46 protein-coding genes (2 of these 46 only partly in view) are annotated in these 57,671 nt (G+C 72.9%); 22 read left to right on the top strand and 24 right to left on the bottom strand.

The genetic code is table 11. The features are described 5' to 3' along the window. On the top strand, positions 1–768 hold the 3' portion of the coding sequence (locus QBL25_RS08900) for a polyprenol monophosphomannose synthase (RefSeq protein WP_409056477.1). It extends 72 nt beyond the left edge of the window; the window shows 768 of its 840 coding nt (coding positions 73–840); its start codon lies beyond the left edge, outside the window; the stop codon is at positions 766–768. Positions 769–872: 104 nt separating this feature from the next. Beyond that, positions 873–1,451 carry an FxsA family membrane protein gene (gene fxsA, locus QBL25_RS08895; RefSeq protein WP_409056476.1) on the top strand — a complete coding sequence of 193 codons (579 nt, stop codon included), beginning with the start codon at positions 873–875 and terminating at the stop codon, positions 1,449–1,451. A 104-nt stretch (positions 1,452–1,555) separates the two neighbouring features. Here the strand turns inward: fxsA and QBL25_RS08890 are convergent, their stop codons facing one another. From QBL25_RS08890 to QBL25_RS08875, 4 genes are all read right to left on the bottom strand, one after another. Further along, on the bottom strand, positions 1,556–1,930 hold the full coding sequence (locus QBL25_RS08890; protein WP_030360404.1) for an RNA polymerase-binding protein RbpA: 375 nt from the start codon (positions 1,928–1,930) through the stop codon (positions 1,556–1,558). A gap of 256 nt (positions 1,931–2,186) precedes the next feature. Further along, positions 2,187–3,539 carry an MFS transporter gene (locus QBL25_RS08885; RefSeq protein WP_409056475.1) on the bottom strand — a complete coding sequence of 451 codons (1,353 nt, stop codon included), beginning with the start codon at positions 3,537–3,539 and terminating at the stop codon, positions 2,187–2,189. Between the two features lie 48 nt (positions 3,540–3,587). Beyond that, positions 3,588–4,355 carry a glycerophosphodiester phosphodiesterase gene (locus tag QBL25_RS08880; RefSeq protein WP_409056474.1) on the bottom strand — a complete coding sequence of 256 codons (768 nt, stop codon included), beginning with the start codon at positions 4,353–4,355 and terminating at the stop codon, positions 3,588–3,590. Continuing rightward, on the bottom strand, positions 4,352–5,149 hold the full coding sequence (locus tag QBL25_RS08875; RefSeq protein WP_409056473.1) for a YczE/YyaS/YitT family protein: 798 nt from the start codon (positions 5,147–5,149) through the stop codon (positions 4,352–4,354). Before QBL25_RS08875 ends, QBL25_RS08880 begins: the two co-directional genes overlap by 4 nt. Positions 5,150–5,213: 64 nt before the next feature. Here QBL25_RS08875 and QBL25_RS08870 point away from each other — a divergent pair, with 64 nt between their 5' ends. Next, on the top strand, positions 5,214–6,713 hold the full coding sequence (locus tag QBL25_RS08870; RefSeq protein WP_409056472.1) for a PLP-dependent aminotransferase family protein: 1,500 nt from the start codon (positions 5,214–5,216) through the stop codon (positions 6,711–6,713). A gap of 100 nt (positions 6,714–6,813) precedes the next feature. Here the strand turns inward: QBL25_RS08870 and QBL25_RS08865 are convergent, their stop codons facing one another. Further along, positions 6,814–8,457, bottom strand: a complete 1,644-nt coding sequence (locus QBL25_RS08865) for a hypothetical protein (RefSeq protein ID WP_409056471.1) — start codon at positions 8,455–8,457, stop codon at positions 6,814–6,816. A gap of 56 nt (positions 8,458–8,513) precedes the next feature. Next, positions 8,514–8,708 carry a hypothetical protein gene (locus QBL25_RS08860; protein ID WP_249591193.1) on the bottom strand — a complete coding sequence of 65 codons (195 nt, stop codon included), beginning with the start codon at positions 8,706–8,708 and terminating at the stop codon, positions 8,514–8,516. Positions 8,709–9,004: 296 nt separating this feature from the next. On the opposite strand from QBL25_RS08860, the gene QBL25_RS08855 reads away from it, so the two are divergent. The 5 genes from QBL25_RS08855 (at position 9,005) to QBL25_RS08835 (ending at position 14,662) form a co-directional block, all read left to right on the top strand. Further along, complete coding sequence (locus QBL25_RS08855; RefSeq protein WP_409056470.1) at positions 9,005–9,397, top strand: ankyrin repeat domain-containing protein; 393 nt, start codon at positions 9,005–9,007, stop codon at positions 9,395–9,397. Positions 9,398–9,699: 302 nt separating this feature from the next. Next, a complete protein-coding gene (locus tag QBL25_RS08850) occupies positions 9,700–11,118 on the top strand; it encodes a HEAT repeat domain-containing protein (protein ID WP_409056469.1) in 1,419 nt (472 codons plus the stop codon). Between the two features lie 213 nt (positions 11,119–11,331). Continuing rightward, positions 11,332–12,462, top strand: coding sequence for a glycosyltransferase family 4 protein (locus QBL25_RS08845; RefSeq protein WP_409056468.1), 1,131 nt, complete (start codon positions 11,332–11,334; stop codon positions 12,460–12,462). Continuing rightward, on the top strand, positions 12,459–13,811 hold the full coding sequence (locus QBL25_RS08840) for a glycosyltransferase (protein ID WP_409056467.1): 1,353 nt from the start codon (positions 12,459–12,461) through the stop codon (positions 13,809–13,811). Before QBL25_RS08845 ends, QBL25_RS08840 begins: the two co-directional genes overlap by 4 nt. Further along, positions 13,808–14,662, top strand: a complete 855-nt coding sequence (locus QBL25_RS08835; RefSeq protein ID WP_409056466.1) for an SGNH/GDSL hydrolase family protein — start codon at positions 13,808–13,810, stop codon at positions 14,660–14,662. The genes QBL25_RS08840 and QBL25_RS08835 overlap by 4 nt, the downstream gene beginning before the upstream one ends. Before the next feature lie 48 nt (positions 14,663–14,710). On the opposite strand, the gene QBL25_RS08830 is transcribed toward QBL25_RS08835, so the two are convergent. Genes QBL25_RS08830 through QBL25_RS08810 form a run of 5 tightly spaced genes read right to left on the bottom strand, consistent with a single transcriptional unit; the run spans position 14,711 to position 19,083 of the window. Continuing rightward, positions 14,711–15,580 (bottom strand): biotin-dependent carboxyltransferase family protein, encoded by an 870-nt coding sequence (locus QBL25_RS08830; RefSeq protein ID WP_409056465.1) that lies wholly within the window; start codon positions 15,578–15,580, stop codon positions 14,711–14,713. Then, positions 15,577–16,197 carry a 5-oxoprolinase subunit B family protein gene (locus QBL25_RS08825; RefSeq protein ID WP_409056464.1) on the bottom strand — a complete coding sequence of 207 codons (621 nt, stop codon included), beginning with the start codon at positions 16,195–16,197 and terminating at the stop codon, positions 15,577–15,579. The genes QBL25_RS08830 and QBL25_RS08825 overlap by 4 nt, the downstream gene beginning before the upstream one ends. Next, a complete protein-coding gene (locus tag QBL25_RS08820; RefSeq protein ID WP_409056463.1) occupies positions 16,194–16,958 on the bottom strand; it encodes a LamB/YcsF family protein in 765 nt (254 codons plus the stop codon). The genes QBL25_RS08825 and QBL25_RS08820 overlap by 4 nt, the downstream gene beginning before the upstream one ends. 35 nt (positions 16,959–16,993) lie before the next feature. Beyond that, positions 16,994–17,785, bottom strand: a complete 792-nt coding sequence (locus QBL25_RS08815; protein ID WP_409056462.1) for a putative hydro-lyase — start codon at positions 17,783–17,785, stop codon at positions 16,994–16,996. Beyond that, positions 17,782–19,083 carry an MFS transporter gene (locus QBL25_RS08810; RefSeq protein ID WP_409056461.1) on the bottom strand — a complete coding sequence of 434 codons (1,302 nt, stop codon included), beginning with the start codon at positions 19,081–19,083 and terminating at the stop codon, positions 17,782–17,784. Before QBL25_RS08810 ends, QBL25_RS08815 begins: the two co-directional genes overlap by 4 nt. Before the next feature lie 151 nt (positions 19,084–19,234). Between QBL25_RS08810 and QBL25_RS08805 the strand changes: the two genes are divergently transcribed. From QBL25_RS08805 to QBL25_RS08790, 4 genes are all read left to right on the top strand, one after another. Next, positions 19,235–19,939: a GntR family transcriptional regulator gene (locus QBL25_RS08805; RefSeq protein ID WP_409056460.1), complete on the top strand. Its 705-nt coding sequence runs from the start codon at positions 19,235–19,237 to the stop codon at positions 19,937–19,939. Between the two features lie 114 nt (positions 19,940–20,053). Continuing rightward, entirely contained in the window at positions 20,054–21,580 is a 1,527-nt protein-coding gene (locus QBL25_RS08800; protein WP_409056459.1) for a hypothetical protein, read from the top strand. Positions 21,581–21,635: 55 nt separating this feature from the next. Then, entirely contained in the window at positions 21,636–22,529 is an 894-nt protein-coding gene (locus tag QBL25_RS08795; protein WP_409056458.1) for a hypothetical protein, read from the top strand. Positions 22,530–22,593: 64 nt separating this feature from the next. Next, positions 22,594–27,348, top strand: coding sequence for a hypothetical protein (locus QBL25_RS08790; protein ID WP_409056457.1), 4,755 nt, complete (start codon positions 22,594–22,596; stop codon positions 27,346–27,348). 3 nt (positions 27,349–27,351) lie between these two features. Here QBL25_RS08790 and QBL25_RS08785 read toward each other — a convergent pair whose 3' ends face one another. The 5 genes from QBL25_RS08785 to QBL25_RS08765 form a co-directional block, all read right to left on the bottom strand. Beyond that, positions 27,352–28,479, bottom strand: coding sequence for an aromatic ring-hydroxylating oxygenase subunit alpha (locus QBL25_RS08785; protein ID WP_409056456.1), 1,128 nt, complete (start codon positions 28,477–28,479; stop codon positions 27,352–27,354). A 13-nt stretch (positions 28,480–28,492) separates the two neighbouring features. Continuing rightward, positions 28,493–29,647 carry an N-methyl-L-tryptophan oxidase gene (solA, locus tag QBL25_RS08780; RefSeq protein WP_409056455.1) on the bottom strand — a complete coding sequence of 385 codons (1,155 nt, stop codon included), beginning with the start codon at positions 29,645–29,647 and terminating at the stop codon, positions 28,493–28,495. 83 nt (positions 29,648–29,730) lie between these two features. Further along, positions 29,731–32,196, bottom strand: a complete 2,466-nt coding sequence (locus QBL25_RS08775; protein WP_409056454.1) for an FAD-dependent oxidoreductase — start codon at positions 32,194–32,196, stop codon at positions 29,731–29,733. After that, entirely contained in the window at positions 32,193–33,278 is a 1,086-nt protein-coding gene (locus QBL25_RS08770) for an S-(hydroxymethyl)mycothiol dehydrogenase (RefSeq protein ID WP_409056453.1), read from the bottom strand. Before QBL25_RS08770 ends, QBL25_RS08775 begins: the two co-directional genes overlap by 4 nt. A gap of 204 nt (positions 33,279–33,482) precedes the next feature. Next, positions 33,483–34,334 carry an IclR family transcriptional regulator gene (locus QBL25_RS08765; RefSeq protein ID WP_409056452.1) on the bottom strand — a complete coding sequence of 284 codons (852 nt, stop codon included), beginning with the start codon at positions 34,332–34,334 and terminating at the stop codon, positions 33,483–33,485. A 190-nt stretch (positions 34,335–34,524) separates the two neighbouring features. Here QBL25_RS08765 and QBL25_RS08760 point away from each other — a divergent pair, with 190 nt between their 5' ends. Further along, the gene (locus QBL25_RS08760; protein WP_409056451.1) at positions 34,525–34,845 is read left to right on the top strand and encodes a bifunctional 3-phenylpropionate/cinnamic acid dioxygenase ferredoxin subunit; all 321 of its coding nucleotides are present in this window, start codon (positions 34,525–34,527) and stop codon (positions 34,843–34,845) included. Continuing rightward, the gene (locus tag QBL25_RS08755; protein ID WP_409056450.1) at positions 34,842–35,999 is read left to right on the top strand and encodes an NAD(P)/FAD-dependent oxidoreductase; all 1,158 of its coding nucleotides are present in this window, start codon (positions 34,842–34,844) and stop codon (positions 35,997–35,999) included. The genes QBL25_RS08760 and QBL25_RS08755 overlap by 4 nt, the downstream gene beginning before the upstream one ends. A gap of 13 nt (positions 36,000–36,012) precedes the next feature. Here the strand turns inward: QBL25_RS08755 and QBL25_RS08750 are convergent, their stop codons facing one another. After that, on the bottom strand, positions 36,013–36,474 hold the full coding sequence (locus tag QBL25_RS08750) for a hypothetical protein (protein WP_409056449.1): 462 nt from the start codon (positions 36,472–36,474) through the stop codon (positions 36,013–36,015). Positions 36,475–36,914: 440 nt separating this feature from the next. On the opposite strand from QBL25_RS08750, the gene QBL25_RS08745 reads away from it, so the two are divergent. Genes QBL25_RS08745 through QBL25_RS08725 form a run of 5 tightly spaced genes read left to right on the top strand, consistent with a single transcriptional unit; the run spans position 36,915 to position 45,164 of the window. Next, positions 36,915–39,938: a nitrate- and nitrite sensing domain-containing protein gene (locus QBL25_RS08745; protein WP_409056448.1), complete on the top strand. Its 3,024-nt coding sequence runs from the start codon at positions 36,915–36,917 to the stop codon at positions 39,936–39,938. After that, complete coding sequence (locus QBL25_RS08740; protein ID WP_409056447.1) at positions 39,935–40,375, top strand: roadblock/LC7 domain-containing protein; 441 nt, start codon at positions 39,935–39,937, stop codon at positions 40,373–40,375. The genes QBL25_RS08745 and QBL25_RS08740 overlap by 4 nt, the downstream gene beginning before the upstream one ends. Positions 40,376–40,384: 9 nt before the next feature. After that, positions 40,385–40,789: a DUF742 domain-containing protein gene (locus tag QBL25_RS08735; RefSeq protein WP_361844008.1), complete on the top strand. Its 405-nt coding sequence runs from the start codon at positions 40,385–40,387 to the stop codon at positions 40,787–40,789. Positions 40,790–40,813: 24 nt separating this feature from the next. Then, positions 40,814–44,578 carry a hydantoinase B/oxoprolinase family protein gene (locus QBL25_RS08730; protein ID WP_409056446.1) on the top strand — a complete coding sequence of 1,255 codons (3,765 nt, stop codon included), beginning with the start codon at positions 40,814–40,816 and terminating at the stop codon, positions 44,576–44,578. Next, positions 44,559–45,164: a GTP-binding protein gene (locus QBL25_RS08725; protein WP_409056445.1), complete on the top strand. Its 606-nt coding sequence runs from the start codon at positions 44,559–44,561 to the stop codon at positions 45,162–45,164. The genes QBL25_RS08730 and QBL25_RS08725 overlap by 20 nt, the downstream gene beginning before the upstream one ends. Positions 45,165–45,235: 71 nt before the next feature. Here the strand turns inward: QBL25_RS08725 and glpK are convergent, their stop codons facing one another. The 5 genes from glpK to QBL25_RS08700 all read right to left on the bottom strand — a co-directional run bounded on the left by glpK (position 45,236) and on the right by QBL25_RS08700 (position 50,548). Further along, positions 45,236–46,756, bottom strand: coding sequence for a glycerol kinase GlpK (glpK, locus tag QBL25_RS08720; RefSeq protein ID WP_409056444.1), 1,521 nt, complete (start codon positions 46,754–46,756; stop codon positions 45,236–45,238). A 14-nt stretch (positions 46,757–46,770) separates the two neighbouring features. After that, on the bottom strand, positions 46,771–47,526 hold the full coding sequence (locus tag QBL25_RS08715; protein ID WP_409056443.1) for an MIP/aquaporin family protein: 756 nt from the start codon (positions 47,524–47,526) through the stop codon (positions 46,771–46,773). A 446-nt stretch (positions 47,527–47,972) separates the two neighbouring features. Beyond that, positions 47,973–49,163 carry a lipid-transfer protein gene (locus tag QBL25_RS08710; RefSeq protein WP_409056442.1) on the bottom strand — a complete coding sequence of 397 codons (1,191 nt, stop codon included), beginning with the start codon at positions 49,161–49,163 and terminating at the stop codon, positions 47,973–47,975. Next, positions 49,160–49,639: a Zn-ribbon domain-containing OB-fold protein gene (locus tag QBL25_RS08705; protein ID WP_409062586.1), complete on the bottom strand. Its 480-nt coding sequence runs from the start codon at positions 49,637–49,639 to the stop codon at positions 49,160–49,162. The genes QBL25_RS08710 and QBL25_RS08705 overlap by 4 nt, the downstream gene beginning before the upstream one ends. Positions 49,640–49,741: 102 nt before the next feature. After that, positions 49,742–50,548: a M15 family metallopeptidase gene (locus QBL25_RS08700; protein ID WP_409056441.1), complete on the bottom strand. Its 807-nt coding sequence runs from the start codon at positions 50,546–50,548 to the stop codon at positions 49,742–49,744. Between the two features lie 73 nt (positions 50,549–50,621). Here QBL25_RS08700 and QBL25_RS08695 point away from each other — a divergent pair, with 73 nt between their 5' ends. Then, positions 50,622–51,152, top strand: coding sequence for an NUDIX domain-containing protein (locus QBL25_RS08695; protein ID WP_409056440.1), 531 nt, complete (start codon positions 50,622–50,624; stop codon positions 51,150–51,152). On the opposite strand, the gene QBL25_RS08690 is transcribed toward QBL25_RS08695, so the two are convergent. Then, positions 51,143–53,509 (bottom strand): TIM-barrel domain-containing protein, encoded by a 2,367-nt coding sequence (locus QBL25_RS08690; RefSeq protein WP_409056439.1) that lies wholly within the window; start codon positions 53,507–53,509, stop codon positions 51,143–51,145. The genes QBL25_RS08695 and QBL25_RS08690 overlap by 10 nt on opposite strands. Before the next feature lie 213 nt (positions 53,510–53,722). On the opposite strand from QBL25_RS08690, the gene QBL25_RS08685 reads away from it, so the two are divergent. Together QBL25_RS08685 and QBL25_RS08680 are read left to right on the top strand one after the other, a co-directional pair. Beyond that, positions 53,723–55,705 carry an acetoacetate--CoA ligase gene (locus QBL25_RS08685; RefSeq protein WP_409056438.1) on the top strand — a complete coding sequence of 661 codons (1,983 nt, stop codon included), beginning with the start codon at positions 53,723–53,725 and terminating at the stop codon, positions 55,703–55,705. A gap of 75 nt (positions 55,706–55,780) precedes the next feature. After that, on the top strand, positions 55,781–56,674 hold the full coding sequence (locus tag QBL25_RS08680) for a hypothetical protein (protein ID WP_409056437.1): 894 nt from the start codon (positions 55,781–55,783) through the stop codon (positions 56,672–56,674). A gap of 59 nt (positions 56,675–56,733) precedes the next feature. Here the strand turns inward: QBL25_RS08680 and ptsP are convergent, their stop codons facing one another. Beyond that, positions 56,734–57,671, bottom strand: partial view of a phosphoenolpyruvate--protein phosphotransferase gene (gene ptsP, locus QBL25_RS08675; protein ID WP_409056436.1) — the 3' portion only. 733 nt of this gene lie beyond the right edge of the window; only the last 938 of its 1,671 coding nucleotides appear in the window; its start codon lies beyond the right edge, outside the window; it ends in the stop codon at positions 56,734–56,736.

Below are 57,671 nucleotides of genomic sequence, written 5' to 3'. Positions count from 1 at the left end.
GTGATCATTCCGACCTACAACGAGGCGGAGAACATCCAGTCCATCGTCGGCCGGGTCCGGGTCGCCGTGCCCGAGGCGCACATCCTCGTCGCCGACGACAACAGCCCCGACGGCACCGGCAAGATCGCCGACGAACTCGCGGCCGACGACGAACACGTTCACGTACTGCACCGCAAGGGCAAGGAAGGCCTCGGCGCCGCCTATCTCGCGGGCTTCCAGTGGGGTCTGGACCACGACTACGGCGTGCTCGTCGAGATGGACGCCGACGGCTCCCACCAGCCCGAGGAGCTGCCCCGGCTGCTCACCGCGCTCAAGGGCGCCGACCTCGTCCTCGGCTCGCGCTGGGTGCCGGGCGGTCGGATCGTCAACTGGCCCAAGTACCGCGAGATGATCTCGCGCGGCGGCAGCACCTACTCCCGGCTGATGCTCGACGTGCCGATCCGCGACGTGACCGGCGGCTACCGTGCCTTCCGCCGCGAGACCCTCGAAGGCATCGGCCTCGGCGAGGTCGCCTCGCAGGGCTACTGCTTCCAGGTCGACCTGGCGCGCCGCGCGATCAAGGCGGGTTACCACGTCGTCGAGGTGCCCATCACGTTCGTCGAGCGGGAGCACGGCGACAGCAAGATGAGCCAGGACATCGTGGCCGAGGCCCTGTGGCGGGTCACGGCGTGGGGTGTGGGCGAGCGGGTGGGCCGTGTGAGCCGCGTGCTCGGCCGCAAGGACCCCGAAGGGGCCCAAGAGCCCCCGAAGGACCGCAAGAAGCTCTGAGGGGCCGGGAAAGCCCCTGGTCGTCGCTCCGGCGGCGGCTGGGCGGCCCGCTTGTTGATCAGCCCCTTATGCCGGTCTGAGCCGGGCCCAGGCACACTGGAGCCATGACGACTGGCGTACCGCCCACCCGACCCGCCCGGCCCCGGCGCTCCCGCGTCCTGAGGTTCCTGCCGCTCGGCATCGCCCTGTGGCTGGTCCTGGAGATCTGGCTGCTCACCGTCGTGGCGGGCGCCGCCGGCGGGCTCACGGTGTTCCTGCTGCTCGTGGCCGGTGTGGTGCTCGGCGGCATGGTCATCAAGCACGCCGGGCGCCGCGCCTTCCGGGAGCTGAGCGAGGCGGTCCAGCAGCAGCAGAGCGGCCGGGCGCCGCATCCCTCCGAGCGCGGCGGGGGCAACGCCCTGACGATGCTGGGCGGCCTGCTGATCATCCTGCCGGGGCTGATCTCCGACGCCCTGGGGCTGCTCCTGCTGGTGCCGCCCGTCCAGAAGGCCGTGAGCCGTACGGCGGAGAAGACCTTCGAGCGCAAGGTCCGCGAGGCCTCCAGGGGCAGCCTCGGTGACGCCTTCCAGCAGGCGCGCATGCACCGCCCGGACGGCAAGGTCGTCCAGGGCGAGGTCATCAGGGAGGACGAGCGCCCGGCGCGCGGCGCGCACCCCGACGACCCGCAGCTGCCGCCCCGCTAGGACGCAAGACCGGCCGGGCCCGCAGGGCCCGGCACAGCACGAAGGCCGGGACCACTGCTGAGCAGTGGTCCCGGCCTTCGTGTGCGGTGGTGTTCAGTTCGCCGTCAGGCGGACTTGCGGCTGTCCCGCGGATGCACCGCGATGTTCATGGCTCCTGACCGGAGAACCGCGAGGCGCTCCTCCAGGACCTCCTCGAGTTCCTCTCGAGTACGGCGCTCCATGAGCATGTCCCAGTGCGTACGCGCAGGCTTCCCCTTCTTTTCTTCAGGTCCGTCGCCGTCTACGAGGAGTGCCTGGGCCCCGCAGACCTTGCACTCCCACTCCGGCGGGATTTCCGCCTCTACCGAGAACGGCATCTCAAAACGATGTCCGTTCTGGCATGCGTACTCCACGGCCTGGCGCGGAGCCAAGTCGATGCCGCGGTCGGTCTCGTAGCTGGTCACCACGAGGCGCGTGCCGCGAAGAGCTCGCTCACTCATGAATCGTGCCTCCCGGGCTTGTCGCCCACAGGACAGGTGTCGCTGTCGTCGTCATCCGGTCAACGTCCGGTCGGCGGTAAAGATTCCCGTTCAGGGTCATGCGTCGCCGTCGTATGCCGCCCCTTGTTGTACCCACCAGCGCCCGGTTTGTCACATCTAGTAGCAGATGTCACCCAGCGTTTCTGAATCTCCAGCGCGCAGTAACGGTCCGCCTGGTAGGCCAAACGCGTACACTACCGCCCTTTGGCTTCAGTTGCTAAATCCTGTCGGGTACGGGATTCCCCGCGTCGCGGATCGCACGCCGTACGGGTACCCGCGCGAGCAGGACGAAACCGACGACGAAGAACGTCACCAGAGAGACGATCGCGTCCCGGTAGCTCCCCGTGAGCTGGTACGTCAGACCGAAGATCAGCGGCCCCAGCCAGGACATGCCGCGATCGCTCATCTCGTACGCGGAGAAGTACTCGGCCTCCTTGCCCGCGGGCACCAGATGCGAGAACAGGGACCGTGAGAGCGCCTGCGAACCGCCGAGCACCAGGCCGATGCCCGCCGCGAGCACGAAGAACCACACCGGCGCACCGGCGGGCAGGAAGAACCCGGCCCCGATCGTCGCCGTCCACGCGACGAGCGAGCCGAGGATGGTGCGCTTGGCGCCGTACGCCCGGGCCAGGCGCCCCATGGCCAGCGCCCCCACGACCGCGAGCACCTGCACCAGGAGGACCGCGACGATCAGCGTCGACTGCTCCAGGCCGAGCTCCTCGGATCCGTACACGGATGCCTGGGAGATCACCGTCTGGACGCCGTCGTTGTAGACCAGATAGGCGAGCAGGAACGACAGGGTGTGCGGATGGCGGCGCATGTCGCGCACGGTTGACGCCAGCTGCCGCCAGCCGCGCGCCGAGGCCCGGGTCGACGGCGCCGCGCGATCGCGCAGCCGCCGCAGCGGTACGAGCGTGAAGGCGCCCCACCACACGCCCGCCGACGCCAGGCAGATGCGCACGGCCGTCGACTCCGAGACGCCGAACGTGTCGTGGGCCAGGAAAAGGACCAGATTCGCCACCAGGACGAGGGCGCCCGCCGCGTAGCCGAAGGCCCAGCCCCGCGAGGAGACCGCGTCCCGCTCCTCGGGAGGCGCGATCTGCGGCAGATAGGAGTTGTAGAGCACCATCGAGACGGCCAGCGAGGCATTGGCGACGATCAGCAGGAAGCCGCCGAGCAGATAGCGGTCGCCGTCCAGGAAGAACATGCCCGCCGTGGCCGCGGCCCCCAGGTAGGCGGCCACCGCGAGAAGCGGCTTCTTGCGGCCCGTGCGGTCCGCGGCGGCGCCCGCCAGCGGCATCACGAAGACCGACAGGATCACCGAGGCGGACACCGCGTACGCGAAGAACGACCCGGCGCTGACCGGGACGCCCAGCGGGTGGACGTACCCGTCGCCGTCCGCCGCCGACTTGGCGACCTCCGTCAGGTACGGGCCGAGGAACACCGTGAGGACGCTCGTGGAGTAGACCGAGCACGCCCAGTCGTAGAAATACCAGCCGCGCTGCTCGCGCCGCCGTTCGGCGGCGCTCCCGTCGGCCGGTGGCGTTGCCCGCACGGTGTCGGTGCCCACCCGTGCCCCCTCGCTGGTCCCCGTGGTCCGCTGCCGCCCCGGAGGCGGTCAGGCCCAGGCTCCCCGGTCCTTCAGCACGTCGCGCAGCGTCTCGATGTGATCAGAGATGATGCCATCTACACCGAGGTCGAGGAGCGCGGCCATCCGTGCGGGGTCGTTGACCGTCCAGACGTGCACCTGAAGCCCGCGCGCGTGGGCCGCGCGCACGAAACGGCGGTCCACCACCCGGATCCCGCCGTGCGTCTCGGGCACCTGCGCGCACACCGCGGAGCGGCGTACGGCGGCGGGGACGCCGAAGGAACGCAGCCGCAGGGCCGCCACGGCCCGCGTACCGAACGACGTGGCCAGACGCGGACCCGCGAGCCGCTGGGCGCGGGCCACGCGGGTCTCGGAGAACGAGCCGACGCACACGCGGTCCCAGGCATTGGTGCGGTCCAGCAGGTCCAGGAGGGGACGCAGGGCGGGCTCGGCCTTGACGTCCACGTTCCAGCGGACGTCGGGGAAGGACTCCAGGAGCTCTTCGAAGAGGGGCACCGGCTCACGGCCCGCCACGCGCGCGTGGCGCACGGCGCTCCAGGGGAGGTCGGCGATCATCCCGGTCGCGTCCGTCACCCGGTCGAGCGTCGCGTCGTGGAAGGCCACGAGACGGCCGTCCGATGTGGCGTGCACGTCCGTCTCGATGTAGCGGTAGCCCAGTTCCACCGCGCGCCGGAACGCGGCACCGGTGTTCTCCAGGCCTTCCGCGGCCCCGCCCCGGTGGGCGAGGGCGAGCGGGCCGGGATGGTCGAGATAGGGATGGCGTCCGTCCGTGGTCACCGGTGCAGTATCGCCTGCTCCGGTTGACCGCCGGCGGCCACGACGCCTCCCGCGGATGGAGCGGGGGCGGCGAAGAGGCGCAGGAAGAACTGGGCCAGCGGGCCGATCGCCAGCGCGTACAGGACCGTGCCGATGCCCACCGTGCCGCCGAACGCGAAGCCGGTGGCCACCACGGCCACCTCGACCAGGGTCCGCATCAGCCGGATCGAGCGGCCGGTGCGCTGGTGCAGACCCGTCATCAGGCCGTCCCGGGGCCCCGGTCCGAACTTCGCCGCGATGTAGAGCCCGGTCGCCACGCCGTTCAGGACGATCCCCGCCACCAGGAGGGGGACGCGGGCGGCGAGCGCGTGCGCGTCCGGCATCAGCGCGAGGGTGGCGTCCATGGCCAGGCCGACCACGAAGACGTTCGAGACCGTGCCCAGGCCGGGGCGCTGCCGCAGCGGGATCCACAGGAGCAGCACGGCGGCGCCGATGATGATCGAGACGACGCCGATGGACAGGCCGGTCAGCTCGGCGAGGCCCTGGTGCAGCACGTTCCACGGTTCCAGGCCGAGCCCGGAGACCACCAGGAGGCCCGAGCTCGCGCCGTACAGCGCGAGACCGACGTAGAGCTGGACGAGGCGGCGCGCGAGGCGGGGCCGGGGGCGCGGCCGCGGCGGGGCGGTGCTCGGCTCCGGCGGCCCGGACGGCTCGGATGGCTCGGGCGGCCCCGACGACTTCGACGACTTCGGCGGCTTCGGCGGCTTCGGCACGGACAAGATGTCCCCCCTGCTGGTGGTGGTGGCCTGACACATGACACTCTGTGGCTCGTAAAGGGATGCCAACCATGGCCAATTCCAGGAAGGTGGACTGGGAATCATGGCTCAGTGGACTTCGGCGGTGGGCGCCACACAGCTCGCCCGGCTGCTCACCTCTCAGCAGACGCGCCCGGCGGGCCCCGGCACGCGCCGCCCGCCGGCCTACCGCGCACTCGCCGACGGTATCCGCATGCTCGTCCTGGAAGGCCGCGTCCCGGTCGCCGCCCGGCTGCCCGCCGAGCGCGAGCTCGCCGTGTCCCTCGCCGTCAGCCGGACCACGGTCGCCGCCGCGTACGAGGCGCTGCGCACCGAAGGCTTCCTGGAGTCCCGCAGGGGAGCGGGCAGCTGGACCGCCGTCCCGGCGGGCAACCCCCTTCCCGCGCGCGGTCTCGAACCCCTGCCGCCCGAGGCGCTCGGCTCGATGATCGACCTGGGCTGTGCCGCCCTGCCCGCGCCGGAGCCCTGGCTCACGCGGGCCGTCCAGGGCGCCCTGGAGGAGCTGCCTCCGTACGCGCACACGCACGGCGACTTCCCCGCCGGCCTGCCCGCGCTGCGCCAGATGCTCGCCGAGCGCTACACCGCGCGCGGCATCCCGACGATGCCCGAGCAGATCATGGTGACGACCGGGGCGATGGGCGCCATCGACGCCATCTGCCATCTGTTCGCGCCGCGCGGTGAACGCATCGCCGTCGAGTCACCCTCGTACGCCAACATCCTCCAGCTCATGCGCGAGACGGGTGCCCGTCTGGTGCCCGTCGCGATGTCCGAGGGCCTCGAAGGGTGGGACATGGACCGCTGGCGGCAGGTGCTGCGTGACGCGGCGCCCCGGCTCGCCTACGTGGTCGCGGACTTCCACAACCCGACGGGCGCGCTCGCCGACGAGGACCAGCGCCGCAAGCTCGTCGACGCCGCGCGCTCCGCGGGGACGGTCCTCGTCGTCGACGAGACCATGATCGAGTTGCAGCTCGACGACGATCTGACGATGCCGCGCCCCGTCTGCGGCTTCGACCCGGCGGGCTCCACCGTCATCACCGTCGGCTCGGCGAGCAAGGCCTTCTGGGCCGGCATGCGCATCGGCTGGGTGCGGGCGGCGCCCGACGTGATCCGCAGCCTGATCTCGGCCCGCGCGTACGCCGACCTGGGCACCCCCGTCCTGGAGCAGCTGGCCGTGAACTGGCTCCTGAGCACCGGCGGCTGGGAGTCGGCCGTCGAGGTGCGCAGGGCCCAGGCCCGCGAGAACCGCGACGCGCTGGTCACCGCGGTCCGCCGCGAGCTGCCCGGCTGGGAGTTCGCCGTACCGGCGGGCGGACTCACCCTGTGGGCCCGCGCGGGCGGCCTCTCGGGCTCCCGGCTCGCCGAGGTGGGCGAACGGGTGGGCGTCAGGGTCCCGTCCGGGCCGCGCTTCGGCGTGGACGGAGCCTTCGAGGGGTATGTGCGGCTGCCGTTCACCGTGGGCGGCGCGGTGGCCGACGAGGCCGCGACACGCCTGGCCGCGGCGGCCCGCCTGGTGGAGACAGGAGCGGCCGGAGGCGTGGACTCCCCACGGGCGTTCGTGGCCTGAGTTCCCTTGTGGCGCGCGACACCGGGGCCTGGCCTGTCCTTGAGAAGAGGCCGGGGCCTTGTCCGTGTCGTGGTGGGGACGGGACGGGGACCCCCTGGCCTCAGCTTTCCGCTGGCACCGGCTCCTGTGCCGCTTCCGGTTTCGTCGGGGCCGTGTCGGCGTCGGGGTCGGTCTCCGTGCCCGTCCCGGAGTCGGCGCCGACACCGGGGTCCGGGCCGGCTGCGGCGTCCGCGGGAGTGCTCCGGGCGGGCAGCAGGTCCGTCACCGCCTGTCGGTGCGCCTCGCTCGTCGCGTCGTCGTACGGGTCGGGGGTCGCGGGCACCTGGAGCCGGTGCACCTGACCCGTGCCGAGCCGGGCGTACCCCCGGCCGGGCGGGACGTCGGAGGTGGGCGTCGTGCGGGGCGGCACCCCGAGGATGTCCTCGACCTGGTCGGTCGTCGCGGGGCCGAGGACCACGCGCGCGCGGGTGTGCTGGCGCACGGGATCGCTCAGGGCGTCCAGGCTGTCGAACTGGTCGGCCACGACCACCGTGACGTTGGCCGCCCTGCCGTGCCGCAGCGGCACCTGGAGCAGCGACTGCGGGTCCTTGCGCCCGTCGGCCGCCGCGAGGTGACCGAGCACGCTGGGGCGGTCCAGGATGATCCACAGGGGGCGCTTGGTGTCCTCCGGCGCGGGGTGGCCCGCCTGCCGGGCGCGGTTGGCGGAGATGAGGCGGCGCTCCGTCTCGTGCGCCGCCCACTCCAGGCTCGCCAGCGCTCCGGCGAGCCCGCACTCGATGGCCAGGACGCCGTCACGGCCGGCCAGGCAGGCGTAGTCGCCGATGCCGCTGCCCTCGACGATCAGGACGTCGCCGTGGAGGAGGGCCTGGAGGGCGACGGAACGCAGCAGGGTGGTGGTGCCGCTGCCGGGCTCGCCGACCACCAGGAGGTGCGGCTCGGTGGAGCGGGGGCCGGTGCGCCACACGACGGGGGGCACGTCGCGCTGCTCGCCGCCGTCGGTCACGGGGAGGGTGCGCTGGACCCCGGTGGGGTCGGTGAAGCCGAGCACGGTCTCGCCGGGGGCCGTGACGAACCGCTGGGCGGCGATGTCGGTGGGCAGCGGGGGCAGCACGCTCACCGTGAGCTGGTTGCCCTCCTCGTCCCACTCGAAGCGGTACTCGCGGCCACGGCCCGACTTGGCGTGCAGGAGCTGCTCGATCCGCGCCCGGGAGTCGGGCTCGCCGTCGGTGAAGTACGCGGGGTAGCGCACCACCAGACGGGAGATCCGTCCGTCGTCGTCGAAGTCGTACGAGGTGAGGGCCTTGTCCCACTCGCCGCCGTGCGCGAAGAGCGGTGCGGGGTCCTCGGGGACGGAGAAGTAGGGCACGAGCGCCTCGTAGAGGGACTGGAGGCGCTGGGTCTGCGCCTCGTCCGGACCCGTGGGGGCGGGTACCGGGCGTTCCCTGCCGGTCCACGCGGCGGCCGCCATCAGGCAGATGGCGGCGAGCAGCGGACCGTACGGCATCAGGACCACGACCAGGACGACGGAGGCCACGAGGAACAGCAGCGGTCCGCGCCGGTCCTTGGGGGTGTCGGCCCACTTGCGCCGCCCGGCCGCCGCCAGCCGGCGCAGTCCACGAGTGATCGTGATCAGCGGGTGGAGGACGTCGGTGGCGCTGTCGGCGGCCGACCGTGCGAACTCCCGGCTGCGGGCGATCGAGGCGGTGCCGTTGCTCAGGATGCGGGGGAGGGGGCGCCGTGCCACGTCAGTCTCCAGGTGGTGCGAGCGAAGTCGCTACAGGGGGCAGGGAGCAGGGGACGTCAGAACTTGATCCCGCCGAGGAGGCTCGCCAGGCTCGCGCTGCCGGCCTTGATGCTCGGGGCGATGGCGGTGCCCGCCATGAAGAAGCCGAAGAGCGCGCAGACCAGCGCATGGGACGCCTTGAGGCCGTCCTTGCGGAAGAACAGGAAGACGATGATGCCGAGCAGCACGACGCCCGAGATGGAAAGGATCATGACGGTTCTCCTGGTTGGTGGGGACAGTCACCATGAGTTGTTCCAGGTTCACAGCATGTATCCATACGATAAAAGGTGCAAATGGGGGAATTTTGCTGTTTTTCCCTCGAATGGCGGACCTCTGGCGGGCCTCCGGGATGCGGGTTCGGCGGACGTCCGGGTTCGTCCGTGATCTTTGCCGCGGGCGTGCCCCGTCATGTGCCCGGACGGGCAGTACCCTGTCGATTCACCCGTACGGCTGCACTCGTCGCCGTACGCCCCCCTGGAGTCACCCGCAGTCGAAAGGCGGTCCGGTCATGAGTGAAGCCCCCGACCCGGAAGTCGTGGAGCTGGCGACCAAGATCTTCGATCTGGCGCGCCAAGGCGACACCGAGGCCCTGGCCGCGTACGTGGACGCGGGTGTTCCGGCGAACCTCACCAACGACAGCGGCGACTCGCTCGTCATGCTCGCCGCCTACCACGGTCACGCCGAGGCGGTCCGGGCCCTCCTGGAGCGGGGCGGTGACGCCAACCGTGCCAACGACCGGGGCCAGACGCCGCTCGCCGGTGCCGTCTTCAAGGGCGAGGAGGCCGTGATCCGGGCGCTGCTCGACGGGGGCGCGGATCCGGCCGCGGGCACCCCGTCGGCGGTGGACACCGCCCGGATGTTCGCCAAGACCGAGCTGCTCCAGCTGTTCGGGGCCGCCTGAGCGGGGTACCTGACCAGCAGCAACGGGGGCGCTGGAAATGTGGTCGCGGCGGATTGAACCGCTGGGTCATCATGACGACGTGATTCACGGACGCGACGGCGGGGCAGGAGCTGCCGCACCGCGCGGACCGTGAGCGGCCCGCCCCCGGACCTCCCGTCCGGGATCCCATCGGGCCACCGACGAGAGGCAGAGGAAAATGGCTTACGACAAGCAAAAGACGGCGGGCGGCCCGACGTGTTGGCGCACGGCCAGGTAATGCACGATTCCCGGTTGCGTCGACGCTTGATGTGAGGCTGTTTCCCATGTTCGATCCGGTCATAGCGCCCAGCGGTACGCTGCTCGGCCTGCTGCAGCGGGGCCGCGGCGACGGCACCCTGCACGCACTCACCGCACCCCGCTCCGAGGCCCTCGCCGCCCTCGACACCTGCGTGCTCCACGACCCACGCCACGACTGGCAGGTGGAGAACCGCTCGCTCTACTACGCCAGGCTCTACCTCGATCTCCGCGGCGGCCTGGAGGAGATCGAGCGGCACCTCTTCGACTCCGAGGACGTCCTGTACACGGACGACTCACGCACCGGCCTCGCGCTCGCCGTCCTGGGGCACCTCGCCTCGTACGGCAGGCACGACGCCCTCGAACTGCTGCGACGGTACGCGGCCTTCGGCGCCAACTGGGCCTGGGCCCTGGACGAGCTGGCGCTGCGGGACGACGACGCGGGCCTGCGCGCCCTCGCCGTGCCCGTGCTCGCCAGATTCCCCGCGGACGCGCAGGGCGAGGCCGACCTGGCCGCCGCCGTGCGCGACGCCTACGAACCACGGCCCTGGCGGCTGTGGGAGGAGGACCGGCGCGAGGGCGTCGGCACCCGTGTGCGGGCCGCTCGGGAGCAGGGTTCCTTCGACCGCTGGCAGCGACAGATGCGGCCCTCGGGGCCGCGCCCCGGCTGGAGCGTCCAGGCCGTCTTCGACTGGGCCCAGGAAGGGCTCGAACGCGGCGCCGTCCTGCACGTGCCCGCCGCCCGCTGCCTGGGCGCGGTCGCCGGTCCCGAGGACCGCGCCGAGATCCTCGCGGCCGCCCGCGACGGCTCCGACGGGGCGCGCGGCACGGCCCTGCGCTACCTCGCCGACGCCCACGACCCCGCCGTCTTCGACCTGATCGAGCACGCCGTGGAGAGTCCGTCACGGGCCGTCGTGGACGCCGCGACCGAGGCCTTCGAACGGATGCGCAGTGTCGCCGCCGTGCAGCGGGCCCGCCGCTGGGCCCAGCGGCCCGACGCGCTCGGCGCCGCGGCGGGACGGGTGCTCGCCTGCCGGGGCGGCGCCCAGGACAGCAAGCTCGTCCTCGCCGCCCTGCGGGAAGCCGTCCGCGGCGAGGGCCCGGACGCGCAGACCCTGTGGACGCTGGTCGACGGGGCGGGACGCCTCGGCATCGCCTGCGCGGCCCCCGTGCTGCGCCACGTCTACCGCGAGACCGCCTCCTCCCACCTCCGTGGCCGCGCCGCCCGTGCGCTCGCCGCCACCGACCCCTCCTTCGCCGCCGGATTCGCCGTCGAATGCCTGTGGGACTGCGAGGAGTCCACCCGCGAGGTCGCCGCACGGCACGCCGAGACCGGCGACGCCCGCGTGGTCACCCAGCTCAGGAGGCTCGCCGCGGACCCCGCCGAGGAGGACGAGGTACAGACCGCGGTGCGCAGCAGGATCGGCCCCGACGCGGCCGAGGTGTAGCCGACGCGGCCGAGGTGCGGCCGACTCGGCCCTGATGTGGCCGACGCGCCCGTCATGTGGCCGACGCGCTCGTCATGTGGTCGACACGGTCGTCATGTGGCCGACGCGCCCCCGGGGGGAGGGGCGCGTGCGGAGGGCAACGCTCATGGGACGTTCCTCGCCAGGAAAGATCCACGTTGACGTGACCACGCCCCGCGCGACGACAACACGGGTATGCGTGTCGTCATCGTCACCGAATCCTTCCCTCCCGACATCAACGGCGTGGCGCACTGCGCCCAGCAGACCGCCCGCCAACTCGTCGCCCGCGGTCACGACCCCCTGGTCATCGCCCCGGCCGCCGCGGCCGGGGCGGACACCGCAGCCGACGCGAGTGCGCCCTGCCCCGTCATCCGCGTCCCCTCCCTGCCCCTTCCCGGATATCCGCAGGTCAGGGTGGCGCTGCCCAGCCGGCGCCTGTCGGCCGCGCTGAGCGCGCACCGGGCCGAACTCGTCCATCTCGCCAGCCCGTTCGTCCTCGGCGCACGCGGCATGGCGGCCGCCGCGCGCCTGGGCCTGCCCGCCGTCGCCGTCTACCAGACGGACCTGGGCGGCTACGCCCGTACGTACATGGGGATGGGCGAGGCCGCCGCCTGGCGCCGCATCCGGGCCGTCCACGCGGCGGCCGACCGCACCCTCGCCCCGTCCTCCGCCGCCCTGCGCGCCCTGGTGACCCACGGGGTGCCACGGGTGCGGCTGTGGCCGCGGGGCGTGGACACCACCCGGTTCCGGCCCGCCCTGCGGGACGCGGCCGTACGCCGTGAACTCGCCCCGAACGGCGAGCTGATCGTCGGCTACGTGGGCCGTCTCGCCCCCGAGAAGCAGGTCGAACTCCTGGCCGGGGCGTGTTCCCTCGACGGCGTGCGCGTGGTCGTCGTCGGCGACGGGCCCAGCGAGGACTCCGTGCGGGCCGCGCTGCCCGGCGCGGTCCTGCTGGGGCGCCGCACCGGGGACGAACTCGCGCGGATCTTCGCCTCCCTGGACCTCTTCGTGCACACCGGGCCCCACGAGACGTTCTGCCAGACCGTCCAGGAGGCCATGGCCAGCGGCGTGCCGGTGGTCGCGCCCGCCGCGGGCGGACCGCTCGACCTCGTCGTCCCCGGCCGCACCGGAGTCCTGGTGCCGCCCCGCGACCCCCTCGCGGTACGGGACGCGGTCTGGGCGCTCGCCGCCGACCCGGGGCTTCGCGCGGCGTACGGAACGGCGGGGCGCGCGGCCGTCGAGGGGCGGACCTGGGACGCGGTCGGCGATCAACTCCTCGACCACTACGCCGAGGTGCTCGCCGCGCGGACGGCGGTGGCGGCATGAGGGCGGCCCACTACCGCGAGGCGACGGCGCGGGGCGGCGCACGCCCCGCGGGCTCCCTGCGCATCGTCCGGCTGGCCAACTTCGTCGCCCCCGCGTCCGGCGGACTGCGCACCGCGCTGCGGGAACTGGGGCGCGGCTACCGCGCGGCCGGGCACGACCCCGTGCTGATCGTGCCCGGCGCGCGGGCCGATGTGCGGGACACCGACCAGGGCCGTGTCGTGGCCCTGCCGGGCACGCCGCTGCCCGGCACCGGCGGCTACCGCGTCCTCGCGGACCGCCGACGGGTCGCCCGGGTCCTCGAACAGCTGGCTCCCGACCGCATCGAGGTCTCCGACCGCACCACCCTGCGCTGGACCGGCGCCTGGGCCCGGCACCGCAGGATCCCGGCCGTGATGGTCTCCCACGAGACCGCCCACGGCGTCCTCAGCTCCTGGGGGGTGCCCGAGCGGGCCGTCCTGCGCGCCGCCGACGCCCTCAACGCCCGTACCGCGCACGCCTACGCGCGTGTCGTGTGCACCACCGAGTGGGCCGAGCGCGAGTTCGTCCGCATCGGGGCGCGCAACGTCGTCCGTGCGCCGCTCGGGGTCGACCTCGCGGCCTGCCGTCCCGCGCTGCGCGACCCGCGCGTACGCGCCCGCCACGCGCGCGAAGGAGAGGTGCTGCTCGCGCTCTGCTCGCGGCTGTCCGTGGAGAAGCGGCCGGGGACGGCGCTCGACGCCCTGGAGGCGCTCCGGGGCCGGGGCGTGCCGGCCGTCCTCGTGGTGGCGGGGGACGGGCCGCTGCGGGCCCGCCTCGAACTGCGGGCCCACGAGCGGAGGTTGCCGGTGACGTTCCTCGGGCACGTCGAGGACCGCACGGCCCTGGGGGAGTTGCAGGCCGCGGCCGACGTCTGCCTCGCGCCGGGCCCCTGCGAGACGTTCGGGCTCGCGGCCCTTGAGGCGCTCGCCTGCGGGACGCCGGTGGTGGCCAGCGCCTCGTCGGCGCTCCCGGAGATCGTGGGCGGCGCGGGCGAGGTGGCGACCGACAGCGGAGCCGCGTTCGCGAGCGCCGTCCAGGCTCTCCTGGCCCGCCCGGAGCGCTCCCGCAGGCAGACGGCACGCGCGCGTGCCGAGTGCTTCGGCTGGGAGGCGGCCGTCGCGGCGTTCTTGGGGGCGCACGAGGCGGGGCGGGGGGCGGCTGATGCCGAGCCTGCGCCCGCCGGTGGCGAGTCCGCGTCCGTCGGCGCGGATTCCGCATCCACCGCTAGCGAGCCCGCGCCCGCCGGTGCCGAGCCCGCGTCCGGGGAGAGCCGCTCTGCCGGTGGGTGGGCGGCCCGGGAGTGGGGTGCCCAGGAGTGGGGTGCCCCGTGACGCCGGTGTGCTTCGTGGCCTTGGGTGACTCGCTGACCGAGGGCGTGGGGGATCCCGTGGGCGGGGGGCTGCGGGGCTGGGCGGCGCTGTTGGGCCCGGGGCTCGCGGCGGCCGCGGGGGAGGTGCGGTTCCACAACCTCGCCGTCAGCGGGGCCCAGACGGGGGACGTGCTGCACCGGCAGCTTCCCGAGGCCCTGGCGCTGCGGCCCGACCTGGTCTCCGTCATCGTCGGCGTCAACGACACCCTGCGCTGCACCTTCGACGTCCACACCGTGGTCACCCGGCTGGACGAGGTCTACGGCGCCTGCGCGCGGGCCGGGGCCCGGCTGCTCACCGCCTGCCTCCCCGACCCGGGAGCCATGCTCGGCCTGCCGGGTCCCCTGGCGCGCCCGCTGGCCCGGCGGCAGCGGGCGGTCAACTCCGTGGTCCACGCGCTGTCCGAGCGGTACGACGCCGTGCACCTGCACCTCGCGGAGGACGCGTGGGTGGCCGACCGCGCCCTGTGGAGCGCCGACCGGCTGCACCCCGGCGAGCGGGGCCACCGGCTCGTCGCCGCCCGGTTCCACGCGCTGCTCGCGGCCCGGGGCCTCGCGGCGGGCGGCCCGCCCTCGTGCGAGCCCCTGCTGCCGCCGCCCACCCGGTCCGCGAACCTGCTGTGGCTGGCCACCGCGGGCACCGGCTGGGTGGCGCGCCGGTGCACCGATCTGCTGCCCCAGCTGCTCACCCTCGCGGCCGACGAGCTGCGCCATCAGGCGCGGGGCAGCAGCGCCCGGCTCGACCTGAGCGCCGCCCAGGCGGTGACGGCGGCCCTTGCCGCGCTCACCACGGCCGAGCAGGCGGGCGCGGCCTAGCCGGACCCGGAGTAACCAGCGGCGTGCCGCCGGGACGAAACGGAGTGCTCAGCGGCGTGCCGCCGGGACGAAACGGAGTGGCGTGCCCGGCACCGCCTGCGCGGCGCCCGCCAGATCGGCCTCCCTGACCACCGCGATCACCGGATAGCCGCCGGTCGTCGGGTGGTCGGCGAGGAAGACCACGGGCCGGCCGTCCGGCGGTACCTGGACGGCACCGAGCACCATGCCCTCGCTGGGGAGTTCGGCGGTGGACGCCCGCTCCAGCACGGGCCCTTCGGTGCGCAGACCGATGCGGTTGCTCGACGGGGACACCCGGTACGCGCGCGTGGTCAGCGTGTGCAGGGCCGAGGGCGTGAACCAGTCGGCGCGCGGCCCCGGCGTCACCCGCAGGACCAGTTCGGCGGGCGGCGCGCTGTGCGGGACGGCGTCCACGCGTGCGTGGGGCGCGGCGGCCCTGCCCAGCGGGATGACGCCGCCGTCCGCGAGGGGCGGCGGGCCGAGCCCGGAGAGCAGGTCAGTGGAGCGGCTGGCGAGGACCGGCTCGACGGCCACTCCGCCGCCGAACGCGACATAGCACCGTACGCCGGAGACGGCCGCTCCCACGTCGAGCAGCGCACCGGCCGGTACCCGCACGGGCGCGCCCCAGGCCACCGGGCGGCCGTCGACCCGCACCGGGCAGGGCGCCCCCACGACCACCACCGTCACCGCACACCGAGGGCGCACGGAGCAGCCGTTGAGGGTGGTCTCCAGGACGGCCGCGTCGGGCGGGTTGCCGACCAGGCGGTTGGCGAGGCGCGCGGCGGCCGGATCGAGGGCCCCGGAGCGCGGGACCCCGAGGTGGGCGTGGCCGGGACGGCCCTGGTCCTGCACGGTGGTCAGCGCCCCGGCCCGGACGACGGCGAGAGCACGGTCGGTCATGTCGTCTCCGCACGGGGCACGAACCGCACCCGTACCCCGGGGGTGAGCAGCGCGGCGGGCACGCGCGCGTGGTCCCACAGCACCGCGTCGGTCGTGCCGATCAGCTGCCAGCCACCGGGCGACGAGCGGGGATACATCCCCGTGTACGGCCCCGCCAGGGCGACGCTGCCGGCCGGGACGCTCGTACGCGGCGTGGCCCGGCGCGGCACGTCGTAGCGTTCCGGCAGCCCGGTGAGGTAGCCGAAGCCGGGCGCGAACCCGCAGAAGGCGACCCGGAATTCGGCCGCCGCGTGGATCCGCGCCACTTCGCTGACCGGCACGCCCCAGTGCGCCGCCACATCCGCCAGATCGGGCCCGTCGTAGCGGACGGGGATCTCACGCACCTCCGCGGTGCGCGCCGACAGCGGCGGGATCTCCAGACCGGCCAGCTCCGCGCCCACGCGGCCGGGATCGTCGAGGCCGTCGAGGAGCACCGTGCGGGCCGCCGGCACGATCTCCCGTACGCGGATCAGGCCCGCGGCCCTGCGGCGCAGCAGCTCGGCGTGGAGCGCCTGCGCCTCTTCGCCGTCGGCGAGTTCGACGAGCAGTGCCAGATCGCCGACCGGGAGCACCCTCACGCGAAGGCCTCCACCCGGACGTCCGCCGCTTCGAGACGCGCCCGTACCTGCCGGGCCAGGGCCACCGCCCCCGGGGTGTCGCCGTGCAGGCACAGCGAGCGCGCGCGGACGGCGATCAGGCTGCCGTCCCGGGCGGTGACGGTCCCCGACCGGGCCATGCCCACGGAGCGTTCGACGACGGCGTCCGCCTCCTGGATGACGGCGCCGTCGCCGCCGCGGGGCACGAGCGTGCCCTGCGGGGTGTACGCACGGTCCGCGAACGCCTCGGTGACGACGGGCAGTCCGGCCTTGCCCGCCACTTCGAGGAAGCGCGATCCGGGCAGCCCGAGGACGGGAAGGGCGTGATCCGCGAGGAGGACCCCGTCGACGACCGCGCGCGCCTGGTCCTCGTCGTGGACGACGCGGTTGTAGAGCGCGCCGTGCGGCTTCACGTAGGCCACGCGTGCGCCGGCCGCCCGCGCGAAGACCTCCAGGGCGCCGATCTGGTAAGCCACTTCGGCCGCCAGCTCCAGGGCGGGCACGTCCATGGAGCGGCGCCCGAAGCCCGCCAGGTCGCGGTAGGAGACCTGCGCGCCGATGCGCACCCCGCGTTCGGCGGCCTGCTCACACACGCGGCGCATGGTGGCCGCGTCCCCCGCGTGGAAGCCGCAGGCCACGTTGGCGCTGGTGACGACGGAGAGCAGCTCCTCGTCGTCGGTCAGGTGCCAGCGGCCGAAGCCCTCACCGAGGTCGGCGTTCAGATCGATCACGGCGTCGCTCATGTGCGTGGATCTCCTGTTTCCGTACGGTGGCCCGCTCAGGCCACCCGGTACTGCTCGTCGCGTGCGTCGGTGATGAACATCTGCCCCGGCGCGTGCGTGATGGCGAACGGCGGCCGCGAGGCCATCACCGCGGCCTGCGGCGTCACTCCGCATGCCCAGAAGACCGGGACGTCACCGGGTGCGGCGGCCACCGGATCACCGAAGTCGGGCCGGTCCAGGTCGTCGATGCCGAGCCCCGCGGGATCCCCGCAGTGCACGGGGGCGCCGTGTACCGCGGGAAGGAGCGCGGTCTCGTCGATCGCCGTGGAGAGGTGCTCGGGCGGCACGTGGCGCATCGACACCACCATGGGGCCGTGCAGCCGGCCCGCCGGGCGGCAGGGGCGCGTGGTCACGTACATGGAGACGTTGCGGCCCTGTTCGACGTGGCGCATCGGAACGCCGGCCTCCGTCAGCGCCCACTCGAAGGTGAAGCTGCACCCGATCAGGAACGACACCAGGTCGTCGCGCCACCGGTCGACCACGTCCGTGGGCTCGTCGGTCAACTCGCCGTCCCGCCACACCCGGTAGCGCGGCAGATCCGTCCGCAGGTCGGCGCCGGGCGCCAGGGGAGTGGTCCAGGAGCCCGCGTCGGTGACGTCGAGCACCGGGCAGGCCTTCGGGTTGCGCTGGCAGAACAGCAGCATGTCGTACGCCCAGTCGGCGGGCACGGAGATCAGGTTGGCCTGGGTGTGGCCGGCCGCCCAGCCGGCGGTCGGTCCGCTCGTGCCCGCGCGGAAGAGCGCCCGGGCCTCTTCGGGACGGTGCGTCGCCGTGGCCGCGGGGCTCATGCCAGCTCCTTTCCGCGCGTCTCGGGCAGCCCGAACAGCGCGAGCACGGCGATGGCGTAGCCCAGCGCCCCGAAGACCAGCGCGCCGCCCACGCCCCAGCTGTCGGCGAGGAAGCCGACCATGGTGGGGAAGACGGCGCCCACGGCACGCCCGGTGTTGTACGTGAAGCCCTGTCCCGTGCCGCGCACGGCGGCCGGGTAGAGCTCGCTGAGGAACGAACCGAAGCCGCTGAAGATGGCCGACATGCAGAAGCCGAGCGGGAAACCGAGCACAAGGAGAAGGCCGTTGGCTCCGTCCGGGATGTTCGTGTAGGCGAGGATGCTTGCCGCGGAGAGGAACGCGAAGAGCGTGATGTTGCGCTTGCGGCCGAGCACGTCGGTGAGATAGCCGCCCGCCAGATAGCCGATGAAGGCACCGGAGATCAGGAACGCGAGATAGCCGCCCGTGCCGACCACCGTGAGCCCGCGCTCGGACTTCAGATAGGTGGGCACCCAGGTGGCGAGCGTGTAGTAGCCGCCCTGGACGCCGGTGGACAGCAGGACCGCGAAGAGCGTGACGCGCAGCAGCCCGGGCTTGAAGATCGCGGTGAACGATCCCTTGTCCGTGCTCTTCTTGCGCTCGGCGGCCGCCTCCGGGGCGTCGTGCACGTTGCGGCGCACGTAGACGACGAGCAGGGCGGGCAGCGCGCCCGTCCAGAACAGCACGCGCCAGGCGACGTCCTCGTCCAGGAACTGGAACACCACGGTGTAGACGATCACCGCGAGCGCCCAGCCGACCGCCCACGCGCTCTGGATCGCGCCGAGCGTGCGGCCGCGGTTCTTGGCGGTGGCGTACTCGGCGACCAGGATCGCGCCGACCGCCCACTCGCCGCCGAAGCCGAGCCCCTGGAGGGCGCGGAAGACCAGCAGGGTCTCGTAGTTGGGCGCGAAGCCGCAGGCCACGGTGAAGACGGCGTACGTGACGACCGTGATCATCAGCGCCTTGACGCGGCCGATCCGGTCCGCGACCACACCGGCGATCGCCCCGCCTATCGCGGAGACGACCAGCGTGACCGTGGTGAGCAGGCCGGTCTGGCCGCTGTCCAGGCCGAAGTACGCGGCGATGGCCACCATGCTCAGCGGCAGGGTGAAGTAGTCGTAGGAGTCGAGGGCGTAGCCGCCGAAGGCGCCCGTGAAGGCGCGGCGGCCGCGCGGGCCGAGGGCGCGCAGCCAGCCGAACGGGCCGCTGTCGTCGACGGGTTCGCCGTCCACGGGGCGGTTGTCGGCCGACACGGCCTGGGGCGGTGGGGGTGTGCTCATGGGCACCTCGCAGGAGGGGGACGGAGGGTGCGGAGCTGACAGGGGCGGGGCGCGGGTGGGGGCCGTGCCGTGTCCGCCAAGGTAGAGGATCGTTGAACGATCCCTCAATACCCATGTTGTTTCGTTCTTGTATCTGCGATTGAATCCGGGCATGGCTGAGGGAAGGGCTGACGCGCGCGGACTGGCCGACGACCGTGCGCTCCTGGGGCGCACCAGCACCGCGGAGCGGGTGTCGGACATCCTGCGCAGCCGCATCGCCGAGGGGTACTTCCCGCCGGGGGCCCGCCTGTCGGAGGACAGCATCGGCGGCGCGCTCGGCGTCTCGCGCAACACCCTGCGCGAGGCCTTCCGGCTCCTCACGCACGAACGGCTGCTGGTCCATCAGCTCAACCGTGGGGTATTTGTCCGAGTTCTCACGATCGAGGACGTCGAGGACATCTACCGCACCCGCCGCCTCGTGGAGTGCGCGGTCGTCCGCGGCCTCGGCGATCCGCCCTTCGCCCTCGACGGACTCGCGGGCGCGGTCGCGGACGGCACGAGGGCGGCCCGCGAGCGTGAGTGGAAGGGCGTCTCCACGGCGAACATCCACTTCCACCGGGAACTGGTCGCCCTCGCGGGAAGCGCCCGCACCGACGAGGTCATGCGCAGCGTCTTCGCCGAACTGCGCCTGGCCTTCCACGTGGTGGACGACCCGCGCCGGCTGCACGAGCCGTACCTCGCCCGCAACCGGCAGATCCTTCAGACCCTCCGGGACGGCGACGCCGCGGAGGCCGAACGGCTGCTCGCGGTCTACCTGGACGACTCGCGCCAGGGCCTCGTCGAGGTCTACGGCCGGCGCGTCGCGCACGGCTCCTGAGCCACGGCGCCACCGCGGAAGGGCCCTCCCCGGACCGGGAGCGGGGCAGGGAAGCGCGCTGTCAGATCTGCGCCGTTTCGACCGTTGTCAGACCGAGGATCTAGTCTGTGCACCGTGACTTCGCCTGCCGTTACGGACACCGTTCCGCCCCAGCTCAGCGCGGGGCCGAGGCCCGCTCCGGGCCCGGCCGCCGACGAGGGCCTGGCGCGGCGGCTCCGCGCGCTCGCCTGCACGGCGCCGCTGCACGACCTCGACGTGCGCAAGGCCAACCTCGCGGGCGAGTATTCGGTGTACGCGATGGCGGAGGTGGCCCTGTCCGCCATCGACCTCGTCACACTGAACATGGACTTCGACACCGGCGCGGACCACGAGCAGATAGTGGCCAGGCTGCTCCCGCGCGTCGGCGCCCAGGCCCCCCGGCGCCCCGTGGCCGAGCACGAGCGCGTGGCCCGCTGGGTCCTGGAGAACCTGATCAACGTCGGCAGCGTCGACCGCGGCTTCCGCGCCGTGTACGGCACCTTCGCGCCCGACGGCACCTATGTGCGCAGGGACTACGACTTCAAACTGATCGAGGAGGTCCCCGGGTACGGCGGGAGCGTCTACCTCCGCACGACGGACGAGGCGGTCAACGTCCTGGTGGGCGCCCTCGACACGGACGTCACGAGCGCCCAGATCGCCGCCGAGGTGAAGCTGGAGGTCCTGATCAGCCGCGGCCGCCTCGCCGACGCCCAGCTCGCCGCCGAGCAGGCCCGCTACCGCACGGTCCAGTACTCGGAGACCCTCCGCAGAGCCCTGGACGCCACCCGGCGCAACGTCCGCGCGGTCGACTGGCTCCAGGCCGTCCCCGACATGATCGCGGAAGCCCTCGACCACGTCGCCGACCGGTACCGCCACGAGAACGCGATCCTGACGAACATCCGCAAGGCACGCGACGAGTCCGAGGACCCCGAGCACAAGCGCCGCGCCGCCGAGCTGGTCGACATCGTCAAGGACTGCATCCGCCGCCACACCCAGCTCCAGTCCCGCCTCCTCGAAGCGGGCCCGCTGTTCCGCGCCGAGCAGGACCGCCAGGCCTTCGCCGCGCCCACCTCCCGGACCGGCCTCGATCTGTACGGCCAGCTCGTCGCCCCGCTCCTGCCCCTCCCCGTCGAGCAGGCGAGCCGCGTGACCGGCGCCTTCTTCGCGCGCGGCACCGGACTGCGCACCCCCGTGTCCGTCCGCGTCGGCGACCTGGTCGACATACTGCTCACGCCGCCCCAGGAGCGGGAGCACCTGGGCGTGGAGATGCCCGAGCCCGACCTCATCGCCACGCCCGACGACAGCCGCTTCAGCGAGGAGCAGCTCGCCGACGCCATGGAGCTGCTCGACCTGCCGGCCGACGCGCCCCGGCGGCTGTCCGGGCTGCTCGCCGACGCCCGCCGCCGCGACACCGAACTGCCGTATCTCGTCGCGCTCCTTGCCGTCCACGCGGCGAGCCCGCCGGTCGGCACCGCCTACCGCCAGGGCGAGGAGAAGCTCCTGTTCGCCGTGGACGACGGCACCGAACTCGACGACCAGGAGTTCGGCGGCGCCGACCTCATCGTGGGCACGGCCCTGCTCGACGCCGCCGGCATGGCGGCCGGCCGGACGGAGTCCGCGTGAGCACCCCCGACCCCCTCAAGCCTCTCCCGCACGACCGCCGCAAGGAGCACAAGCCGTGACCGAGCACCCCGCAGAGCACACCGCGTGGGGCGAGCCGGAGACACCGGCGGCGCCCGCAGCGAGCGCCGCTGTCACCCCGGCCGACGCCGCCGACGCCGCGCGCCTGGTCGCCTTCGGACTCCAGCCCAAGCTCCAGCCCGCCCGCGACCAGGAGTACGCCGAGCTGCTGCGCCGGTACCGCGAGGACCCGCCCTTCGCGCGGCTCGCCGACGCGGTCGCCGCCGGGCTCGGCCTCGTCGTCCTGGAGGTGTCCCCGCGCGCGGGGATGGCCGTGACGGCCGCCGAGGACTCGGTGTTCGCCGTCCGCATGGGCGACTACGCCCGCCGTACGGCCGCCGACTCCACCGACCGCTTCCTGCACGGCCTGGCCCACCTCGCGGTCGCCGCCCTGGCGTTCCCGCGCCCCGAGGACCTCGCCGACGACGGATACATCGGACGCGTCACGGTCAACGGAGTGGACGCCTTCGTCCGGCAGGCCTGCCACCGCCTGGAGGAGCGCGCCGAGGAGCAGGGCGAGAACTCCGACCCGCAGACCGATGCCCCCGGCCTGGAGGCGGCCTGGCGCATCTGGGCCCGGCGCAGCTCGACGGGCGCCACCAAGGACGCCCGCCGCCTCGCCGGGTCGACCACCGGCATCATCGGCAAGGCCGTCGCGTTCCTCACCGACTCCGGCTTCCTCCAGCGCACGGGCGACGACTCCGGGGGCACGTACCGCACCACCGCCCGCTATCAGCTCCAGGTGCGCGACATGGCGGGCGGCGCCGCCATGGCCGAACTGCTCGAACTGGGCATCGTGCCCGTGACGGACGGGTCCGCGACCCTGCTGCCTCCCGACGAGACGGACGATCTGGAGCTGGCCGCCGACGCGGGGCTGCCCTTCCACTCCTGACGTCTCTCGCCCCGCCCCCCACCTTCCTGCCGTTCCCCACGACTTACGACGAGAGTCCGCCGCCATGTACGAGCTGTCCCGGGTCCGCCTCTACTCCATCGGCCCCGCCGGTGCGCGCTACGCCGACACCGTGCTTGACCTGCGCGGCGTCGGCGCCGAGGTGCCCGACCCCGCGCCCGCCCAGGCGGAGTTCTTCGAGGACGAGCCGGTCGGCCCCCCGCGTCGCCCCGCGCCCGCCGGCGTGCTCTTCCTGGAGAACGGCGGCGGCAAGTCCGTCCTGCTGAAGCTGATCTTCTCGGTGATGCTGCCGGGTCACCGGAACACCCTGGGCGGCGCCAGCTCCGGCGTCCTGCGCAAGTTCCTGCTCGCCGACGACTGCGGGCACGTCGCCCTGGAGTGGCAGCACACGCTGACCGGTGAATGCGTCGTCGTCGGCAAGGTCAGCGAGTGGCGCGGGCGGCAGGTCTCCAACGACCCGCGCAAGTTCGCCGAGGCGTGGTACTCCTTCCGGCCCGGACCGGGCATGAGCCTGGACTCGCTGCCGGTCGCCGAGTCCAGCGCCGTACGGCCCTCGGCGGAAGGCGCGTCCGGCGCCCAGGGGCGGCGGCGCACGATGAAGGGCTTTCGCGACGCGCTGACCGACGCGGGCAAGGCCTACCCCCACCTGGAGGTGCACTGGGAGGAGATCCACGACCGGTGGAACGAACACCTCGGTGACCTGGGCCTCGACCCTGAACTCTTCCGCTACCAGCGCGAGATGAACGCCGACGAGGGCGAGGCCGCGGGCCTCTTCGCGGTCAAGAAGGACTCCGACTTCACCGACCTGCTGCTGCGCGCCGTCACGGACACCCGGGACACGGACGGCCTCGCCGACCTCGTCCACGGCTTCGGCAACAAGCTGGGCCGCCGCTCCGAGCTGATCGCCGAGCGGGACTTCACCGCGGGCTCCGTCGACCTGCTCGGCCGGATCGTCGACGCCGCCGAGACCCGCTCACGCGCGCGTGACGTGCACGCCGGAGCCGAGCGGCGCACCCGCACGCTGGCCCGCCGGCTCTCCGCGCGCGCCGTCGCCGAGCGGACCAGGGCGGGGGAGCTCACCGAGCGGGTCACCGCCGCCGCGCGGACCGTCACCGCGGCCGAGGAGGCCCGCGGCAGGTCCGCCCTGATCTCCGCCGAACTGGCCTTCCGGCACGCCTCCCTGGCCCTCACCGTCGCGGAGAAGGCCGCCGCCGCCCAGCGCCGCGAGCTGGCCGACGCGCGTCAGCTGCACTCCGCCTGGCAGGCCGCCGAGGCCGTCCTGCGCCACCGCGCGGCGGCCGACCGCTCCGCGCGCGTGGCCTCCGCGATCCTGGAGGCCGAGCGGGACGCGGCGCCCGCGCTCGCCGCACGCTCCAAGGCGGCGGCCGATCTCGTCCGGGTCCTGCACACCGCCGCCGAGGGCGCCGAGACACTCGCGAACGAAGAGGAGGAGCGCTCCGCCGCGCTCCAGGAGACCGGCGAGGCCGCCCACCGCGACGCCACCGTCGCCGCCACCGAGGCCCAACGCGCCCGCAGCGAGGCCGGACACCTGCGCCAGCGCCTGGCCGAGGTCGAGCAGGAGACCGCGGAAGCGGTCCGCGCGGGATGGCTGGACGACACCGCACCGGACGCCGACCCGGCGCGCGCCGCGCTGGCCGCCAGCGACGCCGAGAAGACCACGGTGGCCGCCTGGGACGCCGCCCGCGAGGCCTCCGTGCGCGCCACCGAGCACGCCAAGGAGGCCGCCGCGGCCGAGGCACGCGCCGAACTCACCGCGGCCCGCGCGTCGGACGCCGCGGACGCCGCCGAGCACGCGTACGACGCGGAGCGCCGGGCCGCGGAGTCGATCGCCGAGGACGAGCGCCTCGCCGAGCTGCTCGGCCTCCCCGGGACAAGCGTCCCGGGCGGCGTGCCGCAGCCTCGCCAGGGCACCACGGCACCCGGCGCGGAGTCGGGCGGCGACGACCGGGACAAGACGGCCGCTGCCGACGGCGCGGACGGCGCCGCCGCGTCCACCCGCACGGCGACCGGCACGGCCACCGGCACCCGCCTCCTGACCGAAGGCCCCCTCACCCTCACGGAGCTGGACCGCAGCGCCGACGACCTGCGCACCCTCCTGGAGGACGGGGTCGCGTCCGCCGAGCGGCAGCTGTTCGAACTGCGGACCGCCGCCGCCGACGACTCCCGCATCCTGGGCGCCCTCGGCGACGGCGGGCTCCTGCCGCCGGGTCCTGACGTCCTGGCCACCGTCGAGTTCCTCGGCGAGCACGGCATCCCCGCCCTGCCCGGCTGGCGCTACCTCGCCCAGGCCGTCGACCCCGCCGACCACGCGCGCGTGCTCGCCGCCCGGCCCGAGCTGGTCGACGGCGTCGTCATCACCGACCCGGCCACCCACGCACGGGCCCGCGAAGCACTCGCGGGCGCCGCCCTGCTGCCCCGCTCGGCGGTCGCCGTCGGCACCGCCGCCGCCCTGCTCGCCCCGACGCCCGGCGAGGACGCGGGCAGCGCCGGCGACGGCAGCGTCTTCCTCGTCCCGCCGAACCCCGCCATGCACGACGAGCACGCCGCCGACGAGGAGCGCCAGACGCTCCGCGCGCGGGCGGCGCAGCGCGACGAGGAGATCAGGGCGCTGGCCGTGCGCCTCGCCAAGGACCGCGAGCTGGCCGCCCGGCTCGCCTCCTGGCGCGCCGGCTGCCCCGCCGGACGCATCGAGGAGCTCGCCGCCGCCGCACGCAGCGCCCGCGCCTTCGCCGAAGAGGCCGAGGCCGAGCTCGCCGAGGCGCGCACGGTCCGCGCCGAGGCCGACGAGGCGGCGGCCGAGGCATCACGCGCGCGTGACGAGCGCCAGGAAGCGGCCCAGCGCGCGCGCCGCGCCGCCGACGCCCTCGCGGGTCTCGCCTTCCGCCTGCGCGAGCGCGCGGGCTGGCAGACCAAGCTGCGCGAACTGGCCGACGACGCCGTCGAGTCGGAGGCCCGCGCCCAGACCTGCCTGGACCGCGCCCGCGCCGCCGACGAGGACCGGCGCTCCGCCCAGCGCGCCGCCGACGACGCCCGTCGCACCGCCCGCGCCCTGCGCGCCGAACGCGCCGAGATCGCCGGTGCCCCCGAGGACGTGCCGGAGGACCCCAAGGACCCCGCGGCGCCCAAGACGTCGCTGCCCGCCCTCCGCGAGGCCTACCGCGCCGCCTCCCAGCTCTACGAGAAGGTCGGCGTCGGCGCCGACCTGCGCGCCGAACAGGCCCGCGCCGAGAGCGACGAGAGCAGCGCGCTCGCCGAGCTCGACCGGCTCAGCAACAAGGTCCGCACCCGCGCCGCCCTGCTCCTGGAAGGCACGGACGGCTCCGACGGCCCCTCCCGCCAGGCCGCGTCGGCCCGCGCCGAGGCCCAGGTCCAGCTCATCGAGACCCGCGCGTCCGCCGCCAGCGAGCAGCTCGGCAGGCTCCGCGGCGAGGCCGAGCGGCTCGCCCCGCAGGACGACGCCGAGGCGCACACCGAGCTCCCCGACGAGCTGGTGCCCACCGACGCCGAGCACGCGCAGGCCCTGCTGCGCACCGCCACCGGCGAACTGGCCGCCCACACCGAGGCCTTGAGCCAGGCCAAGGACGCGCACGCCACCCTCCTGCACGCCCACCGCGCCACCGAGGACGCGGCGGGCGGCTTCGACGAGACGGCCGCGCTCCTGCGGGACCTCCTGCGCGAGCAGCACCACGAGGAGGAGGCGGCCGAGGAGCCCGAGCCCTATCCCGGCTCCCTCGAAGAGGCCCGCCAGTCCGCGTCCGAGGCCCGGCGCTCCCTGCGCGGCTGCGCCGCCGACCTCTCCGCCGCCGAGACCGCCGTCCGCGAGGCCAGCGACATCCTCGTACGGCACGCGAACTCCACGCGCTACGAGCAGGTGCGCACCCCGGCCCGTCAGCAGATCCGTGAGCTGCCCGCGTCCGCGCTGCCGGAGCACGCCAAGAAGTGGGCCGACGCGTTCGCGCCGCGCCTGCGCGTGCTCACCGACGAGCTGGAGCAGCTGGAGCGCAACCGCGACAGCATCGTGGACCGGCTGCGCGGGCTCGTGGAGTCCTCGCTCGCCACGCTCCGCTCCGCGCAGCGTCTCTCGCAGCTGCCCGAGGGCCTGGGGGAGTGGTCGGGCCAGGAGTTCCTGCGCGTCCGCTTCGACGAGCCGGACCAGGCGACGCTGACCGAGCGCCTCGGCGAGGTCATCGACGAGGCCACCCGGGCCGCGGTCAAGAAGAACTCCGACCTGCGGCGGGACGGCATGTCCCTGCTGCTGCGCGGGGTCCAGGCCGCCCTGGAGCCCCGCGGCATCGCGGTGGAGATCCTCAAGCCGGACGCCGTGCTGCGCGCCGAGCGCGTGCCGGTCGGCCAGATGGGCGACGTGTTCTCCGGCGGCCAGCTGCTCACCGCCGCCATCGCCCTGTACTGCACGATGGCCGCCCTGCGCAGCAACGACCGGGGCCGCGACAAGCACCGGCACGCCGGCACCCTCTTCCTCGACAACCCCATCGGCCGCGCCAACGCCACGTATCTCCTGGAGCTCCAGCGGGCCGTGTCGGACGCGCTCGGCGTCCAGCTCCTCTACACCACCGGCCTGTTCGACACGACGGCGCTCGCGGAGTTCCCGCTGGTCATCCGCTTGCGGAACGACGCGGACCTGCGGGCCGGGCTGAAGTACATCAGCGTCGAGGAGCACCTGCGGCCGGGCCTGCCGCAGCAGGACCCGGCCGAGGAGACGGTGCACGGGGAGATCACGGCGACCCGTATGTACAAGCGGCCCGCCGCCTCCCCGGCGTAGGCGCTAGGCCAGCCGCCCGGTCAGCCACGCGTGGAACTGCCCGATGTGGTGCTCGGTCGGCACGAGCACCCCGCCCCCGCGATAGGCGCGTGACGCCATCGCGGGCTGGGTGCGCTCACAGGCCTCGAAGTCCTGCTCGTTGACCCGGTGGAAGAGCTCCACGGACTTGGCCAGGTCGACGCCGGACGCGACGACCTCGGGTGCGTACAGCCAGTCGCACTCGACGACCGTGCGGTCCTCCGACAGCGGGAACATCCGGTGCAGGATCACGTGGTCGGGTACGAGGTTGACGAAGACCGTCGGCTTGACGGTGATCGCGTAGTAGCGGCGGTCCTGGTCGTCGGCGACCTCCGGGAGCCGGCCGAAGCCGGGGCTGCCGTCGACGGTGAACCCGCTGACCTCCTCACCGAACGAAGCGCCGTGCCCCACGTAGTACTGGGCGGCGAACCCGTCCGCGAACTCCGGCAGGACGTCGGTCAGTTCGGGGTGGATCGTGGCGCAGTGATAGCACTCCATGAAGTTCTCGACGATCAGCTTCCAGTTGGCGCGCACGTCGTACGTGACGCGCTTGCCGAGGGCGAGCCGCTCGATTCCGTAGCGGTCGATGGACGCCGAGTCGCCGAGGCGCTCCACGGCGGCGCCGACGACGGTCTCCTCGAAGGAGGGCGGCTCGTCGGCCAGGCACACCCAGGCATAGCCGAGCCACTCCCGCAGCGCGACCTTGACCAGGCCGTACGCGGCGCGGTCGACGTCGGGCATCTTCACCAGGTTCGGTGCCGCGATGAGCTTGCCGTCGAGGTCGTACGTCCAGGCGTGGTACGGGCATTGGAGCGCGCGCCGCACCTCGCCGGACTCCTGGGTGCACAGACGGGCGCCGCGGTGCCGGCAGATGTTGAGGAAGGCGCGCAGTTCCCCGGAGCGGGAGCGGGTGACCAGGACGCTCTCACGGCCGATCTGGACGGTGCGGAACGCGCCGGGTTTGCCGAGGTCGGCGGAGCGCACCGCGCAGAACCAGAGCGATTCGAAGACGCGTTCCTGTTCCTGCCGGAAGATCTCGGGGTCGGTGTAGAAGTGGCCCGGCAGCGTGGTCATCAGGCTGCCGGCGGACGGGGCCTCGGGGGACGTCGTCACGGTGGCGTGCTCCTCAGGCGGGCGCGGCGGCAAGGCGGCTGGGGTCGAACAGGTCGATGGGGTGCTCGGTGGCGCCCCGCAGCGCGAGGTCGGCGACGATCTCGCCGACGACCGGCACGAACTTGAAGCCGTGCCCCGAGAATCCGGCCGCGACGGTGACCGATTCCGGGTGGGCCGGGTGCCGGGCGATGACGAAGTGCTCGTCGGGTGAGTTGGAGTACATGCAGGTCGCGGCCTTGAGGAACTCCCCGGGCAGGGACGGGATGTGGCCCGCCATGTGCGTGGCCATCGCGGCGACCTCCCGCGCGTGGACCGTGCGGTCGATGGTCTCGGGCGTGCAGGGCGTGCCCTTGCGGAAGAAGGCGACCTTGGCGCCGAGGTCGGGTCCGTCGATGGCCGGGAAGCCGTAGACCTGCACCTCGTCCGCGTCCTCCCAGATGTAGATCGGGTGGTGCTGCGGCAGGAAGGGCCGCACGCCGCCGGTCGGCCGGAACCAGTACATGATCTGCCGCTCGACGGTGAACGGCACCCCGATGTCGGTCAGGAGCCGAGGTGCCCAGGCGCCGGGGCAGATGACCAGCTGCCCCGCCGTGTAGGTGTCCTCGGCGGTGTGCACGCGCACGCCGTCCCGGTACGGCTCCCAGCGCGTCATGGGCTCCTCGAAGTGCAGGTCCGCGCCCTGTCGCGTGGCCAGCTGGAGATGCGCGGCGACGGTGTTCTCGGGGCGGACGAGCCCGGCCCGCGACTCGTACAGCGCGACCTCGTCGTCGCGTGGGCTGAGCGTCGGGAAGCGGCGGCGTATCTCGGGGGCGTCGAGCATCTCGTGGGGGAGGTCCCACTGCCGCGCGGAGAGCAGCGAACCGGAGACGGTGCGGCTCTCGGGGCGGCCGACCATCACACCGCCGCACAGGGTGGCGATCTCCCGGCCGGTGTCGCGCTCCAGGCGTGCGTACAGCTCGTACGAGCGCAGGAGCAGCGGGACGTACGCCGGATCCTCGAAGTAGGACTGCCGGGTGATCCGCGAACCGCCGTGGCTGGAGCCGCGGTTGTGGACGGGGCCGAACTTCTCCAGGCCGAGGACACGGGCGCCGCGTGCGGACAGGTGGTGGGCGGCGGCGCTGCCCATGCCGCCGAGGCCGATCACGATCACGTCGTAGGTGGGGGACACAGAGCTTCCTCCAGAACAGAACAGAGCAGGTGGAGCAGGAAGAGCAGCCAGAGCAGCCAGAGCAGAGCGGCCGAGGGGGTCCTCTAGCGGCGGATGCGGGTCATCTTCGGGTCGAACAACGGCTCTTCGGCCACCGTCGCGGGCACCTTCTCGCCGAAGTACTCGACGTGCACGCCCGTGCCCGGCTCCAGGGGCGGCAGCCACGCGTAGGCGACGCACCGGCCCAGCGTGTAGCCGTACGAGGCGCTGGTGACGTACCCGGCCGGGACCCCGTCGACAAAGACGGGCTCCTTGCCCAGGACCACCGCCGCGGGATCGTCGAGCAGGAGCGCGGTGAGCTTCCGGGCCGGAGGGCCGAGCCGTTCCAGCGCCGCGCGGCCCACGAAGTCGCCCCGGTCCATGCGGACCGCGAAGCCGACCCCCGCCTCGTACGGGGTGTGCTCGGTGGTCATGTCGTGGCCCCACGCGCGGTACCCCTTCTCCAGGCGCAGGCTGTTGAACGCCGAGCGCCCGGCCGCGATCACGCCGTGCGCCTGCCCCGCTTCCCAGAGGGTGTCCCAGAGCCGGAGCCCGGTGTCGGCGTCCGTGTAGAGTTCCCAGCCCAGCTCACCGACGTACGACAGCCGCATCGCGGTGACCGGGACGTGGCCGATGTAGGTCTCCTTGGCCCGGAAGTAGCCGAAGCCCTCGTGCGAGAAGTCGTCGCGGGTGAGCGGCTGGACCAGGTCGCGGGCGAGCGGCCCCCAGACGCCGATGCAGCAGGTGCCCGCGGTGCTGTCCCGCAGGTGCACGCCGTCGGGGGCGTGGCGCAGGAGCCAGTCGAGGTCGGCCGGGCTGTTGGCGCCGACCTGGAAGCGGTCGGGGGCGAGCCGGGCCACCGTCAGGTCGGAGCGGATGCCGCCCGCCTCGTCCAGGAGGAGGGTGTACGTCACCGCGCCGGGCTTCTTGGCCAGGTTGTTGGAGGTCATGTGCTGGAGGAAGGCGAGCGCGCCGGGCCCCGACACCTCCAGGCGGCGCAGGGGGGTCATGTCGTAGAGGGCGACCTTCTCGCGGGTCGCCTTGGCCTCCGCGGCCGCGATCGGCGACCAGTACCGCGCCGACCAGGCGTCGCGTGCGGGGACCTCGACGTCCGCGAGGAGCGGGGCGTTCGCCTCGTACCAGTGCGGGCGCTCCCAGCCGCCGCCCTCCAGGAAGACCGCGCCCAGCTCCTGCTGCCGGGCGTGGAAGGGGCTGACCCGCAGCGGCCGGGGCCGCTCCATGGGCTGGAGGGGGTGCAGGACGTCGTAGACCTCGACGAACTGCTGGGCGCCGCGGTCGGCGACGTACGCGGGGGAGCGCTGGGCGGTCTCGAAGCGGGTGAGGTCGCAGTCGTGCACGTCGACGGAGGGCCGCCCGTCGACCATCCATTCGGCGACCGCCTTGGCCACGCCCGCGGAGTGCGTCACCCACACCGCCTCGGCCAGCCAGAAGCCGCGCAGCGCACGGGACTCGCCGAGGACCGGCATCCCGTCCGGGGTGAAGGAGAAGACGCCGTTGAAGCCCTCCGCGACGTGGGAGTCGCGCAGGGACGGCAGGAGCCGGCCGCAGTCCTCCCAACTCGGCGCGAAATCCTCCTCGGTGAAGGGGTACGAGGACGGCATGTCCACGGCGTCGTCGTACGCCGGGACCGTGAAGGCGTCCACGGGCAGGGGCCGATGGGCGTACGAGCCGATGCCGATGCGGTCGGTGTGCTCGCGGAAGTACAGATCGCGGTCCTGGAAGCGGAGGATCGGCTTCGAGGCTTCGGTGTCCGGGTCGTTGACGCCCGCCAGCTCGGCCAGCGGCCCGGTCTTGGCGTACTGGTGGGCCAGCGGCAGCAGGGGTATGTCCACGCCGGCCATCCGGCCGATCACCGGTCCCCAGAAGCCCGCGGCCGACACCACGTGGTCGGCCGGGAAGGTGCCCCGGTCGGTCACGACGGCCGTGACGCGTCCTTCCTCCTGCTCGATGCCGGTCACGGTGTGCCGGTCGAGGAAACGCGCGCCACGCGCGCGTGCCCGCTCGATCTGCGCGCGGCAGGCGAGCACCGCCCGGGCCAGCCCGTCGTCGGGTGTGTGCAGCCCGCCGAGGACCTCGCTCTCGTCGATCAGCGGCCACATCTCCTTGCAGCGGGCCGGGCCGACGAGTTCCGCGCGGATGCCCCAGGACGCGGCGTACCCGGCTTTGCGGTGCAGGTCGGCCCAGCGCTCTGGGGTGGTGGCGAGTTCGAGGCCGCCGACCGGGTTGAAGCAGGACAGGCCGTCCATTTCCAGGGCCCCGAACTTCTCGACGGTGTACGCCGCGAAGGCGGTCAGGGTCTTGGACGGGCCGGTCTGGAAGACCAGGCCGGGGGCGTGCGAGGTGGAGCCGCCGGGGGCGGGGAGCGGTCCTTGTTCGAGGACCGTGACGTCGGTCCAGCCGCGGGTGGTCAGCTCGTCGGCGAGCGAGCAGCCGACGATGCCGGCGCCGATGACGACGACGCGGGGTGCCCCGGGAGGTTCCTGGCGGCCGCTGGTCGAGGTGCCGGTCACAGGACCACCACCGAGCGCAGGACCTCACCGCGCTGCATCCTGCCGAACGCCTCCTCGACCTGGTCGAGCGTGACGGTCTCCGAGACGAAACCGCCCAGGTCGAGGCGGCGCGTGAGGTACTGGTCGACGAGGATCGGGAAGTCCCGGGTCGGCAGGCAGTCGCCGTACCAGGAGGACTTGAGGGCCCCGCCGCGCGAGAACAGGTCGATCAGCGGCAGATCGACCGTCATCTCCGGGTCGGGCACACCCACCTGCACGAGCACACCCGCGTGATCACGCATGTAGAAGGCCTGTTTGTACGTCGAGGGGGTGCCGACCGCGTCGATCGCGACGTCCACCCCGAAACCGCCGGTGAGTTCGCGGACGGCCTCGACCGGGTCCGTGCCACGGGAGTTGACGGTGTGCGTGGCGCCGAACCGGGTGGCACCGTCGAGCTTGGCCTCGTCGATGTCGACGGCGATGACGCGGCGGGCGCCCGCCAGTGAGGCACCGGCGATCGCGGCGTTGCCGACGCCGCCGCAGCCGATGACGGCCACGGTGTCGCCGCGGCCCACCTGTCCGGTGTTCACCGCGGCCCCGTAGCCCGCCATCACTCCGCAGCCGATGAGCCCGGCGGCCTCGGGGCGCGCCGCCGGGTCGACCTTCACCGCCTGCCCGGCGGCGACCAGGGTCTTCTCGGCGAAGGCGCCGATGCCGAGGGCGGGGCTCAGGGGGGTGCCGTCCAGGAGGGTCATGGGCCGGGCGGCGTTGCGTGAGTCGAAGCAGTACCAGGGGCGGCCGCGCAGGCAGGAGCGGCAGGCGCCGCAGGGCGCGCGCCAGGCCAGCACCACATAGTCGCCGGGGGCGAGATCGGCGACGTCGGCGCCGATCGCCTCGACGGTGCCGGCGGCCTCATGGCCGAGCAGGAAAGGGAAGTCGTCGTTGACGGCGCCTTCCCGGTAGTGCAGATCCGTGTGGCAGACCCCGCAGGCCTGCACGGAGACGAGTACCTCTCCCGGACCGGGATCTGGCACGACGATCGTCTGCACCTCGACGGGTGCGCCCTTTTTCACGGCGACGACGGCACGGACCTCGTGTGGCACGGCCAGACTCCTCTGCTGTTGCGCACTGCACGACGGGTTGCGCTATGAGAGACATAGTGGGAACGCCATCAAGAGGCCGTCAAGGGGTGGGAGTTAACCCTTGGCAAATCCGCAGCGCACGGCGAAACGCGGCCGACACGCGGCGAGGGCGGAACCGGGGATCTCCCGGTTCCGCCCTCGCTCGGCGTCAGTTCCGACGGCCGGTCAGAAGCCGTACCCCATCCGCCGCGACAGCTCCACGGCCGCGGCGACCGTGCGCTTGGCGAGCTCGGTGAGGCGGTCCTCGGTCAGGCGGTAGACGGGCCCCGACGCGCTGAGCGCGCCGATCACCTTGCCGTCGTGCGCGCGCACCGGGGCCGCGACGGCGGCCAGGCCGACCTCGAGTTCTTCCACGGCGACGGCGAACCCCTGGTCGACGACGGCCTCCAGTTCGGCGCGCAGGGCCACCGTGCCGGTCACCGTGTGCTCGGTCAGGCGCGGCAGCGTCCGCGCGACGAGGCCCTCGCGCAGGGTCGTCGGCAGATGGGCCAGGAGGATCTTGCCGCTGGAGGTGGCGTGCAGCGGGGTGCGCCGGCCGAGCCAGTTCTGCGCGGTCACGGACGCGGGGCCGCGGGCCTGCATGATGTTGACCGCTGCGTCGTCGTCCAGGATCGCGATGTTGACCGTCTCGCCGAGCTCGTCGGCGAGGTCGCGGCAGACCGGGCCGCCCTCCTGGGAGATGTCCAGACGCACTGCCGCCGCCCCCGCGAGGCGCAGTACGCCGGCCCCCAGGAAGTACTTCCCGCGGTCCTTGGCCTGGCCCACCAGGCCGCGGTTCTCCAGGACGCCGAGCAGCCGGAAGGCCGTCGACTTGTGCACGCCCAGCTCGTCCGCGATCTCGGTCACCCCGGCCTCGCCGAGCCGGGCGAGGATCTCCAGGACGCTGACCGCGCGGTCCACGGACTGGACGGATCCCGGTGGTGATTTGGCCTGCTTGTCGCGGGCCACGGGCCGGTCATCGGGGCCGTTCTCGCGCGGCTCTCCGTTCTGATCAGGCTGTTTCCGCGTGCCGGTCATATCTCAACTCTCACCACCTCGCGGCTTGTTGAAGCCGCATCTGCGGGAAGCCCTTGACGCGGCGGGCGTCCCGACCGGATTCTGTTGCGCATAGCGCTCCCTCGTGCGCCATGCGAAACATCATGTTACCGAAGGGTCCTGGGCCGAGAAGGTCTCAGGACCGGGCCGAGACAGATCAAGAGGGGGGCCCATGATTCCCGTCTGCCGCCTTGAAGACCTCCCCGCGGGCGAATCCGTCCGTGTCGACACCACACCTCCCGTCGCGGTGTTCAACGCCGACGGCGAGATCTACGCCATCGACGACACCTGTAGCCACCAGGACGCCTCCCTCTCCGAGGGGTGGCTGGAGGGCTGCCTGGTCGAATGCCCGCTCCACGCCGCCTCTTTCGATCTCCGCACCGGCCTGCCGACCTGCCTGCCGGCCCGCCGCGCCGTGCGCACCCACCGGGTGAGCGTCGACGACGGCACGATCCACGTCCACCTCGTGGCCGAGGAGGGTTCCGCCGCATGAGAACCATCACCGTGGTGGGCGCCTCGCTCGCCGGGCTCTACGCGGCGCGTGAACTGCGCGCCCAGGGATACGACGGACGGCTCGTGATCATCGGCGACGAGCCGCATCAACCGTACGACAGGCCGCCGCTCTCCAAGGACTTCCTCCTCGGCACGGCCGACGAGGCCCAACTCGCCTTGTCCGACGACGAGGAGAGCGCGGAACTGGCCGCCGAATGGCTGCTCGGCACGCGCGCCCGGGGCCTGGATCCCCGCGGCCGTACCGTGCTCCTGGAGGACGGCAGGACCGTCGCGAGCGACGGGGTGGTCATCGCGACCGGCGCCTCCGCGCGCCGGCTCCCCGGGCCGGCCCTGGCCGGGGTGCACACCCTGCGCTCCCTGGACGACGCCCGCGGCCTGCGCGCGGAGCTGACCGCGGGCCCGCGCCGGGTCGTCGTGATCGGCGGTGGCTTCATCGGCGCCGAGACCGCGTCCTCCTGCGCGGCGCTCGGGCACGACGTGACGGTCGTCGAGGCCGCCCCGCTGCCCCTGCTGCCGCAACTGGGCGCGGACATGGCGGCCTTCTGCGCCGGACTGCACGCGCGCGGGGGAGCGGAACTGGTGACGGGCACCGGTGTCGCCGCCCTGCACGGCCGCCGGGCCGTACGCGCGGTGGAACTGGCCGACGGCCGGCTGCTCCCCGCCGATGTGGTCGTCGTCGGCATCGGGGCGGTCCCCAACACCGGCTGGCTCGCGGGCTCCACGGTCGCCGTGGGGGACGGGGTGCTCTGCGACGACGGCTGCGTCACGGGGGTGCCGCACGTCGTCGCGGTGGGCGACGTCGCCCGCGTGGGCGGGGCGCGGGCCGAGCACTGGACGAGCGCCACCGAGCAACCCCGCGTCGCCGTACGCAACCTGCTGGCCGGGCACACCGCCGAGAGCGTGCGCCCGCTGCCGTACTTCTGGTCCGATCAGTACGGCTCCCGCATCCAGTTCGCCGGACGGCGGCGCCCCGAGGACACCGTGCGCCTCCTGGAGGGCTCGACGGAGGAAGGCAGCTTCCTCGCCGCGTACGAACGGGAGGGGCGCACCACGGCCGTGCTCGCGGTGGACCGTCCGCGCCCGTTCATGCGGATGCGGCGCGGCCTGTTGGCCGACGTGCCCGTCGCCGCCTGACTCCTGGCGGCGCCTAGGAGTGCGACAGCTGCCCGGCCCCGCCCCTGCGGCGTATGCGCTCCTCGCTCCGGGCGGCGGTCCTGGCCTGGCGGCGGGCCCGGCGCCGCTCGCGCCGCAGTTGGCGTGCGGTGCTGCTGGGCACCGACACCACGCCGTTGCGCTGGTTCCACACCTGGCGCGTGACCCAGACGTCCAGGACGCCCCAGGTGGCCACGACGGTGCTGGCCACGCTGCTGAGCACCATCGGGAACGACAGCCACGAACCGGCCAGGGTGCACAGGAACGCCGTCATCGCCTGTATCAGCGTCAGCGCCACGATGATCACGGCGCGCACCGCGGCCGTGCGCACCGGATCGGGCAGGCGGCGTCTGCGCGCCGGCTCCTCGACCCACAACTCCCTGCGGTACTCGCCGGACCGACGCCTGGATGCCTCGTGCTCATCCGCGGTCGTCCTCTGGCGTTCTGCCGTGCCCATTGACTCGTCACTCCCCCGATGCCCCACGGGCCGTTCGATGAGATGCCGGCGGATCCGACTTTCCTGTGGCTGCCCGGTATATGAGGCTTTACGCCACCTGATGACGGCCCGCGGCCCCTGATGCCCGCTGTCCCCAACTCCCGTACGGAATGACGAATGGCGGGCCGGGATGATTCCCGCCCGGTTCGGAAAAGCGAAGAGTTCCGGCCAACTGGGCCCCGGGGCCAGGCGGACCGTGCCGAGTGGCATGTGCCACACGCGGGATGCAATCTCCCGAATTGAAGGGACAACTGGGGACGCTCATTTTGCGTCACGGCTGAAATCCGTCCGGACGTGCCTTCGAGTTACTCCAGTGTCAGTAGTAGGCTCACGCCGTTTGTTGACGCACATGTGTGCCCCTGGCCCTAGCGCGGCCGCAGGGGGCCGATCTGGGGGAGGCCATGCGCTTTCGCGGGAAGTCCATCCGCCGGAAGATCGTGGCATTGCTGCTGGTGCCGCTCATTTCCCTGACTGCGATGTGGGGTTTTGCCACTTATCTGACGGGCCAGTCCGCCAAGGACCTCATCGACGTCTCCAAGGTCGTCGACAAAATCGGCTATCCGATCGAGGACGCGGCCCGGGTCATCCAGCAGGAACGGCGCCAGACCCTCGTCTACCTCGCCGACCCCCGCGCCTCCGACGCGCTCGCCGCGCTGCGCCGCAGCCAGACGTCCACCGACGACATGGTCGCCAAGGTCGTCGAGAACGCCGGACACCAGGACGTGCGCGACGAGGTCACCGGCCAGTCGGCCGACCGCCTCGCCTCGCTCCTCGACTCCTTCGAGGGCATCGAGTCCCTGCGCCGCACGGTCGAGGAAGGCACCATCACCCGGGCCGGCGCCCTGAAGATGTACACGAAGCTGATCGACCCCTGCTACGGCTTCCTGATGACCCTGCACGGTCTGGACGACGTGAAGATCGACCAGCAGGGCCGCGCCCTCGTCGGCGTCGCACGGGCCCGCGAACTGCTCTCCCGCGAGGACGCGCTGCTCGGCTCCGCCCTGGTCGCGCGCCGGCTCACCAAGACCGAGATCCGGGAGATCTCCGACCTCCGGGCCCAGCGCACCCTGCTGTACGAGGTCAACCTCGCCCAGCTGCCCGAATCGGAGCGCGCCGGATACGAGCGCTACTGGAACGGCGCCGAGACGACGGCCCTGAGGTCCGCCGAGAAGGACGTCGTCGAGTCCTCGCCCGGCACCCCGCGCGCCGTCACCACCGCACGCTGGGACGACGCAGCGGGCAAGGCGCTCAAGGACCTCGCCGAGCGCGACAAGGCGGCGGGTGACCGCTTCCAGGAGCGTGTCGAGCCGGTGGCGGTCGGCGTGATCGTGCGCGTCGTCGTGGCGGGCGTGTTCGGTCTGCTCGCGCTCCTGTTCTCGGTCTTCATGTCCGTGCGCATCGGCAGCAGCCTCATCCGCGACCTGCGCCGGCTGCGCCTGGAGGCCCACGAGGCCTCCGGCGTGCGGCTGCCCGGCGTGCTGCGCCGCCTGGCCGCGGGCGAGCAGGTCGACGTGGAGACCGAGGCACCCCGTCTGACCTACGAGAAGGACGAGGTCGGCCAGGTCGGCCAGGCCCTCAACACCCTCCAGCGCGCCGCGGTCGAGGCCACCGTCAAACAGGCCGACCTGCGCCGCGGCGTCTCCGAGGTGTTCGTCAACCTCGCCCGGCGCAGCCAGGTGCTCCTGCACAAGCAGCTCACCCTGCTCGACACCATGGAGCGCAGGACCGAGGACACCGACGAACTCGCCGACCTCTTCCGCCTCGACCACCTCACCACGCGCATGCGGCGGCACGCCGAGGGCCTCGTGATCCTCTCCGGCGCCGCCCCTTCCCGGCAGTGGCGCAAGCCCGTCCAGCTCATGGACGTCGTCCGCGCGGCCGTCGCCGAGGTCGAGGACTACGAGCGCATCGAGGTGCGGCGCCTGCCGCGCATCGCCGTCACCGGTCCGGCCGTCGCCGACCTCACCCACCTGATGGCCGAACTCCTGGAGAACGCCACGGTGTTCTCGCCGCCGCACACCGCGGTGCAGGTCCTCGGGGAGCACGTCGCCAACGGCTTCACCCTGGAGATCCACGACCGGGGCCTCGGCATGGCCGCCGACGCCCTCCTGGACGCCAACCTGCGCCTCGCGGAGACCCCGGAGTTCGAGCTCTCCGACACCGACCGCCTCGGCCTGTTCGTGGTCAGCCGCCTCGCCCAGCGCCAGCGCGTACGCGTCTCCTTGCAGCCCTCTCCGTACGGCGGGATCACCGCGGTCGTGTTCATCCCGGAGACGCTGCTCACCGACGACGTGCCGGACACGAACGGCGTCGGGTTCCGTCTCGACCGGCCGCAGCCCAAGGAGGCCGTGGGCCGCGACGCCTCGGGCGACAAGCAGGCCGCGCTCGGCCAGGTGCCCGTGCAGCTGCCCGGTCTTCCCGCTTCCGTCCTCGACGGCCCCGTCGAGCTGGAGGCCCCGGTCGGCATGGCCGGCCTCGACCCCTTCCCCGGGGCGCTCGGCGACCTCGGCGACCTCGGCGACACCGACAGCGAGCGCGGCGGCCTCTTCCGCCCGCGCCGCCGGATGACCGGGCTCCAGGGGGACGAACAGCACCAGCAGGCCCGCGAGGAGCGGGAGACGGGCGAACGCGAGCCTGCCCGCCCCGAGGACCTGCCTTCGCGCACCGGCGGGCCCAGGGCCGCGGGCGGCAACGGCTTCGGCGTCCCGGACGACGACGCGGCGCCCGGCGACCCCGTCCAGCTGCCCCGGCGCAGGACCCCGAAGCTGGTCTCCTCGCACGGCCGCCCCGTGACGCACAACAGGCCCCGGGGCGCGGCCGATGACGACGACGCGGCACCGGAGCGCCCCGAGCGCTCCCAGACCCCCGTGGGGCGCTCCCAGGCCCCCCTCGGGCGTCCGCAGGGCGGCGCCGTGGACCGGGACCGGAGCGGCCGCCCCGCTGCGGAGCCCATCGACCTGCCCCGCCGCCCCGAGCCGCAGTCCGCCTGGCCCGACCTGTCGCCGCCGCACCGCGACGTCACCGCGGCCGACATCCCGCCCGACCTCCCGCGCCGCAGCCGGCGCCCGGCGCCCGCGCGGACGGAGCCTCCGCGCGCGGAAGCACCCCGTACGGAAGCACCCCGTACGGAGACCGAGTCCCGCGTCGGCCCCGCGCCGGCGCCCGCCACCGCACCCGGCGGACTGCCCCGGCGCGTCCGCCAGGCCAATCTCGCCCCACAGTTGAAGGACGGGCCGGACCAACGCACGGAACGCGACTCCGCTCCGGCCAGGACCAGGCCGGAAGAGCGCGACGCCGACGAGGTACGCAGCCGGATGGCTTCGCTCCAGCGCGGCTGGAAGCGTGGCCGAGAAGAGAACGCCGCGGGCGAAGACGCCCAGGACGGCACAGCACCAGGAACGACATCTGAGGGGGACGGTCGATGACCGCACCGAAGGCCGACGCACGTACCGCCACACCCGGGGGAGCGAGGGAGCTGAACTGGCTCCTCGACGACCTGGTGCAGCGGGTCGCCAGCATCCGCAAGGCGCTCGTGCTCTCCGGCGACGGCCTGCCCACCGGCGTATCGGCGGATCTGACCAGGGAGGACAGCGAGCACCTCGCGGCTGTCGCCTCCGGTTTCCACAGCCTCGCCAAGGGCGTCGGGCGACACTTCGAGGCGGGCCGGGTCCGCCAGACGGTGGTCGAACTCGACGACGCGTTCCTCTTCGTCACGGCCGCGGGCGACGGCAGCTGCCTCGCCGTCCTCGCGGACGCCGACTCCGACGTAGGTCTGGTGGCGTACGAGATGACGCTGCTGGTCAAGAGGGTGGGTGTGCATCTGGGTACGGCGCCGCGCACCGACCTGCCCACGGGAGGGTAGCGGGAGGGTATGAGCGAAGACGGCACAGGGACACAGGGGACCCATCGCTGGTTCGACGACGACGCCGGGCCCGTGGTGCGGCCGTACGCCATGACGCGCGGCCGGACCACCAGTCCGGCGCAGCACCGCCTCGATCTGATCGCGGTCGTCATCGCGGAGGCCCGCGCCGGGGATCCGGAGGCGGACAGGACGCTGTCCCCGGAACACGTGGACATCGTCGGACTCTGCCGTGACAGCCCGCAGTCGGTCGCCGAACTGGCGGCCGAACTGGACCTTCCCATCGGCGTGATCCGCGTCCTCATCGGCGATCTCGTGGACGACGAACTGGTGCACGTGACACGTCCCGTACCCCCTGCGGAACTGCCGGACGAGAGTATTCTGCGCGACGTGATCAACGGCCTCCGGGCGCTCTGAACAGCGCGGAAGCGGGAGTGGGACGTGACTGGCTGGCAGTTCTGGGTCGACAGGGGCGGCACCTTCACGGACATCGTCGCGCGCCGCCCCGACGGAGAGCTGCTCACGCACAAACTCCTGTCGGACAACCCGTCCCGCTACGCCGACGCGGCCGTCGCGGGCATCCGGGCGTTACTGGGCGCCGCCCCCGGCGCCCCGGACGGCACGGCGGACGTGCCCGTCGACGCCGTCCGCATGGGCACCACCGTCGCCACCAACGCCCTCCTGGAGCGCAAGGGCGAGCCCACCGCCCTGGTGATCACGCGGGGCTTCGGCGACGCCCTGCGCATCGCCTACCAGAACCGCCCCCACATCTTCGCCCGCGAGATCGTCCTGCCGGAGCTGCCCTACGACCGGGTCATCGAGGCCGACGAACGGGTCACCGCCCAGGGCGAGGTGCTGCGGGCACCCGACCTGGAGCGCCTCGCCGGACCGCTGCGCCAGGCCTACGAGGACGGCATCCGGGCCGTCGCCGTCGTGTGCATGCACAGCCATCTGTACCCCGCCCACGAGCGGGCGATCGCCGAACTGGCCGCCCGGACGGGCTTTGCGCAGGTCTCGCTCTCCAGTGAGGTCAGCCCGCTGATGAAGCTGGTCCCGCGCGGCGACACGGCGGTCGTCGACGCGTACCTGTCACCGGTCCTCGACCGCTACGTCCGGCACGTCGCCGACGAACTCAGCGGCGTGCGGCTGATGTTCATGCAGTCGAACGGCGGCCTCACCGAAGCGGGCCAGTTCCGCGGCAAGGACGCCATCCTGTCCGGTCCTGCCGGCGGCATCGTCGGCATGGCCCGCATGTCCCAGCGCGCGGGCTTCGACCGGGTCATCGGCTTCGACATGGGCGGCACGTCCACGGACGTGTCGCACTTCGCGGGCGAGTACGAGCGGGTCTTCACCACGCGGATCGCGGGCGTACGGCTGCGGGCGCCGATGCTGGACATCCACACCGTCGCCGCGGGCGGCGGCTCCGTGCTGCACTTCGACGGCAGCCGCTACCGCGTGGGCCCCGACTCGGCGGGCGCCGCTCCCGGCCCCGCGGGCTACCGGGGCGGCGGGCCGCTCACGGTCACCGACGCGAACATCGCCCTCGGACGGATCCAGCCCGCCCACTTCCCCCGGGTGTTCGGGCCGCGGGGCGACCAGCCGCTGGACGAGACCCTCGTGCGCGAGCGCTTCACCGCACTGGCCCGCGACATCGGGGAGCGCACCGGCGACGACCGCACCCCGGAGCAGGTCGCCGAGGGGTATCTGCAGATCGCGGTCGCCAACATCGCCGCCGCCGTCAAGCGCATCTCGGTCCAGAAGGGCCACGACGTGACCCGCTACGCCCTCACCACGTTCGGCGGCGCGGGCGGCCAGCACGCCTGCATGGTCGCCGACTCGCTCGGCATCCGCACCGTCCTCGTACCGCCCATGGCGGGCGTGCTCTCCGCGCTCGGCATCGGCCTCGCCGACACCACCGCGATGCGCGAGCAGTCCGTGGAGGCCCGGCTCGCACCCGCCGCGATGCCCCGGGTCATGAAGACCGCCGACGACCTGGAGGAAGCGGCCCGCGCCGAACTCCGCGCCGAGGACGTGCCCGAGGACCGCATCCGCGTCACCCGCCGCGCCCAGCTGCGCTACGACGGCACCGACACCACCCTCACCGTGGAGCTCACCGAGCCGGACAGCATGATCCGCGTCTTCGAGGAACGCCACCGCACCACCTACTCCTTCACCCTGGACCGCCCCGTCGTCGTCGAGGCGCTCTCCGTGGAGGCCACCGGCCTGTCCGAGCAGCCCGACCTCTCCGTGCTCACCGGCCACACGCACCCCGGCGCCCCGCGGGCCGTCCGCCTGCACACGGGCGGCGCCTGGCGCGACGTGCCGCTGCACCGCCGCGAGGAACTGCCGCCCGGCGAGACCGTCGACGGGCCCGCGATCATCACCGAGGCGAGCACCACGACGGTCGTGGACGACGGCTGGCGGGCGGCCGTGTCACGTGAGGGACACCTGGTCATGGAACGGGTGGGGGTCCCCGGAGGTTCCGCGGCGAGCACGGCGGCCGACCCCGTCCTGCTGGAAGTCTTCAACAACCTCTTCATGTCGATCGCCGAGCAGATGGGCGCCCGCCTGGAGTCCACGGCCCAGTCGGTGAACATCAAGGAGCGGCTCGACTTCTCCTGCGCCCTGTTCGACCCGGACGGCAACCTCGTCGCCAACGCCCCGCACATCCCGGTGCACCTGGGCTCGATGGGCACCAGCGTGAAGGAAGTGATCCGGCGCCGCGGCACCGGCATGCGCCCCGGCGACACGTACGCGGTCAACGACCCGTACCACGGCGGGACCCACCTCCCGGACGTCACCGTCATCACGCCGGTCTTCGACACCCCGGGCAAGGACGCCCACGGCGAGCGGATCCTCTTCTACGTGGCGTCGCGCGGGCACCACGCGGAGATCGGCGGCATCGCCCCGGGCTCCATGCCGGCCAACAGCCGCACCATCGAGGAGGAGGGCGTCCTCTTCGACAACTGGCTCCTGGTGGAGGGCGGTCGCCTCCGCGAGGCCGAGACCCTGAGCCTGCTCACCGACGCCCCCTACCCCTCCCGCAACCCGGCCACCAACCTCGCCGACCTGCGCGCCCAGATCGCCGCCAACCAGAAGGGCGTCGACGAAGTCGCCCGCATGATCGAGAACTTCGGGCTCGACGTGGTCCAGGCGTACATGCGGCACGTCCAGGACAACGCGGAGGAAGCGGTGCGCCGGGTCATCGACACACTGGAAGAGGGTCAGTTCGCTTATCCAACCGACTCGGGGGCCGTCATCCGGGTCCGCGTCTCGGTCGACCGCGCGGCCCGCTCGGCGACCGTCGACTTCACCGGCACGTCGCCCCAGCTCGCCACCAACTTCAACGCGCCCTTCGCGGTGGTCAACGCGGCGGTCCTGTACGTCTTCCGCACCCTGGTGGCCGAGGACATCCCCCTCAACGACGGCTGCCTGCGCCCCTTGCGCATCGTCGTGCCGCCCGGCTCCCTCCTCGCCCCCGAGCCACCGGCGGCCGTCGTCGCCGGAAACGTCGAGACCTCGCAGGCGATCACCGGCGCCCTCTACGGAGCCCTGGGGGTCCAGGCCGAGGGCTCAGGGACGATGAACAACGTGACGTTCGGGAACGACCGCCACCAGTACTACGAGACGGTGGCCTCCGGTTCGGGGGCCGGCGAGGGCTTCGACGGCGCGTCCGTCGTCCAGACCCACATGACCAACTCCCGCCTCACCGACCCCGAAGTCCTGGAGTGGCGCCTGCCGGTGCTGCTCGAAGAGTTCGCCGTACGGCGCGGGAGCGGCGGCGCCGGACGGTGGCGCGGCGGTGACGGTGCCGTGCGCCGCATCCGGTTCCGCGAGCCGATGACGGTCTCCACGCTCTCGCAGCACCGCAGGGTGGCGCCGTACGGTATGGCGGGCGGCAGCCCCGGAGCGCTCGGCACGGGCCGCGTGGAGCGTGCCGACGGCGGCGTACAGGACCTGGACGGCAGCGACTTCGCGGAGGCCGGCCCCGGCGACGTCCTGGTGATCGAAACACCGGGCGGCGGCGGATACGGCCCGGCCCCGCGCGACAGCGGCGGCGGGAGCGGCCCCGGCGGAGCGCGCGCGACCCCCGCGGGCGATCCCGGCGAAACCGTCCGCGACACGGCAAGCACACCCCCCGCACCACAGGCATCCCCCGAAGCAACTGATCCAGGAGAAGCGAGCGATGATCTTCAAGCGTTCTGAGCGCGGCAAGGCCCCCGTCGAGCCGGTGACGCTGAAGATCCTGGTGGCGGGCGGCTTCGGCGTGGGCAAGACGACCCTCGTCGGCGCCGTCAGCGAGATCAAACCGCTGCGCACTGAGGAGCTGCTCAGCGAGGCGGGCCGCCCGATCGACGACACCAGCGGCGTCGCGGGCAAGCACACCACCACCGTCGCCATGGACTTCGGACGCATCACGCTCCGCGACGATCTGGTCCTGTACGTCTTCGGCACCCCGGGCCAGGACCGCTTCTGGTTCCTCTGGGACGAGCTGGCCACCGGCGCGCTCGGCGCGGTCGTCCTGGCCGACACCCGCCGCCTGGAGGACTGCTTCGCGGCCGTCGACTACTTCGAGCGGCGCTCCATACCCTTCGTCGTCGGCGTCAACTGCTTCGAGGGCGCCTCGCGCTACCCCGCCGACGCCGTGCGCCAGGCGCTCGACCTCGACCCCGGGGTGCCCGTGGTGATGTGCGACGCGCGCGAGCGGCAGTCCGTCAAGGAAGTGCTCATCGGCGTGGTCCAGCACGCGATGGCGACCGCAGCCGCGGCCAGGGAGCCCGCCGCCACCTGAGCGCGCGAGCCTGTGCACGGCCGCGGCCCGTACCCCCTGTGCAAGGGGCACGGGCCGCGGTCATCCCCGGCTCAGCTCGCGCCGTCCTCGTGCCAGCCGAAGCTCCGCTCCACCGCCTTGTGCCAGTTGTGGTACTCGCGCTCACGGACCTCCGCGTCCATCACCGGGGTCCACTCGACGTCCTGCTGCCAGTGCGCCTTCAGCTCGTCGAGGTCGTTCCACACGCCGGTCGCGAGACCGGCGGCGTACGCGGCGCCCAGACACGTCGTCTCGGAGACCTTCGGCCGGATCACCGGCACCCCCAGGACATCCGCCTGGTGCTGCATCAGCAGATTGTTCTTGGTCATGCCGCCGTCCACCTTCAGGGTCCGCAGCTGCACCCCGGAGTCCTGGTACATGGCGTCGACGACCTCGCGGGTCTGCCAGCTCGTCGCCTCCAGGACGGCGCGTGCCAGGTGCGCCTTGGTCACGTACCGGGTGAGGCCGGTGATCACGCCGCGCGCGTCCGAGCGCCAGTAGGGCGCGAAGAGACCGGAGAACGCGGGCACCACGTACGCGCCGCCGTTGTCCTCCACGCTCGCGGCCAGCGGCTCGATCTCGTCGGCGCTGCGGATGATGCCGAGCTGGTCGCGGAACCACTGGACCAGCGCGCCGGTGATCGCGATCGCCCCTTCGAGGCAGTAGACGGGTGCCTCGGAGCCGATCTTGTAGCCCATGGTGGTGAGCAGCCCGTTCTTCGAGGGCACGGGCCGGTTACCGGTGTTGAGCAGCAGGAAACTGCCGGTTCCGTACGTGTTCTTGGCCGTCCCCGTGTCGTAGCAGGCCTGACCGAAGATCGCCGCCTGCTGGTCGCCGAGCGCGGAGGCCACCGGCACGCCGGCGAGCTGCCCGACCGCCGTGCCGTAGACCTCGGCCGACGACCTGATCTCCGGCAGGATCACCTCGGGGACGTTCATCGCGGCCAGGATCGACCGGTCCCACTGGAGGGTGGCCAGGTTCATCAGCATGGTGCGGCCGGCGTTGGTGACGTCCGTGACGTGCACGCCGCCGTCCGTGCCGCCGGTGAGGTTCCAGATCAGCCAGGAGTCGATCGTGCCGAACGCTATCTCGCCGCGCTCGGCGCGGGCCCGAAGGCCGGGCACGTTGTCGAGCAGCCAGGCCGCCTTGGGTCCGGAGAAGTAGCTGGCGAGCGGCAGTCCGGTCTGCTCCCGGAACCGGTCCTGGCCGTCCGCGCCGCCCAGTTCGTTGCAGAGAGCCGACGTCCGGGTGTCCTGCCAGACGATCGCGTTGTGGACGGGCTTGCCCGTGGCGCGGTCCCACAGGACCGTCGTCTCGCGCTGGTTGGTGATGCCGAGCGCACTGATCTGGTCGGTACGGAGTCCGGCCTTGGCGATCGCTCCCGCGACCACCGCCTGCACCTTGGACCAGATCTCGGTGGCGTCGTGCTCGACCCACCCCGGCTTGGGAAAGATCTGGCGGTGCTCGCGCTGGTCGACGGCGACGATCTCGCCGGAGTGGTTGAAGATGATGCAGCGGCTGGAGGTGGTGCCCTGGTCGATGGCGGCGACGAACTTCTCGGAGTTGTCCGGCATGGCTACCCCTAGCGTCAGAAGGCTACGTTGTAGATGAGACCTGCGAGCGCTCCGCCGATCAGCGGCCCGGCCACGGGGATCCAGGCGTAACTCCAGTCGGACGTCCCCTTGTTCGGGATCGGCAGGAACGTGTGCACGATGCGCGGGCCCAGGTCACGGGCCGGGTTGATGGCGTATCCGGTCGGCCCGCCCAGGGAGAGGCCGATGCCGACGACCAGGAACGCCACGATCAGCGTCTGCGTGCCGGACTCGCCGAGCCCCTCGGTGAGTCCGAAGGCGAGGATGGGCAGCACCAGGGCGATCGTCGCGATGACCTCCGTGACGACGTTGGCGACCGGGTTCCGGATCTCGGGGATGGTCGAGAAGATGCCCAGCGTCGGCGTCGGCTCGTGGGCGGGCGTCAGCTTGTCCTTGAGGTTCCCGGAGACGTTGGCGCTGAACTGCGCGTAGTACACGAGGTACGCGAGGACGGCGCCGAGCATCGCGCCGACCATCTGCCCGAGCAGGTAGATCCAGACCTTGCCCCACTCCCCGGTGTCGATCGCGATGCCGAGCGTGACGGCGGGGTTGAGATGACCGCCGGACAGAGGGCCGGCGGTGTAGGCGCCCGCGAGCACCCCGAAGCCCCATCCGAAGGCGATGACGACCCATCCGGAGGCTTTGGCCTTCGAGTGGTTCAGGGTGACGGCGGCGCATACGCCGGCGCCGAAGAGAATCAGGATCGCGGTGCCGATGATCTCACCGACGAAGATGTCCCCATTCGAGTACATGGCGGCTCCTAGGGCCTCGCCCGGGGCGGTGGCCCCGGTACTCCGTGCTGGGTGCGTTCCACGACAACTGCCTGGCCGTTCCCGGTGATGTCAGTCGAAGGCAGGGGTTCCCGCGCCCCGCTCGGCTGCCATGGCGAGCGTGCCGTCGCAGTCGAATCGCCCAGAGGGGGATGACCCGCTGAACAGGCCTTTCGTGCAGGCCTTCGCGCGTGCAGGGGCCCTGAGTGGCGCGGAGCCGTAGTGCGGCGATGCCGACTGACACCGGAAGTGTTCACCGGTGGTGATGGAGCGTCAAGGTCGCGGACGGCAACGGTTAACCGGCGTGATCCCTTCCCCTGCGGGGCACCCGTGGCCGCGCCTCGCGGCGGACCCGCTCCGCCCCCGTGAGGAGCTTGAGTGGGGCATGAGAGGGGCTTGAGGGGCACAGGGAGGGCCGGTGCCGGCGCTCAGCGCACCGCGACGACCGCGGAGCCGTGCCCGAAGAGCCCTTGGTTGGCGGAGATCCCCGCACGGGCCCCTTCGACCTGCCGCGCCCCGGCCGTCCCTCTCAACTGCCAGGTGAGCTCGCATACTTGGGCGATGGCCTGGGCCGGGACCGCCTCTCCGAAGGAGGCGAGCCCGCCGCTGGGGTTGACCGGTGTGCGCCCGCCCAAAGCGGTCACTCCCTCCCGCAGCAGCTTGGCCCCTTCCCCCTCGCCGCAGAGCCCCAGATCCTCGTACCACTGGAGTTCGAGCGCGGTCGAGAGGTCATAGACCTCGGCGAAGGAGAGCTCCTCGGGCCCGACGCCCGCTTCCTCGTACGCGGCCCGCGCGATGGAGGCGCGGAAGGTCCCGTCGGCCGGCTCCACGGCGGCCGCCGAGTCCGTCGCGATGTCCGGCAGATCGAGGACGGTGGTCGGATACGTCGGCGTCACCGTGGACACCGCGCGGATCCGCACCGGCTCCGCCGGGCCGTGCCGCCGCGCGAACTCCATGCTGGAGAGCACGAGCGCCGCCGCCCCGTCGGAGGTGGCGCAGATGTCGAGCAGCCGCAGCGGGTCGGCCACGACGGCCGACGCGGCCACTTCCTCGGCGGTGACGGTCTTGCGGTAGCGGGCGTTCGGATTGAGCGCGCCCGTCGCGGCGTTCTTCACCTTGACCTGGGCGAAGTCCTCCAGCGTGTCGCCGTGCACGGCCATCCTGCGGCGTGCGTACAGGCCGAAGTACGTGGGGTTGGTGGCCCCGAGGAGCCGGAAGCGCAGCCAGTCCGGGTCGTCGTGCCGGTCTCCTCCGGCGGGCCGGAAGAACCCCTTGGGCGCGGCGTCCGCGCCGACCACGAGGACCACGTCGGCCAGGCCCGCCAGGATCTGTGCCCGCGCGGTGTTGATCGCCTGCGCCCCGGACGCGCACGCCGCGTACACGCTCGCCACCCGCGCGCCCTGCCAGCCGAGGGCTTTCGCGAACGTCGCTCCGGCCACATAGCCGGGATAGCCGCCCCGCACGGTGTCCGCGCCGACGATCGACCCCACGTCACGCCAGTCCACCCCGGCGTCGGCGAGCGCCGCGCGGGCCGCCGCGGTGCCGTACTCGACGAAGCTCCGGCCCCATTTGCCCCAGGGGTGCATGCCCGCGCCGAGCACCGCCACCTCGCTGCTCATGCGCTCACCCCCACCGGCCGCCAGTACCACGTCGTACAGGCCGTCGCCGAGCCGTCCTCGGCCCCGGCCGCCTCATCCCCCTCATCCGTCCCGGCTTCCTCGGCCTTCTCCTCCAAGACGCCGGGAACCACCTCCACCTCCATGCCGACCTCCAGATCGGCGACGGTGACCCCCGGCGCCCCCTGGCCAAGGACCACCATCCGCTCCGCTTCCAGCTCCACAGCGATCAACGCGTAGGGCTCCCAGGGAAGTTCCGGATCGGAGACATAGGGGGCGGGCGCGCGGTAGCGGCTGTCGGTGTACGACCAGACGCGTCCGCGCCGGGAGAGCGGCACCTCGTCGAGGTCGCCGCCCACGCAGCCGGGATTACGGCAGAAGCCGTCCTCGCGGGGGAAGAAGACGCTCGCGCAGGCCGAGCAGCGCGTGCCCAGCAGCCGGAAGTTGTCTCCCTCCCCGGCGAACCAGCCGGTCACCACGGGAGTACGCGTACGCGACAAGGCTCCTCCACGACGCTGGATCTGACGGAACGTCAGAAGTGTGCCACGGGCAACCGGATCCCGTCAGTACCGCGGCACCCGCTACTTCCCGTTCAGCGAACGGCGCGTCACGGGGAAGTCGAAGTACGTGTCGGGGAAGAGCTCGGGCTTGTACGTGAAGTGCCACCACTCCTCGGGCAGGTTGGTGAAACCGGCCTTGGTCAGCGTGCCCCGCAGCAGATCGCGGTGGGCGCGCTGCTTGCCGGTGATCCGGGGGTCGTCCGTGTGGGAGAGGGTGTCGAAGCAGTCGAAGCCCGTCCCCATGTCCACGGAGTTGTCGGGGAACCGCTCCTTCTGTGGCCCGAAACAAGGGGTGAGGGGCTCGCCCGGGACGTACGGACGGGTCGGCAGGGCGGGCAGTCTCACGATTGTCAGATCGAGCGTCGAACCGCGGCTGTGCCCGGACTTCGCCGCGATGTAACCGTCCTCGAACAACCGCGACTTGTCGACATGGGGATAGAACTCCGCCTTCATGCGGACGTCGCCGAGGTCCTCGGCCCACCGCACGAACTGATCGACCGCCCGCTGCGGCCGGTAGCAGTCGTACACCTTCAGGGAGTAGCCCTTGCGCAGCAGCGTGCGCTGAGCCTTGTGCAGGGCCTTGGCCGCGGGTTCGGTCAGGATGCACATCGGCTTCTTGTAGCCGTCGATGGGCTCTCCCACGAAGTTGTGCGGCGTGAAGTAGCGCATCTCCTGGATGATCGTCGGGTCCACGTCCCGCAACGCCACGAACGCGTCCGGGGCCTTGGGTTCGGGCTTGGCGTGGGCGGGCACGGAGGCGGCGGCCACGGCGGTGAGAGCGGTGGCGGTGACGGCGAGATTCCGCAGCGCGGGGGCAATTCCTGTCATGAACCCTGCATCTATCAGGATCCGGTCCCGGAGGGAAAGACCGTCACCGTGAAGATCGGATACAGTCCGCCGCGTGTCAGCATCCCAGCACCACGCCGAACCCGTCCCCGGCTCCCACTGTTCGAGCTGCGGGGCGCCCTACGGGGACCTCTCCGCCTGGCCCCGCACCTGCCCCGCCTGCGGCACGGTCGCCTACCGCAATCCGCTCCCCGTCGCGGTGGCGCTCCAGCCCGTGTACGACCTCAAGGGCACCGCCCTGGTCGTCGTGACCCGGACCATCGCCCCCGCGCGCGGGGGAGTGGCCCTGCCCGGAGGATTCATCGACGACCGGGAGGACTGGCGGGACGCCGTCGTCCGCGAGCTGCGGGAGGAGACCGGCATCGACGCGGCCAGCCGAGACGTCCGCCTCGCCGGGGCGCTCAGCGCACCCGACGGCCACCTGCTGCTCTTCGGCCTCCTGCCCGAGCGCCCGGCGGCGGAGCTGCCGGACTCCGCGCCCACCGCCGAGACCGACGGCTGGCACCTGCTGCGCCAACCGGCGGAACTCGCCTTCCCGCTGCACACCCTGGCCGTGGCGGCCTGGTTCGACGGCCGCTACATCTGAGGCCGTACGCCTCCCCGCACCGTCACCGGCAGCCCGACCTCGCCCGCCTCCTCACCGTCCCGCTCGACCACCACGTCCCCGTCGGCCCACCGCGCGGTGAACCGCTCGATCTCCGGCTGAGCCCACCCGTCACCCGCGTCCCTGACCACCAGGCCACCTCCCGTACGCCCCGGCGCCGGCGCCCACACCTCCAGCTCCAGACCACCGCCGGCGCCGCGCACGGGCAGCACCGCACCGGCCCGCGCGAGCACCGGGACGCGGGACAGCGGGGCCTCCAGCACCACCCGGGAGGGCCCCTCGTACGCCCGGCCCGTCGCCGTGTCGTACCAACGGCCCGCCGGCAGCCGCACCGTGCGGCGCACGGCCCCCTGCTCGAACACGGGCGCCACGAGGAGGCAGTCCCCGAGCAAGAACGCGTCCTCACAGTCACGCAGCGCCCGGTCCTCCGGACTGCCCCACCACAAGGGCCGCACGTACGGCGTCCCCGTCCGCCGCGCCAGATGCGCGAGCGTCACGAAGTACGGCAGCAGCCTCCTGCGTTCGACGAGCGCCACGCGCGCGTGCCCGAGCACATCGGGACCGAACTCCCAGGGCTCCCTGCGCCCGGCCCGCAACGCGGCATGCGTACGGAACAGCGGCAGATACGAACCCAGCTGGAACCACCGCAGATACAGCTCGGGCGAAGGACTGCCGTCGAACCCGCCCACATCGGGGCCCGAGTACGGCACGCCGCACAACCCGAGGCCCAGCACCAGCGAAAGAGACGCCCGCAGCCCGGGCCAGCCCGTCGCCACGTCCCCGGACCACGTGCCTCCATAGCGCTGCATCCCCGCCCACCCGGAGCGCGAGAACAAGAAGGGCCGCTCCTCGGGGTGCAGTTCGCACAATCCCTCGTACCCGGCGCGCGCCATGGCGAGGCCGTACACGTTGTGCGCCTCGCGGTGGTCGCCGCCGCGCCCCTCCAGGGCGTGCCGCGCCGAACGGGGCAGCGTCGGCTCCCCGAAGGCCGCGAAGGACACCGGCTCGTTCATGTCGTGCCAGAAACCCGCGAACCCCTGGGCGAGCCGCTCCTTGTAGAGGCCGCCCCACCACGCCCGCACGCGCGCGTCCGTGAAGTCCGGATACACCGAACGGCCCGGCCAGACCACCCCGTGCACCGTCCGCCCCGCGGCATCGCGCACAAAGGCGTCCGTCGCCCGCCCGCTGTCATAGACCTCGTTGCCCGGCTCGGCCTTCACCGCCGGGTCGACGATCGACACCAGACGCACGCCGTCCCCGGCCAAGTCGTCGGCCAGCTGCGGCAGCCGGGGATAAGTCTCCTTGTCGACGGTGAACACCTGGTGCGCGTCGTAGTGATCGATGTCCAGATGGACGGCGTCCAGCGGAAGCTCCCGCTCCCGGTAGCCGTCGACGATCCTGCGCACCTCCCGCTCACCGCCGAAACCCCACCGCGCGTGGTGGTGCCCGAGCGCCCACGAGGGAGGCAGCGCGGGCGGACCGGTCAGCGAGGCCCAGGTGTGCAGCACGCGCGCGGGGGTGCCCACCATCGCCCAGCACCGCAGCGGCCCGCCGCCCATGCGCACCTCGCACGAACCCGCCCTGTCGTGCCCCGACCCCGCACCCTCCTCACCCTCGCGCACCGTCACGGTGCCGTCCCACGTGTTGTCGTAGAACACCAGATGACAGCCCGCGTCGGCCACCACGAACTGCACCGGCATCGTGATGTACAAAGGACCGTCACCCGGCCCGAACGACCCCCCGGGATCGGTGTTCCACAGCCGGTACGTGCCGTTCCGCAGCCGGGGCCCGTCCGCACGTCCCCCCAGCCCGAAGAACCGCGCCTCCGCGGCCACCTGCGAGCGCTGCAACCAGTGACCGGGCTCCTCGCCCGCCGCCCACCAGCGCGGCGGCAGATCCCGGCGCAGCATCAGACCGCCCGGGGTCCGCAGCTCCACGGCGCCGAGGCGCGAGACGACCACCGTCGCCCGCTCCGACACCACCCGCCAGCCGCCCTCCTTGTCCGGCTCCAGGACGGCCCGCGGATCCGCCTCGGGACTCCCGCTCACCAACGCGTACGAAGGATCGGGCTGCGCGCCGTCCCAACCCCAGAAGATCGCCCCGCCCGTCGTGACCCGCACCCGCAGCTCGGAACGCGCGAACCGCACCACCCCGCCACCGGGCCCCGGCTCCGCACCCACCACCGGACCGGGCACCCGCGCACGCTCGGCACTCCGGGGAGCGAGACCGGCCGCGTCCGCCCGCCGCCTGTCCCAAGAGGACCGCACCGCACGCAACCCCTGCGCCGTACCGATCAAGCCGACCGCCTTCATCGAACGCACCAGGTCACGACCGTTCATGCTGCTCACCTTGCCACCGAAGAAGCCGCCCGTGTGGATCGTTCAACTGCCGTTCACCTGGGGTGACGGCACATAGTCGCCCCGCCGACTGTGTGAGGCACACCCTGGTGTCGAAATCGATCACGTGGCATCGTCCTTGTCAGCCGTGTCGCGCGCACAACCAGCACGCGCGCACCCACACGCATACGACGCGTAAAGCCCGGGAGCCGCCCCATGTCCTCAGCGAACCCCTCACCGCTCTGGCAGCCCGACCAGGAACGGATCGCCGCCGCGCAGATCACGCGGTTCCAGGCGTGGGCCGCCGAGCAGCACGGAGCACCCGCCGACGGCGGATACGCGGCACTGCACCGCTGGTCCGTGGACGAACTGGACACCTTCTGGAAATCAGTCACCGACTGGTTCGACGTGCGGTTCACGACTCCCTACGCGCGCGTACTCGGCGACCGCTCGATGCCGGGCGCCGAATGGTTCCCCGGAGCTACGCTCAACTACGCCGAACACGCCCTGCGCGCCGCCGAGGACCCCGCGCGCGCGGGCGACCCCGCACTCCTCCACGTCGACGAGACCCACGAGCCCGCCACCGTGACCTGGGGCGAGCTGCGCCGCCAGGTGGGCTCCCTCGCCGCGGAGCTGCGCACGCTCGGCGTGCGCCCCGGAGACCGCGTCAGCGGATACGTACCGAACATCCCGCAGGCCGTCGTCGCCCTCCTGGCCACCGCGGCCGTCGGCGCCGTCTGGACCTCCTGCGCCCCGGACTTCGGCGCACGCAGCGTCCTGGACCGCTTCCAGCAGGTCGAACCGGTCGTCCTGTTCACCGTCGACGGCTACCGCTACGGCGGCAAGGAACACGACCGCCGCGACGCCGTCGCCGAGCTGCGCCGGGAACTGCCCACCCTGCGCGCCGTCGTGCACATCCCGCTGCTGGGCACCGAAGCCCCCGAAGGCGCCCTGGAATGGGAGGCCCTCACCGCGACGGACACCGCCCCCGTCTTCGAGCCCGTCCCGTTCGACCACCCCCTGTGGGTGCTCTACTCCTCCGGCACGACCGGCCTGCCCAAGGCCATCGTCCAGTCCCAGGGCGGCATCCTCGTCGAACACCTCAAGCAGCTCGGCCTCCACTGCGACCTGGGCCCCGAGGACCGCTTCTTCTGGTACACCTCCACCGGCTGGATGATGTGGAACTTCCTCGTCTCCGGCCTCCTCACCGGCACCACGATCGTCCTGTACGACGGCAGCCCCGGCTATCCCGACACCGGCGCCCAGTGGCGCATCGCCGAACGCACCGGGGCCACCCTCTTCGGCACGTCGGCCGCGTACGTCATGGCCTGCCGCAAAGCCGGCGTCCACCCGGCCCGCGACTTCGACCTCTCCGCCGTGAAGTGCGTCGCCACCACCGGCTCCCCGCTGCCGCCCGACGGATTCCGCTGGCTGCACGACGAGTTCGCGGACACCCCCGGCGGTCTGTGGATGGCCTCCGTCAGCGGCGGCACCGACGTCTGCTCCTGTTTCGCCGGAGCCGTGCCGACGCTGCCCGTCCACATCGGCGAACTCCAGGCCCCCGGCCTAGGCACGGACCTCCAGGCCTGGGACCCCCAGGGCAAGCCCCTCGTCGACGAGGTCGGCGAACTCGTCGTCACCAACCCGATGCCCTCCATGCCGATCCACTTCTGGAACGACCCGGACGGCACGCGCTACCACGACAGCTACTTCGACACCTACCCCGGCGTCTGGCGCCACGGCGACTGGATCACCGTGACCTCGCACGGCTCGGTCGTCATCCACGGCCGCTCCGACTCCACGCTCAACCGCCAGGGCGTACGCATGGGTTCGGCCGACATCTACGAGGCGGTCGAACGGCTCCCCGAGATCCGTGAATCCCTCGTCATCGGCGTCGAACAGCCCGACGGCGGCTACTGGATGCCCCTCTTCATCCACCTTGCCCCCGGCGCCACCCTCGACGACGGCCTGCGCGACCGCATCAAGCAGACGATCCGCGCCCAGCTCTCCCCGCGCCACGTCCCCGACGAGGTCATCGAGGTCCCCGGCATCCCGCACACCCTCACCGGCAAGCGCATCGAGGTCCCGGTCAAGCGGCTCCTCCAGGGCGCCGCACTGGAGAAGGCGGTCAACCCCGGCTCCGTGGACAACCTCGGCCTGCTCCGCTTCTACGAGGACCTGGCCCGCAAGCGCTCCTGACCCCCGCCCCGCCGCCGTTGTCAGTGCCCGCCATTACTCTGAGTGAGCATTGATCGACGTACCGCAGGGGGAATCATGGCTCGCACGCAGCACACCACCACACGGCGCGCACTACGCCGCGAAGTCGCCGGCACCATCGGCCTGCTGGCCGACGAGGACGACTTCGCGGCGATGCGCCACTACCGCACCTTCACCTTCGACGACCACACGGCCTACCTCCGGCAGGCGGAAGGCCTCCTCAGGTCACTCGCCGAAGACGGCGGACACACCACCGTCGTGCTCTTCGACCCGGAGGAGTACGCGCAGTACTGCGCCGAGACCGGCCTCGACCCCGACGCCCCCGCGAGCCGCACCCGCTTCACCGCCGAACTGGCCACCACCGGACCCACCGTTCCGTACGAAGGCCAGCCCCTCTCCGACCTCCTCCCCGACCTCGTCGACGAGGCGGTCCGGCGGGCGACCTGGGAGTACGCGACCCTGCTCCTGGCCCGCCTCGGCGCCTGCGCGGTCTGCGGCGAGGACATCGGCCGCGCCGCCTTCGACCGGGCATCGGACCTGCTCGTCCAACTGCTCGACACCGCGCGCCCCGGCACCCGGCACCTCGTGTGCAGCGTGCCCACCGCCCGGGAGACCCTCCTCGCCGCACTGCACGCGACCCAGGAGGACGACGGCACCACAAAACTCGACGAGACCGAAGCCCTGGAGTTCACCACGGTCCTCGCGGTCGGCATCGCCACCCGCAGCGCGGCGGGCGTCGTGATGCGCACCCTCATCGAGGGCGAACACGACCGCGTCCAGGGCTGGCGCCTGCACGGCCGGCGCCTCCTGCCCCTCACCGCGGCCGAGGTCTTCGACGCCTACTGCACCGACGCGGCGTCAGGAGACCTCGTTGCCCCGGAGTCCGGCGTCGACTACTGCGCCGCACCCGACATCGGGGATCAGGAACCCGACGGGGAACACCGGCACTGAACGCGAAGGGGCGCCCCACCCGCAGCGGATGGAGCGCCCCTCACACACCTGACTTCCGGTCACTCCCCGGACAGCACCGCCTGCGCGGCCTTCCGGGCCTCGTCGGCGGTGTCCGCGGCACGCGCCGCGGCCGCCGCACGCTCGCACTGGGCCAGCGTGTACTTGCCCAGCGTCGCCCGTACGTAAGGAATGGACGCCGCACCCATGGAAAGGGAGGTGACGCCGAGACCGGTCAGCACACACGCGAGCAGCGGGTCGGAAGCCGCCTCGCCACACACGCCACAGCTCTTGCCCTCGGCCCTCGCCGCATCGGCGGACAGCGCCACCAGGTCGAGCAGCGCGGGCTGCCACGGGTCCTGGAGCCGCGACACGGCGCCCACCTGACGGTCGGCCGCGAACGCGTACTGCGCGAGGTCGTTGGTGCCGAGCGACAGGAACTCGACCTCCTGGAGGATCGAGCGCGCCCGCAGAGCGGCCGACGGGATCTCCACCATGGCACCGAACTTCGCCTGAAGCCCCGCCTCACGGCACGCGTCGGCGAACGCCTTCGCGTCGATGCGGTCGGCGACCATCGGCGCCATGACCTCGAGGTAGACCGGCAGCCCCTTCACGGCCTTGGCCAGCGCCGTCAGCTGCGTGCGCAGCACGTCGGGGTGGTCAAGGAGCGACCGCAGGCCACGCACGCCGAGCGCCGGGTTCGGTTCGTCGGCGGGCGTCAGGAAGTCGAGCGGCTTGTCGGCACCCGCGTCGAGCACCCGCACGACGACACGGCCCTCGGGGAACGCCTCGAGCACCTTGCGGTACGCCTCGACCTGCTTCTCCTCCGACGGCGCCTTGGTGCTGTCGTCGAGGAAGAGGAACTCGGTACGGAAGAGACCGACGCCCTCGGCGCCCGCCTCCACCGCGGCCGGCACATCGGCGGGACCGCCGACGTTGGCCAGCAGCGGCACCTTGTGACCGTCGGACGTCGCACCGGGACCGGTCGACGCGGCGAGCG

It is taken from the genome of Streptomyces sp. SYP-A7185 (genome assembly GCF_046103685.1).
In the GTDB taxonomy this organism is placed as follows: Bacteria; Actinomycetota; Actinomycetes; order Streptomycetales; family Streptomycetaceae; genus Streptomyces.
The sequence above is the reverse complement of the archived record's forward strand: the minus strand, read 5'-3'. Positions and strand labels throughout refer to the sequence as shown.

What these genes read in the sequence shown, in the direction of transcription:
- fxsA (WP_409056476.1), top strand. Translation starts at nt 873, where the DNA reads ATGACGACTGGCGTACCGCCCACCCGACCCGCCCGGCCCCGGCGCTCC.
- QBL25_RS08890 (WP_030360404.1), bottom strand. Translation starts at nt 1,930, where the DNA reads ATGAGTGAGCGAGCTCTTCGCGGCACGCGCCTCGTGGTGACCAGCTAC.
- QBL25_RS08875 (WP_409056473.1), bottom strand. Translation starts at nt 5,149, where the DNA reads ATGTGTCAGGCCACCACCACCAGCAGGGGGGACATCTTGTCCGTGCCG.
- QBL25_RS08870 (WP_409056472.1), top strand. Translation starts at nt 5,214, where the DNA reads ATGGCTCAGTGGACTTCGGCGGTGGGCGCCACACAGCTCGCCCGGCTG.
- QBL25_RS08860 (WP_249591193.1), bottom strand. Translation starts at nt 8,708, where the DNA reads ATGATCCTTTCCATCTCGGGCGTCGTGCTGCTCGGCATCATCGTCTTC.
- QBL25_RS08855 (WP_409056470.1), top strand. Translation starts at nt 9,005, where the DNA reads ATGAGTGAAGCCCCCGACCCGGAAGTCGTGGAGCTGGCGACCAAGATC.
- QBL25_RS08850 (WP_409056469.1), top strand. Translation starts at nt 9,700, where the DNA reads ATGTTCGATCCGGTCATAGCGCCCAGCGGTACGCTGCTCGGCCTGCTG.
- QBL25_RS08845 (WP_409056468.1), top strand. Translation starts at nt 11,332, where the DNA reads ATGCGTGTCGTCATCGTCACCGAATCCTTCCCTCCCGACATCAACGGC.
- QBL25_RS08840 (WP_409056467.1), top strand. Translation starts at nt 12,459, where the DNA reads ATGAGGGCGGCCCACTACCGCGAGGCGACGGCGCGGGGCGGCGCACGC.
- QBL25_RS08830 (WP_409056465.1), bottom strand. Translation starts at nt 15,580, where the DNA reads ATGACCGACCGTGCTCTCGCCGTCGTCCGGGCCGGGGCGCTGACCACC.
- QBL25_RS08820 (WP_409056463.1), bottom strand. Translation starts at nt 16,958, where the DNA reads ATGAGCGACGCCGTGATCGATCTGAACGCCGACCTCGGTGAGGGCTTC.
- QBL25_RS08815 (WP_409056462.1), bottom strand. Translation starts at nt 17,785, where the DNA reads ATGAGCCCCGCGGCCACGGCGACGCACCGTCCCGAAGAGGCCCGGGCG.
- QBL25_RS08810 (WP_409056461.1), bottom strand. Translation starts at nt 19,083, where the DNA reads ATGAGCACACCCCCACCGCCCCAGGCCGTGTCGGCCGACAACCGCCCC.
- QBL25_RS08805 (WP_409056460.1), top strand. Translation starts at nt 19,235, where the DNA reads ATGGCTGAGGGAAGGGCTGACGCGCGCGGACTGGCCGACGACCGTGCG.
- QBL25_RS08790 (WP_409056457.1), top strand. Translation starts at nt 22,594, where the DNA reads ATGTACGAGCTGTCCCGGGTCCGCCTCTACTCCATCGGCCCCGCCGGT.
- QBL25_RS08765 (WP_409056452.1), bottom strand. Translation starts at nt 34,334, where the DNA reads ATGACCGGCACGCGGAAACAGCCTGATCAGAACGGAGAGCCGCGCGAG.
- QBL25_RS08760 (WP_409056451.1), top strand. Translation starts at nt 34,525, where the DNA reads ATGATTCCCGTCTGCCGCCTTGAAGACCTCCCCGCGGGCGAATCCGTC.
- QBL25_RS08755 (WP_409056450.1), top strand. Translation starts at nt 34,842, where the DNA reads ATGAGAACCATCACCGTGGTGGGCGCCTCGCTCGCCGGGCTCTACGCG.
- QBL25_RS08750 (WP_409056449.1), bottom strand. Translation starts at nt 36,474, where the DNA reads ATGGGCACGGCAGAACGCCAGAGGACGACCGCGGATGAGCACGAGGCA.
- QBL25_RS08745 (WP_409056448.1), top strand. Translation starts at nt 36,915, where the DNA reads ATGCGCTTTCGCGGGAAGTCCATCCGCCGGAAGATCGTGGCATTGCTG.
- QBL25_RS08740 (WP_409056447.1), top strand. Translation starts at nt 39,935, where the DNA reads ATGACCGCACCGAAGGCCGACGCACGTACCGCCACACCCGGGGGAGCG.
- QBL25_RS08735 (WP_361844008.1), top strand. Translation starts at nt 40,385, where the DNA reads ATGAGCGAAGACGGCACAGGGACACAGGGGACCCATCGCTGGTTCGAC.
- QBL25_RS08725 (WP_409056445.1), top strand. Translation starts at nt 44,559, where the DNA reads ATGATCTTCAAGCGTTCTGAGCGCGGCAAGGCCCCCGTCGAGCCGGTG.
- glpK (WP_409056444.1), bottom strand. Translation starts at nt 46,756, where the DNA reads ATGCCGGACAACTCCGAGAAGTTCGTCGCCGCCATCGACCAGGGCACC.
- QBL25_RS08715 (WP_409056443.1), bottom strand. Translation starts at nt 47,526, where the DNA reads ATGTACTCGAATGGGGACATCTTCGTCGGTGAGATCATCGGCACCGCG.
- QBL25_RS08710 (WP_409056442.1), bottom strand. Translation starts at nt 49,163, where the DNA reads ATGAGCAGCGAGGTGGCGGTGCTCGGCGCGGGCATGCACCCCTGGGGC.
- QBL25_RS08700 (WP_409056441.1), bottom strand. Translation starts at nt 50,548, where the DNA reads ATGACAGGAATTGCCCCCGCGCTGCGGAATCTCGCCGTCACCGCCACC.
- QBL25_RS08690 (WP_409056439.1), bottom strand. Translation starts at nt 53,509, where the DNA reads ATGAACGGTCGTGACCTGGTGCGTTCGATGAAGGCGGTCGGCTTGATC.
- QBL25_RS08685 (WP_409056438.1), top strand. Translation starts at nt 53,723, where the DNA reads ATGTCCTCAGCGAACCCCTCACCGCTCTGGCAGCCCGACCAGGAACGG.
- QBL25_RS08680 (WP_409056437.1), top strand. Translation starts at nt 55,781, where the DNA reads ATGGCTCGCACGCAGCACACCACCACACGGCGCGCACTACGCCGCGAA.